The organism is Methanosarcina sp. DH2, assembly GCF_020804225.1.
Taxonomy (GTDB): domain Archaea; phylum Halobacteriota; class Methanosarcinia; order Methanosarcinales; family Methanosarcinaceae; genus Methanosarcina.
The window spans coordinates 1,631-42,488 of the sequence record NZ_WJBI01000011.1 but is presented as its reverse complement, the minus strand read 5'-3'; the positions used below and the strand labels follow the sequence as shown (position 1 = coordinate 42,488).

The window sequence follows — 40,858 nt, the reverse complement described above, 5'->3', positions numbered from 1 at the left end:
ACGTGAAAGAAACTGCCCAGGAGCAAACGCGATCAGGATYGCAGCCAGTACCCCTGTTTTATGCCCTCCGAGATATTTTCCGATATAGTAAACAGGAATGACAGTCAGGGCCCCAAGCACTGCAGGGAAATAGGCTCCTACAGTATTAATCAGATCCTGGCCAGGATTACCCAGTCCCAAAAATAGAGATGCTATGGCCATCATCTGATCATAAAGAGGACCGAAATGGATGTAGCTCCCGTTAGGATAGTTGGTCATAGGGTTGAAAAACATCCTGTTCGGGTAGTTTTCAAGAAGAACATTTAAGGTCCGCATATGGTACCAGGCGTCATTGCTCGTGAACTTTACAAACCCATTGGCTAAAAACACAGAATCATAAGGACGCATTCTGATCCATAGGGCTACAAAACCAATTATCGCAACTGCCAGAGTATAAGGCAAGCTGGATTTGATTTTAGACTGAAACGTTAATACAGGACGACCCTGAGAACTCATAGTAATCCCTTCGGGAAATACATACAACTAATCTAGAGCTACAGAAGAAGTTAAATGGATTGTATTAATTCGATGTAACGGTTTATAATTTTATCCCATTTTTGATCTGGAGCTTCGTAATATTTGCTCGTCCCAGGAAGGCTCAGTATAACTTTTCGGATAGATTCGATATCACCTGGAGGAACAAAAAAAGTACCTTCATATCCAGCCATCGATTCTTTTAAACCACCCACCGCGGAGACTACAACAGGTTTTCCAAAGGACATGGCAATATGGGCAATTCCACTCTGCGAAGCCCTCAGGTAGGGCAGAACCACCACATCTGCAGCGCTGAAATAAATATTTACCTTCTCGTCAGGAACGTACTCGTCTATAAGCGTAATTTTGTTATGTGCTGGAGAAGCCTTAATCTGGTCGAGCAGTTCCTTCCGGTCTTCCCAGATTTCTCCGACAATCAGCAATCTGCTTTTCTCAAGGATTTCTGAAGGGAACTGTTCAAAAGCCCTGATCAAATATGGAGTACCTTTGTACTTTCGGATTAAACCAAATGAAAGGATGACAAACTCATCATTTATCGAGAGGTTCTTTCTTGCCTCTTTTATGTCGAGCAGTTCCCCATACTGGTCATAAAGCCCATGTGGGATTACATGGATTTTTTCAGGAGCAATTGCATATCTTTCTGAAACAAGCTGTTTATCGGATTCAGAATGGGTAATATATGCATCAAGGTTTTTGCGAAGCAGTTTTCCCGTTATTTTTGAATATAAACGAATCGGAAGTATGGATTCCTCAAATGGATCCACAACTTCATGAAACTCTATTATGATTTTAGGTTTATTTAACAGACCCGCAAACATCTTTAGTAGGAGCTGCATGTGCGCAACCGAAGAAGTCCACCACTGCAAAACTATAACATCCGGTTTATGTAATTTAATAAAACTGTACGCCCTGACCCATGTCAGCGGGTTATTGTAATCCATTCCATCGAAAACCGGGATTCCGGATGAAAAGTTCAGGTTTGAAATGTCTTTTCCGACATGAGATTTTCCAGGGAAAAGGAAAGTGGGCAATAACTGCCTAAAGCAAATCACAGAAACATTTTTTTCTGCAGACATTGCATTTGCCAGACGGATGGTATAATAACTGATGCCACTTAAAAAACGCTTGGAAGGTCCGACTATGCAAATGCTTCTACTTGATGCCATCTACCTTAACTATCACATTATCTTTATATTAAGCTAATGCATTAGATTTTAAAGAGAGGTTTGTGAGTGAAGATCGCACAGATTTGCCCTAGATATTCCCCAGACATTGGAGGAGTTGAAACCGATGTCAAAGAAATCAGCGAAAGACTGGTTTCAGAAGGACATGATGTAGAAGTAATAACTACAGACCCTAGCGGTAAACTGAAAAAAGAGGACATAATAAATGGGGTGAGGGTTACAAGATTCAAATCGTTTGCCCCTGGAAGTGCGTATTACTTTGCTCCACAAATATACATCTATCTGAAGAATCATAACTATGATGTAATTCATGCGCATAGCTATCATGCGCTTCCGGCTCTTTTTGCAGCTCTAAGCGAACGCAAAAAAAAGTTTGTGTTCTCTCCGTATTACCATCGTGGGGGACATACTCCATTCAGAAATCTGCTCCATAAGCCCTATAAATTTTTTGGAAAAATGATATTTTCTCGTGCAGATACCGTTATATGTATATCCGAATACGAAAAAAGGCTGGTAGAGTCTGATTTTAATGTTGAGGAAAAAACTATAAAAATTCCGAATGGGCTTAATCTCTCAGAATTTAAAAATCTGAAACATCACAAAAATGAAAGCAAAGAAAAGATGCTTCTCTATGTAGGGCGTTTGGAAGAATATAAGGGAGTACAGTATATAATTCAGAGCTTACCCGGACTCCAAGATTTTAGATTAAAAATTGTAGGGAGAGGACCTTACGAAAAGGAACTTCACAATATAGCAGAAAAACTTGGAGTGAAGGAAAGAATAGAATGGCTAAAAAATCTTTCAAGAAAAGAGCTTCTTGAATGTTATGCAGATGCGGACATATTTTTGATGCTTTCGTCTCATGAATCATATGGGATTACGGTCGCAGAAGCACTGGCTTCCGGGACGCCATGCGTGGTAGTATTGGGCAGCGCGCTGGATGAATTTGTGGATGGAACTCGATGCTTCGGGGTAGATAAGCCGATCAGAAAAGAAAGGATAATTAAGTTAATAAATCAGCTAAAAGATGTAAAATCAAATAACGAATTTATTACAGAGAATCTTACAGTTTTCGATTGGAATTACGTAACAGAAGAAATAAAAAAGATATATAATGCATAAGTAAACCTGATTTACTTAATTGGGAGCTCGATTAAAAGCTTGGAATATATCAATAGTTGTGACAATTAACACAACCATATTCTATACTTATCGTAGAAATCGATTTTTAGGTTTGTACATTAACCCATCAATCATTGCAAACCAATACCCTTTAGCAGAGTCAAAATTCCCTTTTGCAATTGAGTCTATGATCCTAAAACAAATTCCAGAAAGGATAACAAATATAAGATATATATATTCAAAACCTTTAGTGTTTTTATTTACAATAAATAATTTATTTCGATATCCATAGTAGATTTGGAAGGATTTTTTAAAACTCTCGTTTGCTGTTTTAGAACCAATATGCCAGATTTCAGCATAAGGAGTATAAACCAGGTTCAACCCGGCTCTTCTGGCTCTTATACACCAATCAACGTCTTCATTATACATAAAAAAATCTTTGTCCAGAAGACCTATTTTTTCGAATGCCTTTTTATTAACCATTAGAGCGCAACCAGTTATCCACTCAACTTGTTTATAATCTTCGTTATCAACCGACTGATCGTCTACAAAGTTATAATATTTTGTGATTTTTCCACCATTATACCAAATTTTAGAAGGAGAGTCATAATAATAAATCTTCGGCCCTATTGCTGCAGCGTCAGGATTATCTATTGCAGCTTTAGCCATCTTTGAGATAAATTCTTCTTTAAACACAGTATCATTATTCAGTAATAATACCCATTCTCCCCGAGCTTCTCGGATTCCTACATTATTTCCCTCCGCGAACCCTAGGTTTTCCTTATTGTCTATAAAAAGGAGATTGTGTTTGCTTGAAATCTCTGCGAGTTTTACAACAGAGTTATCTTTGGAACCATTATCAATAACAATTATCTCAAAATCTTTGCAGTAATTTTTGTTTTTAAGGAGGTATTCTATGCAATCAATCGTCATATCCGGTTGATTATAATTTAAAAGGATAACGGATAACATAATTACCTACTACACTTCAGGCTTTTTTTCCACTTTTCATAAGTTTAATCTTCAAAAAGGATCTGGCTACAATAATAAGTTTTGCAGAACATACTACAGGGTGCCACAGCCATGCAAGATCTCTATCTTTTATGATACTGTAGAGAGCTAATACAGTCGGATATATAAGCATATTTGACATAAAAAACGGAATTGCACCACTACTCCCTCCACTATTGCAGCTATTTTCTCCACCACTATCTCTTTTCTCTTTGAGACCTGCTTTTATATCCCTCTCATATTTTTTCACAAAACCACGAAAAGTAGTTGCATGCAGATGATACACTTCACAGTTTTTAACATAAACAAATGTATATCCAGCTTTTGCAATCCTGCAGGTTAAGTCAACATCCTCTTTAGACTTAAAATCAGGAAAACCTCCAACCTCCAGTATCGCACTTCGTTTCAGAAGTGTATGTCCTGTGCCAATTTCAACGTAGTTATTAGCATCAACAAGTTCAGGAATTCCATTTCGGCGATAAGGATGCTGCAGTATTGAATAACGAGCTATACTTGGATATTCCTTCTTATAGGCACCAAGCGCCCATGTTCCACCCACTCTGGTAGATTTGAGGAAAGGTTCGACCATTTTTACAGTCCATGAACAGTCCGGAAGTTCACAATCGGAATCTACAAATGCACATATTTCCCCGGTCGAGATGTCGATCCCTATTTGTCTTGACTTTCCAATGCCACACCCTGCAAATTCATGTAGATGCACATTTAAATTTTTATACTCATTAACAATTTCTTGTGTTCCGTCATTTGACCCGCCATCAATAACAAGAACCTCAAAAGAAGAGTACTTTTGTGAAATAATTGATTCAATGCAACTCCGTATAGTTTTGTGATTATTTAAAGTTAAAACAATAAAAGAAACTTGGGGAAAATTGATCATCAGAATCCATCCATGGCTTTTTCTATAGTTTCCAGATATTCTTCGGACACTTTTGAGACATCATATTTTTTAATTATTTGATTTACCTTTATACTTATATTGTCAAGGACTGCCTGATCTTTTAAACTCCCCAATTTAGACAAGAAATCTTCCATGGATCCATCATAAATCAGCCCACCATCCGCAACTACCTCTGGCATTGAAGCCCTGTTAGGGACAACGGCTAGTTTACCACTCGCAAAAGACTCTATAATTGGTACACAAAAACCTTCGTGTAAACTTGCTGTAACAAATGCATTTGAAGAAGCGTAATATTTCGGCAAGTCATCATCTGAGACTCTTCCGGCAAAAATGACCCGATCCTTGACATTTAAAGAAACTGCTAGATTTTCCAAGTTTTCTTTTTCGATCCCGCTCCCCACAATAACTAATAAAAAATCTTCGCTAAGGTTGGGTATAGCTTTAATCAGGAAATCAACCTGTTTTGACGGCACCAGGCGGCCCACGTACAATAAAACAAAACGGCCGTACAGATTATGTTTTCTTCTAATTTCCTCAGCATCTATATAATTAAAACGATCAAGATGTATTCCCAATGGTGTTACCAATATCTTTCGGTTTTTCCTTGCGTTAACATATGGCTCGATTTCCTTTTTTACAGATTCACTTCGGACTAAAATCAGATTGCTTGATTTCATTGATCTGAGGCTTACAAAACGTCTTACAGAGGTCAACAACTTATCTTTAAAGTACATATAACGTATTGGAGTTATACCCTGAAAATCCCATATTAATTTCAAATTCGGATTAAAGGATTTAGCAAGATGAGCACTGAATAAAGCAGGTATGTCTGGACTATATAAAATTAATAAATTATATTTTTTCAATTTTTGAGCCAGTGGATATATTTTTGTCACAGCAAAAAGGACAGATTTAATGTTGTGGTCTTTTATGCTAGTATAATTGTATTGACTGACTTTAGCGGGTATTTCGGTCTGAGTTACAAAAGTATAAAGATCAACATGATGGCTATCTGAAAGCTTTTTTAGCATATCCACACTATAATTACTTATAGCGTCGTATTTTGTTAACCTGGTAGTAAGGAAAGCAATATTCATTATTCTGTCCCCGAATAACTGCAATAAAATTTAATGGGATATAAAAGTTAGTCTTAGAGATAGTTGCTAAAAACATATGTCTCAAAACCCTTCTATTTATTCCCTAAAATGTCGAATATACTCATCTTTTCATATTTGATCAACGACCTATTTTCAAGACCCAGTTTATTTAGAGCAATAAATAAAATGCATTTAGAACTACCTAATATTATTTAATAATCTAAATAATCTAAATTATTCAATTTATTATTTTTAGAGTCGAGGAATATATCTGGGTTAAAACCCATATGTCCTTAGCCTTTCATTTATATTTCAACACTTTATGTAGGTATGTAAGCGTTTTTGTCAAAAAGCTGCATTTTTGAAGAGTTACCGGATATAAAGTGTTCCACTCTCCACATGTAGTATAAATTATTTTATAAGTATCAGCGTGTTTTTTAATTACTTTCTCAAGGATCTCATAGTAATCATCTGGGAGCGGACCGTTTATTAGCTTAAACTTTTTTTTATTGACTGCTCCTTTGGATAAATGGTAAATCTCCATTGGAAGCACATAAACTCCAAATCCTCTTTCTTTAGCACTGAGACAATAGTCTACTGCATACAAGTGCCACCCATCACAGGTCTTTTCGTCAAATTGGAGAACATCAAAAGTAGATCTTGGTACTATTACCAGGCACTCGTCAAGTGTTTGTACAGGCTCTGGCTTTTGTATTCTGTTTCCCCATGACCATGCTTCTGGAGGTTCTCCGTGTTTTATAATATTTCGTCCTCGTTTCTGATTAGAACTCCCGATTTCACTCATGCCAACTATCCCGGCAATCCCAAAACTACCAGTGGAATCAAGAAATTTCTCTGTATCTTCAAGCCAGGAATTTGGAAGAAAACTCACATCTTGATGGGCAAACATTATGTATTTATTCCTGGCCTTATTTCCACCAAAGTTAAGAGCTGCAGCTGCGGATTTGAATTCATTTGAAGTATTATCGATCCCGATAAGCTCAAATTCTGCAGTTTGATTCTTCAGACTTTTGAGCAGAAAATCGTTAAATATTTTTTCATCGTTATAAACACAAACAACCGAGATCATTATTTCAACCACATTTTAAAATCTTCTTCTGAAATTGATCTTTTAGCTTGAATTTCTGCCCTTTTAGAGATTACGATAGGAAAATTTCTCAGAGCATCCAGATTCCCTTTAATCAGAGATTTAATTAAACTGAATTTTTTATTTCTGGTTAAACTTATTAATGAGAAAAAGGTGGAACGAACTTTTGAAATAAAAAATAGCATAATGGTCTTCATAGGTAAATTCTTAATAACATAATAGTAGGAGTTTCGTTCAAGAAGATACCTCTTAAAGGGAGAGTCATTTCCAAGGGTTGCGGAATGTATGTGATATATCACAGCTTGAGGGATACAGGCACTTTTCCATCCGAATAACCTTGCACGTATAGCAAGGTCAACATCTTCATAATAAGCAAAAAAATCTTCATCAAAGAGACCTATCTGACCTAGCATTTTTGCCCTATACAGAGCGGCACCTGCACACACCCCAAATACTTCTGTAATCTGATCATACTGACCGAGATCTTTTTCGTTATGACCTTCCTGTGCTGCTCCTCCGTACCTGTCAATAGAAATCCCGACTGCATCAATCATATCGGGATTGATTAACGACAATATCTTTGGCTGGCAAGAGCCTATTTTTTCATCGGACTCTAAAGCCTCTACGAGTTTTTCCAGCCAATCGGGTTTTACTATTGTATCGTTATTCAGCAAAGAAATGTACTTACTTTTCTCTTTTATTAAAACTTCTCTTATGGCTACATTATTTCCTTCAGCGAATCCTAAATTTGTCCTATTTTCAATAAGTTTGATCCCGGGATAATTATCTTTGAAATATTTTGTAGACCCATCTGTAGATCCATTGTCAACTACTATAGTTTCATAGTTAGAGTAAGTTGTTAGCTTAAGTGCTTCAAGGCAATTTATGGTATTTTCCTTGCCATTCCAGTTAAGGATGATAATGCTAACTCTAGGGTAGTTCATATTTACCTTCCCAATGCTTGATTAAATAAATTAATATCCTCTTTTTCAAAACCATTTATAATGTACAGGACAATGAAGTATAGAATTGCTGCAGACAAAATTAACAGTATAAATGAATAATCCCGGAAAAATAGTATAAATATGCCCATGAAAATCCCTGCAATTAACGACTTAAAAATAACATCCGAGAATAAAAAAGATAAATCCTGTACCCTGTGTATCCTGTTTATCATTAGTAATCCTACAACAAGCTCTGTGCAAACAGTCGCAATGGCAGCTCCATTATAGCTAAGCAATGGAATTAAAATAAAATTTAAAACAACATTCAAAATTGCTCCCATGAAGGTAAGAATCATAAGCATCCTTTGTTTGTTTGTGGAAGTTAAGTAGGTTGCAGGAGTATAATTAATAAAGCTCAATACACTCGCCCATATTAGAATCTGCAAAGCAATAACCGAAGGTGTATACTCTGAGCCATATATAGATAGAATAATATTTTCTGCCAGAAGAGTAGTTCCTATACCAATGGGAATCGCAAGTATCGTTAAAAATTTAAATGATTTTTTAAAAGCAAATTCAAGGGATTCTTTTGAGCTAATATGAAATTTAGAGAATACAGGATACATGGTACTCATAAGGACTGCAGGAATGAAGCCAAGAGCATCTATTAACCTGTAAGATGCTGCGTACCACCCAACTACAGTATCTCCGTCCATTGTCGAAAGCATTACCATATCTACTTTAAAATAAATTACAACAAAAACACTATTTAACCAGAAAGGTATTGATTCTAAGATTGTCTGCTTCCAGAAGATCCAATCAATCTTTAAACTTGGAATTGTAAATTTCCAGAGACAAAAAATGAAGCTGTATACAAGGATAATCACGTTTACAATAAGATAAATGAATGCAAAATAAATTAAATCAAAATTATGTTTTACTGCAAAAAAAATCCCTATCAACATTAGTGTACTATTTAGAATCATACCAATGGATTGGTACTCAAATCTTTCAAATGCTTGAAAAATAGAATTAAACGTTTGAGTGAAGCTTGTCGCAATATTAGATAGTGTAATTAAATAAATTACCTTTATTGTCTGTTCTGAATAACCAAGAATATTTGTTACAGTTGCAACAACTCCAAAAGTAACTATTGCTAATATGACTTTTATGAAAAAAATATTTCCAAGATACTTAGGAGCCAGGGACTGATTACGTGAGACTTCTCTTGCCATTAATGAACTTAATCCAATATCTCCTAAAAGCCCGATAATTATGCTCAGAGACAGCGCGAGACTTAATACTCCTAAATCTTCAGCCCCAAGATATCGGGCCATATAAACAAAATAAAAGAAGCCAAAAACTAGATTTACTATTTGACCGGAAAGTAAGAATAAACTGTTCCTGGCTATCTTTCTAACTGTAGTCAATGAGTTTTACTCCAGATTTTTGTTTTTATTATATTTCTGGATCAATACCCCTGCTCTTAACAGACTTTCAAAAGTTCCGGCATCACTCCAGAAGCCGTCCAGAATACGGTACTCCATAGTTCCATTGTTAACAAAATAATTATTCACATCAGTGATCTCAAGTTCTCCTCGTGCAGAAGGCTTTAAGGCTTTAACCACTTTGAACACATTATTGCTATAGATATAAAGGCCTGTAACTGCAAAACTGCTTTTAGGCTCCCGAGGTTTCTCCTGGATTCCTGCTACTTTATCGCCTTTCAGCTCCGCAACTCCAAACCTGTGGGCGTCCGGGACTTCCTTCAGGAAGATCTTGGCACCGCCTGTAAAGTTTGAGACATCAATTTTAATGTTATCCTGGAAAATATTATCTCCAAGAATTACAGCCACGTCCTCTTCATCGGCAAAACTCTCAGCAAGACCTAAAGCCTGTGCGATCCCTCCGGCTTCTTCCTGAATTTCATATGTGAACTTAACCCCAAGATCTGCTCCCGAACCCAGAAGCTCAAGAAAGTGCCCTGCATGGCCCCTACCAGATACGATCATTATCTCCTTGATCCCTGCGTTAATAAGGGTCTGGATGGGATAAAATATCATTGGCTTATCATAGACTGGCAAAAGATGTTTATTTGTAACCTTAGTAAGGGGATAGAGCCTGCTGCCCGTACCGCCTGCAAGTATCACGCCTTTCATGTATTTTTCTCCTTCATATAAGCTTTGAGTGCCGCTTTCCAGTGCCTCATGGGTTCGGTTTTAGTGTTTGTAAGAACAGAATACTTTGGACGTTTTGCTTTTCTTGGAAACTCTTCACTTGTGCACGGAACAACGTTATCTATAATTGCAGATGCAAACTCATACCAGGAACATACACCTTCGTTCGTTAAATGATATATCCCTGCTTCAAGTTCAAGAACATCCATGATTTTATTTGCAAGGTCTATTGTATAGGTGGGTTTTCCGAACTGGTCATTTACTACCTTAACTTTATCCATCTGAGGAGACAGTTTCAGCATCGTCTCTACGAAATTTTTTCCGTGAGTGCCAAAAAGCCAGGAAATCCTGATAATCCTGTAGTCACCTGTGTTTTCGGTAATTTCCTGTTCCCCAAGAAGTTTTGATTGACCATATACGTTGATGGGATTTGGAGTGTCAGATTCTATGTACTCATGTCTGGACCCGTCGAATACATAATCAGTACTGAAATGTACAAGTGTCGCCCCTATACTACTGCAAGCTTCGGCAATATGCCCGGGCCCATATCCGTTGACCTGAAACGCCAGTTCCTGATTATCCTCACAGCCGTCAACATCAGTATAAGCAGCAGCATTTATAACAAGGTCCGGTTTTATTCTTTGAATAGACTCTAAAACCTGTTCTTTGTTTGTTATATCAAGCTCCCTGTGAGTCAGTTTGACAGCATCAGGAAACACTTTGCAAAGATCGAAGCCGAGCATCCCGCTTGAGCCAATGATCAGTGTCTTAATGGCTCCCACCACCATCGATTTTCAACATACCATTGGACTGTTTGCCCAAGAGCAGTATCAAAGTCGTATTTCGGTTTCCAACCCATCTTCTCAAGTTTGCTGCCGTCAAGGGAATACCGGAAGTCGTGTCCTTTTCGATCCTCCACATATTCAATTGAAGATTCATCTTTGCCAAGCATTTTTAGAAGGCGATGAGTTATTTCGAGATTAGTTAGTTCGTTTCCGCCATCGATGTTATAGATTTCTCCATTACTTCCATTGTGCAGGACAAAATCTATTGCAGAACAGTGGTCTTCAACATATATCCAGTCCCGGATATTCAGACCTGTACCGTACACTGGAACTTTTTTCCCTTCCATTAATCGGCTGATGAAAAAAGGAATCAATTTTTCAGGATACTGATAAGGCCCGAAATTGTTTGTACATCTGGTAATGCATACTGGCAGCCCGTAAGTTGTGTAGTAGGACATTGCAAGAAGATCTGAGCCGGCTTTGCTTGAAGAATAAGGGCTTGAAGGGTTCAGGTTGTCTGTTTCGGTAAAAGAACCTTTTTTTATACTACCGTATACCTCATCAGTTGAAACATGGATAAATTTTCTGACGTCGTTTGCAAGTGCACTCTGGAGAAGAGTGTTTGTACCGAGCACATTTGTCCTGACGAAAACCGAGCCATCTTCAATTGAACGGTCAACGTGGCTTTCGGCTGCGAAATGAACTGCACGATCTACGTTTTTCATTACCTCATTCACAATTACAGAGTCGCAGATATCTCCTTTGACAAAAGAATAATTCGGATTATTCTCAATATCTTTAAGATTAGCTGGATTCCCGGCATATGTTAGTTTGTCAAGATTTATAATCCGATAATTAGGATACTTTTTCAGCATATAACGGATGAAATTGCTGCCTATAAATCCGCAGCCTCCTGTTACCAGCAGTTTCGTTCAGGTCACCTCTGCAAATCATACGTAACAATATTATACAAACTGTTTTAAAAGATAAAATTTGTGTATTAAAAATTCATCCTGGCTTTTTCAAATTTGGAAAGTAGTCCGTCTTTAGAAGAAACTTTTAGATCCTCATCCTTTACTTTCCAATTAATATTCAACGAAGAATCATTGAAAACGATTCCTGCCTCAGCTTCTGGATGGTAGTATTCATCACACTTGTATGCAAAGACTGCGGTTTCACTCAGTACGGAAAATCCATGGGCAAAACCCTTTGGAATAAGAAATTGCCTCTTGTTTTCATCTGAAAGTTCAACTCCAACCCAGTTCCCGAAGGAGGGAGAGCTTTTCCTTAGGTCTACGGCAACATCGTATACCTTCCCCTGCAAGACCCTTACGAGTTTCGCCTGACTGAAAGGCGCCAGTTGATAGTGCAGCCCGCGAATCACCCCATAAGAGGACTTTGACTCATTGTCCTGAACAAAGGTGTATACACTTCCAATAAGAGAATCAAGTTTCATTTTATTGTAACTCTCAAAAAAGTAGCCCCTATCATCCCCAAAAACTTCAGGTTCGAGTATGAAGAGGTCATTTATTTCAGTACTTATTATCTTCATACCTTTTCCTCAGCTTCTCCCATATACATCATCAAACCTGACAATATCTCCTTCATCCACAAGCTCTCCTAATTGCACCTCAATAATTTCAAGAGGGACTTTTCCGGGATTCGACAGCCTGTGCTTTTGTCCGGCTCTGATATATGTGCTTTCCCCGGGTCTCAGGAAAAATTGCTCCCCATCCACCTGTACGCATGCCATACCTTTTACGACCACCCAGTGTTCACTCCTGTGGTAGTGCAGTTGCAGGCTTAACTTGTGATCCGAGAGTACAGTTATATTCTTTATCTTATGACCGGGAGAGGCATCAAGTAGTGTATATGAGCCCCAGGGCCGATAGACTGTTTGCCCTACAAATGCCCTTTCATCTTTCCTGACCTTCAGCTCGGAGACTATTTCCTTTACTTTCTGGCTGCTGGACTTGGGACATATTAACAGGGCATCACTCGTATCAACAACAACCATATCTTTAACATCGATCAGGGAAACGATTTTACCGCATTTAGAATATACCAGATTTCCATCAGAGTTAAGAAGCACCGGGTCACATTCATGGATCACATTTCCTACTGAATCCTTTTCCAGCTCATCATAAATTGCCGCAAAGTTTCCAAGATCACTCCACTTCTGGTCCAGCTTTACAACAGCGACCCTATCGGACTTTTCCATTATGCCATAGTCAATGGAAACCTTATCAACACATGCATAAATCTCATTAATATTGTCCCCTTTCTCAAAACAGGCAAAAACCGTAGGCGCATGTTTTTTGACTTCTTCAAAGAAGAGCCGCGTCTCAAAGAGAAACATTCCGCTATTCCAGAGACAGCCCTCTTCAATGTATATTTGCGCGGTTTCAAAATCAGGTTTTTCTCTGAATTCCGAAACCCTGTAACCAGGCTCGCAGGACTCTGAGGATTTAATGTATCCGTATCCCGTATGAGGAAATGTGGGAACAACCCCGAAAGTCACCAGATAATCCGAAGCCAGTTTTTCAGCTGAAGAGATCGTTGCCATTGCAGTTCTGTCAAGCACATGGTCTGAGGAGAATACCCCTACAATTGAATCCCCGAATTTTTTTTCAATCTCTTTCATTCCAAAGAAAATTGCAGGAAGCGTGTTCTTGCCTTCAGGCTCGATCAGAACATTCTCAAGAGGAATTGGATATCCTATCTCTTTGATCTGCCCAATTACGAAAAATTTCTGAGCTTCATTCGTTACAACAAAAATCTCAGAAATATCTGAAACCTCAAGACATCGAAGCACAGTCTCTTGAAAAAGTGATGTGTCCCCGAATTTTAAAAATTGTTTGGGATACATTTCCCGGCTGAGAGGCCAGAGTCTCGTCCCTGAGCCACCTGCAAGAATTATCGACTTAATTCTGTCATCTCCTTTAGGTGTTTGATAAAATATATCTAATCTAGTATAACCCACTCTATATTAATACATAGATTGTTTTGAAGTAACGAAATTTTTGAAGTAATTTATTGAAACAAATATACTAACTAAATACACTTTAAACCAGATACACATATCTGAAAATATAATTTTTCAAGCAATATATAAAGAAGCCTTTAAATAAGCTTTTTCCGGGAAGTTTATTAAATAAAAAGTGAATTTAAAATTTTCCGGGTTTGCTAAGTATATTTGATGCCTGTTTAAAAGTGCCATATTTTGTTTGCTTTCAGTTTTTGATCGTCTAGGGTCAAGTAGTTGATATTTTGACACTATATTTTATCCTGTGCAGTTGAAGATTGATCCTTAATATGATCAAAGCCGATAGTCCATGCTGCGCACGACGTCTATAAAGAAAGGTTAAAAGATACCATTAAGGTTGCACTGTAGTAATATCAACCGACTAGCTATGGATCACCAAATTTAGTTTTACTTTGCTTTATTCGCTCCACTTTATTACTCTATATCTGTTTATTTTACTTTTCGTTTTTTCCATAATCATTTCCTCCCCAACCCATTACCCTCTTTACGATAAACGCTGTAAGGCCAAATACTAGTAAAGCAAACCCAAAAAGGGTAACCGTAATTGGACGCTCTCTATTCTGAAAAGCTTGAGGACGCCGGATAAGAGGCATGTAGTCAATATTACCCTCTCCCAGATCGTAGGACGAATCACAGAAACCATTATCGTCCAGGTCTTCGATAACACACAGGGCAGTACTTTCAGGGCCGGTCCAGTAATTTCCACCGAGATATGAGCCTCCTACAATATTGATTCCTCTCTTCATACTCATATTCCAGGCATTTTCCAGGTTGGTTCCTTTATAGCCAACATTTTCAGAGTTCTGAAAATAGTTATCGTAAATGAGGTTTTTACTGCTATTTGAGAGCATAAGGCCGTATTCTGTGTTGAAATGCAAAAGATTTCCTTTTAATTGATTTCCATCAGAAGCTTCAAGGAAAATTCCATTCAAACTGTTCATTTTTACTTTATTATTTATAATCCAGTTGTCCTCTGAGGTATTGAGGAAGATCCCCACCTCATTTTCGGAGACATCATTCAGATTCAACATATTAGTAGTAGAAGAGTCGAGATAAATTCCCAGGCGATTACTGGAAAGATTATTGTTGCTTACCATAATTCCCTGTGCATTCTCCAGATAAATGCCAGCTTTCTGAGCATCGTTAGCGCCATTTATGGAAAAGCCGCTTATAGTTACGTTATTTGCAGTTACATGAAATACATGATCACCGGGGTCTTTTGCCGTAACAATATTTTTTTCAGGTATTCCGGAGATAGAGCGAACTGAGATTTCTTTATCAAGATATATATTCTCCATGTAAAGCCCGTTATACACATAAACCGTATCTCCAGCCTTTGCTGCGTTCACAGCCTCCTGAATAGAAGAAAAATCCTTATTTTCATCACTCCCCACAGTAATCCTTCTGGCAGCTGCAGAGCCTGAGCTGAGCAACAGAAGTATAAAACCTATTGTAAAACAGATTTTTACGGCTCTTATAGTATTCAGCAGTATCACCTCAAAGAGACCGACTCCTGCTACCCTGTACCCCATCTTCAGGAGGGTCCCTGAATTCGGAAGATCAAACCCGAAATATTCAGACCATTAAAAATAATAATTGAATAGTAATATAAATAGATTGATGGATATAGTTATTGAAGCAGAGTTTCTGAGGAATCTTGCTGACAAAACTCTTTTCATCAAATCTGCTTTATTAAAAGAAATAAGTGACTGCAGTTTGAAAAGGAAGCAAGAAGTTGAAAAATCTCACTTTAACATCCTCTTCCTATACTTTCACTCATACTTTCTTCCTATACTTTCACTCATACTTTCTTCCTATACGTTCACTCATACCTTCTCCCCATATGTCATTCGTATCTTTTTTTTATACCCAGGCTTTTAATTTCAGGCTTTCGACTGGCAGACCTCCGTATTGCCTTTTACTTATATCCGCATCTTCAGCCAGGATTTCAACCGAAAACCCTGCCTTTTTTAAAAGCCTTAGATACTCCTCTTTTAACACAGCACCAGCGACACAGCCTGCAAGCAGACCAGTATCGTTTTTAAGGTCTTCGGGTAAATCAGCCAGAAGGACCATATCCGAAACATACATCCTGCCTTCGGGCTTCAGAACTCGAAATGCTTCCCTGAAAACTTTTTCTTTATCCGGCGCCAGGTTAATCACGCAGTTGCTAATAATAACATCCACAGAACTGTCATCAATAGGAAGATCTTCAATATCTCCATGGCGGAACTCAACATTAGAATAGCCATACTCTCGGGCGTTGGCCTGTGCTTTTTCAATCATTTCAGGAGTCATATCAACTCCGATGACTTTGCCTGAGATTCCGACCCTCTGTGCAGCAAGAAAACAATCAAATCCCGCACCTGAACCCAGATCCAGGACAATGTCTCCAGGTTTCAGTTCCGCAAAAGCAGTAGGGTTGCCACAGCCAAGGCCAAGGTTTGCATCCGGGACAGCCTGAACATCAGCTTCCGAATAGCCAAGAGACCTGGAAAGGTCTACTGGACCCGAATCACCGCAGCACCCGCCGCCAGAACAGCAGGAGCCCCCTAAAGTTGCAATTTCCTGATACTTCTTTTTGATAATTTCTTTTTTCTCAGTGTCATCCATTCTTTTATCCCATTCCTTATTGTTCGTATCTTCCTTTTTTACCTTAAATTTATTTTCTGTTATCCTTAGCTAGCTTTACCCTCAGCTGATCGTTAGTTCCTTCTTTAGGATGTTGTTAATTCAGATTTAGGTCTTATCTGTAGAACACACTCTGGAAAAATGTTGCTTATCACAACAGGGTTTTATATCCCGGATTCCAAGAGATAAAAGCAAGCAATTGGTCTCCTCGTTTTTGATGCTGTAGATGATGTTTCTTCCCTGTTTTTCGTACTTTAAAATTCCAGCTTCAACAAGAACCTTCAAGTGCTTTGAAACTGTAGTCTGGTCCTTTTTTGTAAGGGAAGAAAAGTCACAGGCGCAATAACTGTGTTCCAGCAGGTAAGAAAGGATAGTAAGCCGTGTCTCATCTCCGAGAGCTTTAAAGAACTTTACTTTACTATCAATCATAAGTATATGAATATATGCGCATATATCCATATATATTTAATGGAAAGCTGCCGGAAGGGATTTGGGCAGACATAAAAACATGCACTTAACGGGATTATCGGGATAAATCGATAAAGAAGGATATTTTAAATCAACCAGAAGTAAAGAGCTAAAAAATAGAATGAAATGAGATCATAGGTAAAATCAAAGGATAAAAGAGAAATTAAAGAATAAAGAATAAAGGATAAAAAATTAAAAAAATCAAATTACGTGCGGCCACCCCACCCTAAATGATGGAGCATGCTTCGGGCTGTGCTTCAGGCTGTGCTTCAGGCTGTGTTCGGGCTGCCAGCTCGGTTTCAAGGGAATAGTTAAGCATCCCTTAAACAAGGTTTCCTTAAAATAAATGATTGAAACTCTGCTTTCGGTTTCCTATCCGACTCCCTGTCATTTTGCAAAGAAAAGATGATTTAAATGTTTAAACCGAAACTAAAAAGAGGCGGGGTTCACTTCATCCCCGATATGAAAAACGAGGTATTCGTGACTCTCCACGCTCTCGTAGTAATAAGGTAAGAATAAAAGCCTGTTTACTTGCACGTGTCAAGAAGGCCTTTCTTTTTACCTCCTCTCTGTTCAGAGGGATGTATAGGCTCAACTTTAGCTTCTTCGTCATCTCCCCGTTCTTCCTTAAGAAGTGTTTTTCTCTCTTCTTCATCGTATTTTTCACAACTTACCAGAGGCTTTTTTTTGCCTCCGTGCTCTTTCTCCACCGGATTTACAGGCTCAACACCAATTTCCTCGGTCATAGAATAAACCCCTATATATTCTATTACTTATTTCAGCACAAAAAAATAGAAAGGAATTAAGTTATTTACAGGTGTCAAGAAGTGATCTTTTCTTGCCACCCCTTGCTTCGGACGGATGGATAGGGTCAACGTCTGCGACCTCTTCTCCTTCTTTCTTTTCCAGCTTTTCTCCCTGTTCCCCTTCTCTTCGTTCTTCCGGCATAATCCAACTCCTTTTATAGTTTGTATATTATGAACAGATTCGTTTCAGAAGTTTCATTTCGTAAATCCATATTGTCTTTGTATTTTGCCCTCAAAAAGGAAATTAACCTATTCTGCCAGTAAATCATCAGAATGAATTATTCCTTTCTTCAGGATTTTAAGACCTGTAGCTTCAGCTATAGCTATCGTTTGAAGTACCTTTGTTTCACCCCTCCTTTACACCAATCCAACCCACGGATCAGCCGAGTTTGGGAATTTACCCTTAAATTTATTACACCCTCTAGATTTATTAAATTTTTGTAGATAGGTTAAAAGGATCTGAAGAAGTTTCGTTCCTATTCGATAAATTTGTCAAAAAAACAGGCATTTATGATTAAACTAAAAAGGTAATGAAGACCAGGTAGAATAACTAAAATTATTTGGGAGAATATATATCCCATTAATCAGTATAAGGGGAACGTCCATGCGAAAACGCAGAAGGACAGGAACCCGCATAAAGCTAAGTTACATTTAAATTTACCCTATCATTTGTTCAGAAGATATGCTTTTACTCAGGAAAATGTGATCTCATGGCATATAGAATACTGGAAAAGGAAGAAATTGCTCCATCGGTACACAGAATGATAATAGATGCCCCTGATGTGGCAAAGGCTGCAAAAGCCGGACAGTTCATAATCCTCAGGATTGATGAAAGGGGGGAAAGAGTTCCTCTTACAATTGCGGATTTTGAGAGAGAGGCAGGCACGGTTACTGTAATTTATCAGGAAATGGGCAAGACCACAAAACAGCTTGCAAAGCTTTCTGCAGGCGATTCCCTTGAAGATTTTGTCGGACCCCTTGGTACTCCTGCTGATGTCAGAAAACTCGGTACTATAATTCTTGTAGGAGGAGGAGTAGGAGTTGCCCCTATCTACCCCCAGGCGAAGGCTTATGTGAATGCAGGCAACAAGGTAATTTCAATTATAGGAGCCCGAAATAAAGACCTCCTGATTCTTGAAAATGAAATGGAGAAAGCCAGTTCCGAACTGTACATAGCAACCGATGACGGGTCAAAAGGGCACCATGGGTTTGTAACCGATATCATGAAAAGGATTCTGGACAGCGGTGAAAAGGTTGCAAGAGTTGTAATTATCGGACCCCCAATCATGATGAAAGTAGGGGCAGGGGTTGCGTTCCCCTATGATGTTGAAATCCTGGTCAGCCTCAATTCCATAATGGTGGACGGAACAGGGATGTGCGGAGGCTGCAGAGTTACAGTCAATGGAAAAACAAAGTTCACATGCGTTGACGGGCCTGAGTTTGATGCCCGTGAGGTTGATTTTGTCCAGCTCATGAACAGGCTCGCAATGTACCGCGGCGAAGAAGGAAAAGCTGTGGAAAAGTATGAAGAGGAATGCAGGTGCGGACTGCACTGAGAAGGAGGGGATGAAAAAATGCAAGAACTACACGGAGAAAAAACAGGAAAAGTAAAGAAAGAAAGAACCCCGATGCCAGAGCAGCCTGCCGAAGAGCGCAGAAATAACTTTAATGAAGTAACTCTCGGATACACGAAAGAAGATGCCCTAGTAGAAGCTTCCAGATGCCTCGCCTGTAAAGACCCGAAGTGTGTTGAGGGCTGCCCCGTGAATGTGGATATTCCGGGCTTTATCCAGCTGGTCTGTGAGGAAAATTTTGAGGGGGCAATCGAGAGGATCAAAGCCACAAACGCCCTCCCTGCAATCTGCGGCCGCGTCTGCCCCCAGGAAGCCCAGTGCGAAGCCAGCTGCGTACTCGGGAAGAAAGGCCAGCCTGTTGCAATAGGAAGGCTTGAGCGTTTCTGCGCGGACTATGAGCGCGAAAAGGGTGTGAAGGCTCCTGAAGCTATGCCTCCTACCGGCAAAAAGGTAGCAGTAGTGGGCTCCGGTCCTGCGGGGCTTACTGCCGCAGCAGACCTTGCAAAGCTTGGTCACAAAGTAACGATCTTTGAGTCCCTGCACAAAGCCGGAGGAGTTCTGAGTTACGGCATCCCGGAGTTCAGGCTGCCAAAAGGGATTGTGCGGCAGGAAGTAGAGTACATTGAAAAGCTCGGTGTAGAGGTCAAGCCCAATTATATCATAGGCAGGATCAAAACCCTGGACGAACTCTGCGACGACTTCGATGCCGTTTTCCTGGGCACGGGCGCAGGGCTCCCGAACTTCATGGGAATAGAAGGCGAAAACTTAAATGGCGTCTATTCCGCAAACGAATTCCTGACCCGCGTAAACCTCATGAAAGCCTATGACCCCGAATATGACACCATGGTCAGGCGCGGCAAGCATGTTGTGGTTGTGGGAGGCGGAAATGTGGCAATGGACGCAGCCCGCTCCGCCCTCCGCCTGGGCGCAAAAGATGTAAGTATAGTCTACCGCCGCGGAGAAGACGAGATGCCTGCCCGCCGCGAAGAAATCGAGCATGCTAAAGAAGAAGGCATTACCTTCAGGCTCCTTACAAACCCTGTCCGCATCCTCGGAGACGAGAAATTCAATGTTACAGGCGTCGAATGCATAAAAATGGAGCTTGGCGAGCCCGATAAATCCGGCAGGAGAAGCCCTGTCCCTGTAGAAGGTTCGGAATTCCTTATACCTGCGGACGTTGTGGTTATTGCGATCGGGACTTCTCCGAACCCGATAATTTTCAAGGGCTCAGAAGGTCTTGAGCAGAACAAACGGGGCACTGTAGTTGCCGACGAAGAGACCGGGGCAACCTCCAAGTGCGGAGTTTTTGCTGGTGGAGATGTGGTAACAGGCGCAGCAACCGTAATCAGTGCAATGGGTGCAGGCAAAAAGGCGGCAAAGGCAATTGATGAGTATTTGAAAGAAAAGTGAAGAAAATAGTGGAAATAAATAGAGTATGGGGATAAAAGAAAAACTAAAAATTACTTTTATTTCGTTTCTTTTATCCCGACTTTTTGTGATGTTTTTTGCAACCTTTTCGTAATATTTTTATGAACAGCTTACTCAAAAGCCAGAAAGCTTATTAAATTCTTTTTGCGCCTGAGAATAGCGGCCTTTCTCCATATACCTGCAACCTGCTTCAAAATGCGGCAAGTCTTTTTGCATCTGCATCAGAAGCCCACACATTTCAATAGCTCCCACAGAAACCTCTGAATACTCCGAATCTTTCAATTTCTCCAAAACCTTTTGAGATTCAGAAAATTTATTGGAAGCTTTTTCAAATTCATCGGCGGCTTTATCCCATTTCTCAGCGTCACCATATTCTATTCCTTTTAAAAGACATTCGTACCCGTCCATATATGGATACATTCCACTAATCATCTTTTTGATTTCCACGTGCATAGTTTCGCTGGTTTCCATGTCGTCTCTTAACAGAATAATAGAGCTTTTCTGCTCTACAGGCACCGAATTGGGATCGATCGTAAAGACCTTTTCTTTTGCCGAACTTAATGAAACCGCAGAATCATTCAAAGCTTCATTCGTTTTGTCAAGTTCTTTTTTACTCAAGTTAAATTCTTCTGAATACATGTACGCAAAAGACTTATCAAAATGTTCCATTGCAATAAGCAGACTCTCCAGGGAGGAAACCCTGTCCAGACCACTTTCAGCTAAAGTTTTGTATCTCTCAATTTCCTGATTTTCCTCTTCGTAATCCGAAGAAGTATCGTTAAGGATCTTTAAAGCCTCTTCGAAGTCTATTTTTGAAGCTTTTAGACTCGTTTTTGCCGTAGTATAGGTACCAGACTCTATATCTTGCCTTATAGATACAATTCTGCTTTCAGCACTATTGATAAGTAAAAAAGAAGTATCAATTTCTTCCGCAGCAGAAAGCTTATTCTCTACCTCTGCAGCAGAAACTTCGTTCTCCACACATCCAGAAAAAAACATTACCAATACAAGCCCTAGAAGAACAAGACCACTCTTGCCCATGACTATTTTCTTCCTTATCCCCGTATTTCTCAACCCCCAACTAAAATACTAAAGAAAATTAAAGTTGTATATTCATGCTTTCTACAATAAGTGATTAATTCAAGTAAATTCAGAACCTTCCATTTGAAAAACCTATTTTTGCTAATAATAATTAATTCAGATTTAATGATGATAAAGTTTACTAAATATATGGTTTGTCGAACACATATAATCTAGTAAAATAATAAAAAGAAGAGTAGATAAAATAAATTAATAAATGAAATAAATTAAAAAGAGAGGACAAAGTCAAAGGTCAAAGACTATTCTCAAAATTACAATCAACACAATGATTAAAAAAAGAGTCCACACAAGAGGCAAAAGAATCCGAAGCAGAAAATATATTATTATTGCTATGAGAATTAACTGAACTAAGGAAATTTTTCTTCTCCCTGCACGTAGAAAGCGACGATTTAACCTATGAGCCATGCTGTAGACCTTCCAGACTTCTTTTATTAGATATATTTATCTCTTTTCTCTTTTTATATTTTTTGCCCGTCGAGGACAGCATTTTCAGAAAGATTTCATGAAATTAACCCGAAGCGGCTCTACAATATTAACAAAAGAAATCGAAATCATTAATAAGAATACAAAAAATGAAGCAGGAATTAAGCCCCTAAGTTTTTCAATAAATATCACATAAACTTGCAAAAGCTCAACAGAAAAATTAGCAACAGGTCTGCTGGGAATCGAACCCAGGTTCGAAGCTCCGGAGGCTCCAGTGATATCCGCTACACTACAGACCTTCATTTTGAAAAACTTATGATCGATTAACTGACTCATAAAGCTGTCATCAGTTAACTGGCTCTTTATAGAGCTAAATAGCTTATAAATTTAATCCTCAACGAAATTATAAATGTCCTCAAAGAAAACGATTCGAACAAACATTCGTCAGGCCAACTTATAAATTCCTAAGTTTTACGTTGAGTTCAGGATATTTCGTTCTGAAGTCAGGATATTTTTGTTTTGAATTCAGGATATTTTTCGCATCTAATTCATGCCCTCATTCTTCCCATTTCTGCCCGTACTCTTCTTCAAATGCCAGTTCCGAAAGGGCTTTACGTGTGGAAGTACGTTTTCCCGGAGCAGGTTCTCCAATGGCAATCACAGCCATGAGTTCGAGTTTAGATGGGCAATTAAGGATTGAATTAACCTTTTCATGCTGGTTTAAGATCTCTCCGAGCCAGACTGTGCCCAGGCCAAGCCCACAGCAGGCAAGGAGCATATTCTGGATAGAAGCCCCTATTGCCTGGACATCTTTTGTCCTGTTGTACGAGTGTTCCGTATCCAGGAAAGCTGCGATAAGCAGAGGGGCTCCTGAGACAATACTGGAATAATGCGTGCATTCAGAGAGCTCGTGGATAATTTTCGGGTCCCTGACAACTGCAAAGCGCCAGGGCTGGTTGTTCAACCCGGAGGGAGCCCAGCGGCCTGCATTAAGGATTATGTTGATTTCGTCCTTGCCGATGGGTCTGTCCGTAAACTCCCGGACACTTCGTCTGTTGAGGATTGTGTCAATGACTTTACTTTCTCCTGTTACTGGCATATTTTCTCTCCGGATTGGATTTTCAATTTCAGGTTTATGAACTTTCTGATAGAAGATTGAAATCAAGTTATTAAGTGTTACCGGCAAGCAGGAAGCAATTAAATCTGTGCAACCCCGAAAAAGACAGAAAAAACACTAATCTGAAAAGCAAGTATAGAAAAAAGCCTGGAGAAATCCAGAAATCCAGAAAAATTTCAGAAAAGGCCAAAAAATTAGAAGAAACCGAAAAAGACTAGAAGAGACCGAAAAAGACTAGAAGAAACTAGAAGAAACCAGAAAAAATAAGTCTCCAGGCCATCTGACCGGCCTGGCCTGAAACTGAAAAAAATAACTTAAGACTCAGTCGTCATCAATCTTCTTATTGAGCCAGGGGATATTTGCCCGGATTTCCTTGCCGACAATCTCAAGTGGGTGTTCCTTTTCCTGGCGCTCCATGGCTTTAAGTACAGGATGATTGACCATGCCTTCGAGGACGAACTCTTTTGCGAACTCGCCGTTCTGGATCCTTTCAAGGGCCACGTACATGGCTTCGCGGGATTCCTCATTGATGATTCTCGGGCCAACGGTCATGCCACCGTATTCGGCAGTGTTGGAGACAGAGTGCCACATCCTCTCAAGCCCGCCTTCGTAGATAAGGTCAACAATGAGTTTGACTTCATGACAGGTTTCGAAGTAAGCCATTTCAGGCTGGTACCCTGCTTCCACAAGCACCTCAAAAGCCGTCTTGATAAGCGCGGAAATCCCTCCGCAGAGGTCAACCTGTTCTCCGAAAAGGTCGGTTTCAGTTTCTTCACGGAAGGTGGTTTCGTAAACTCCTGCTCTGGTTGCGCCGATACCCTTGGCGTAAGAAAGAGCAAGGTCCCTTGCTTTTCCGGTTGCGTCCTGATAAACTGCAATCAGACCAGGCACTCCTATACCTTCTGTGTATGTTCTCCTGACAATGTGTCCGGGACCTTTGGGAGCAACCATGAAAACGTCCACATCTTTTGGGGGCACTATCTGGTTGTAGTGGATATTGAAGCCGTGAGCAAAAACAAGGGCGTTGCCGGCTTTCAAGTTGGGCTCGATCTGGGAATAGTAAACAGATGACTGTTTTTCGTCAGGCAGGAGGATCATGATAACGTCTGCAGCTTTTGCAGCTTCTTCGACAGTCATGACCTTCAGGCCATCAGATTCGGCTTTGGTCCAGCTGGAACTGCCTTTCCTGAGCCCAACAACGACATTAAGCCCGGATTCGTGAAGGTTTCTGGCATGTGCATGTCCCTGGCTTCCATATCCCATTATTGCAATGGTCTTATCCTTAAGTGCATTAAAAGTGGTTTCGTTGTCATAAATTATCGTTGCCATTATTTGATTCTCCTGATTGATTTTACTGATTGATTTTATTGATTGATTTTATTGATTGATTTTATTGATTGATTTTATTGATTGATTTTATTGATTGATTTTACTGACTAATTTTACAGATTGATTACCTGTAAATTCTTTAATTTTTTAATTAAAATTCCCTGTATTATTCGGGGGAGTATCCGGACTTACAAACACAGATACTTCCCGAGAATTAAATTGATTTTTGAAAAATTGCTGTCTCTGGATCCTGGCGAGCTTTTGAAGTGAAAGAGAGGCCGGAAACCCGGAGTGTTTTTAAGAAGACCTTTAGGATTTGAAAAGGCTTCCGGCTGCCCCAATCTGTGAAAAATAATTGCGCAGCTACCTCTCTTTACCTGCCCTTAATATTTAAACCTTCTTTGACCCGCGGACCATTGCAATTTTGCCTGTCCTGACAAGCTCCTTGATCCCGAACTGGCGGAGAAGTTTTTCGATTGCCTGGATCTTGCTCTCGTCACCTGTCACCTCAACGGTCATGGATTTTGAGGCAACATCCACTATTCTGGCCCTGAAGATATTTGCAATCTGGATAATCTCTCCCCTTGTGTTCGCATCAGCTGAGACCTTGATAAGGGCAAGTTCCCGCTCAACCGCTTCATCGCCTCCGATATCCGAGACCTTGATGACATCTATGAGCTTGTTGAGCTGCTTTGTTACCTGTTCGAGCACATGGTCGTCTCCATGAACCACAATGGTGATTCTCGAGATATCAGGATCTTCAGTAACTCCCACAGCCAGGCTGTCGATATTATATCCGCGCCTTGAGAAAAGCGAAGCCACCCTGGAGAGCACACCTGACTTATTTTCCACAAGAACTGCAAGTGTATGTTTCATCAGTGTTCCTCCAGGTCAATGATCTCATTAATTGCAGCTCCTGCCGGGACCATCGGATAAACATTGGCTTCACACTCGACAATCACTTCGACAACAGCCGGCCTTCCGGACCTGATAGCCTCTTCAATTGCAGGCCTGACTTCGGACGGCTTCTCTGCACGCAGCCCGAGAGCCCCGTAGGCTTCAGCAAGTTTTACGAAGTCAACACTGCCCTTGATAAAGGTGCAGGAATACCTGCGGTCGTAGAAGAGTTCCTGCCACTGCCTGACCATGCCCAGATAACCGTTATTCAGGATCACGGAAATAACAGGGATATCATTCTGAACCACAGTTGCGAGTTCCTGAGAGTTCATCTGGAAAGAGCCATCACCTGCGATATTTATAACGGTCTTATCCGGCCTGCCGACCTTGGCTCCTATGGCTGCTGGGAACCCATATCCCATTGTGCCAAGCCCACCTGAAGTCAGGAAGGTTCGAGGCGTACTGTATTTGAAGAACTGGGCAGCCCACATCTGGTGCTGTCCAACTTCTGTAACTATGATTGCATCTTTGCATGCTTCGGATATCTGCTCGACAACAAACTGGGGCATTACGACATCCTCGGACACCTGCCTGTAGCCAAGAGGATATTCCTTTTTCCACTGGTTTATCTTTTCAATCCATTCCGCGGAGTTGCAGCGCTGGATGTATTTAATCAGGGACTTGAGCACCTGCTTTGCGTCCCCGACAATCGGTACATGTACCTTTACATTCTTGGAGATCTCGGCAGGGTCAACATCAATATGGATAATCCTGGCGTTGGGGGCAAAAGATTCAAGTTTACCTGTTACGCGGTCATCAAACCTTGCTCCCACAGCAATGATAAGATCGGATTCCTGAATTGCATAGTTTGCATATTTGCACCCATGCATTCCCAGCATTCCGACGTAGAGAGGATGTTCAGTCGGGATAGAGCTTATGCCCATAAGAGTGGTGGTAACCGGAGCCAGGATAGTCTCAGCCAGCTCAACGAGTTCTGCACTCGCATTCGAACTTATCACTCCACCTCCTGCATAGATTATGGGCCTGCAGGAGTTTGCAATTTCTTCGGCGGCTCGTTTAATCTGCTGGGTATTACCTTTATAAGTTGGCTTATAGCCCCTAAGCTCCACCTTGTCAGGATAGTGTAAGTCGATCTCTATATTCTGTACATCCTTTGGAAGGTCAATTAATACCGGGCCAGGCCTTCCGGTGGATGCTATATGGAAGGCTTCTTTTACAATCCTCGGGATTTCTGCTGGATCCTGTACGAGATAGTTATGCTTGGTAATTGGCTGAGTAATGCCAGTAATATCTGCTTCCTGGAAAGCATCGTTTCCGATAAGGGATCTTGGTACCTGGCCGGTTAAGGCTACAATCGGCACTGAATCCATATATGCGGTAGCAATACCTGTTACCAGGTTGGTTGCTCCGGGACCTGAAGTAGAAACACAGACCCCGGTCTTTCCAGTAGCACGGGCGTACCCGTCCGCAGCATGAGCTGCTGCCTGTTCGTGGCGTACAAGTATGTGGCGCAGATCTGAATCATAGAGTTCGTTGTAGAAAGGAATGATCTGCCCTCCGGGGTATCCGAAGAGAGTGTCAACTCCTTCATTTTCAAGGCACTTTATTAGAGCCTTTGCACCGTTAACTTTTTCTGTTGACCCGGTTGTCATTATTTATCTCCTTATTTATCTCTTGAGATGTCTAACTGGATACTCACATTCCAGGTGAGTACTTTTCCAGTTAAAGGTGTGTTTAAGAAATACTTTTTTATCTCTCACACTCACATTTTTTTCTTCGCGAATTTCGCAAATACATCATAATCAATCATGTTATATATGGATGAGGGTTTCTCCGGGTTTTCAGAGTGCCAGAGATCCCCTATTTCAAAAATTTCTTCAAACCGAAAAAAAGAGAGGACAGATAGTCCTCCTGAGAAACTTTTGAATTCCGCATCCTTTGGGACTTATTCTACCCGGATAAGGCGGTTCATCCCGTTCATTACAGCTTCTACAGATGCCATTATAATGTCCGTTCTTGCTCCGCTTGCGGTAATTACCTTCCCGTTCTTGGAAAGTTTTACCCTTACTTCTACAAGCGCATCAGTTCCGCCGGTAATTGAGTCTACATGGTACTCTTCAAGGACGATATCTTCCGCACAGGAACTTACAGCTGTCCTGATGGCATTAATTACAGCATCAACAGGCCCGTTTCCGATCCCGGCCTGTACGATAGGTTTGTCTTTTACATTGAGCTTTATAGAAGCAGTTGGAGTCACACGGTTTCCGGATACTATGGTGAACTCTTCTAATTTTACCAGAGGCTCTTTGTATATATCAAGCACGGTTTCTGCAATGGTCTGCAGGTCAGCATCGGTAATATGTTTTCCCTGGTCGCCCATCTGCTTAACTCTGTTGAAAATGTCTTCCGTCTGAGCCTCATCAGCTTCAAGCCCCATTTCCTTTAAAGCAAGGGTAATAGAGCTCCTTCCTGCATGTTTTCCAAGTACGATCTGGCGCTGCCGTCCGATATATTCAGGGCTCATCGGCTCATAGGTTGCCTTGTCAGCCAGAAGCCCGTGCACATGAATCCCTGCTTCGTGAGTGAACGCATTTCCCCCTACAAGGGCTTTGTTTGGGGAAACAGGAATTCCGGTCAGCCGGCTTACAAGCCTCGAAATCCGGTATATATGCTCATGCTTGATGCCGGTGTCGTATTTATACAGCCATTCAAGGTTCATTACGACTTCTTCAAGAGAAGCATTTCCGGCTCTTTCCCCTAAACCATTAATTGTCACATGTGCCTGCTTTGCTCCTGCCGCAAGCGCAGCAACCGTATTTGCAGTTGCTAAACCAAAGTCATTATGGCAGTGAATGCTGATAGGGGCTTTCAGGGAGGAAGACAGGTCACGGAAAATCTCGGTGGTCTTTTCAGGCACCAGAAGCCCCACGGTATCGCAGAAGCATAACCTGTCAGCTCCAGCGTCTATCCCGTCAGCATAAATGGCTTTTAAAAATCCAAGGTCTGCCCGCGAGGCATCTTCTCCACTCAGCTCCACAATCAGGCCGTGGTCTTTAGCATACTCGATGACTTCGGCTGCGATCTGCCTTACTGCATCGCGATCTTTTTTGATTTTCGTCCGGATGTGCAGGTCCGAAACCGGAGCTACAAGGTGAATTGAATCTACGTCGCATTCAAGAGCATGATCAACGTCCATTTTTACAATTCTGCAGTAGCTGCAGATTTCGGCATTGAGCCCTGCGTTAGCTACAGCCTTGATGGATTCCCTTTCACCTTCGGAAGTAATTGCAGAGCCTGCCTCGATTACGGAGACTTTCATCTCATCAAGGGCCCGGGCAATTAAGAGTTTCTTCTCTCTGGTCAGGGCTACGCCAGGTGTTTGTTCACCGTCTCTCAAAGTAGTATCCAGGAAGCGGATATTTTCGAATAATACAATCCCTCAGTTTTGGTTTTATTTTAATAGATTGGTCCTGCAGAACAGGAGGATAATATTTGCAATATATTATATAATTATATCCTGTTTTACAAACCCATTTTTAATGTAATATATTAATCTCAAAAACCCCCGTTCTATTCGGGAACATTCCCTAATTTACTCCAGGGCTCTCTGAAACTTCTCTTCAATAGGTAGACCATACTATTTTTAGTTTCCAGTTAACAATATATCGTACTTCGTAAGAAAAATAAAGAATATAAGTTGATCGGAAACCTCACAGCCGACCAGAAAACATGCAGAATGAAAAAAGAAAAAAGGAAAATGAAAAAAAGGATTTAAGATGTTTCCCATAAACCTGCAAGAATAACCGATAATGGGAAGTTTAGAACAAATCACGTGCTTATAACCCTTAAAGAAACTTCCGTACAGGTTGCACTGCAGAAAAATGATCCTGCTATGCTCTTGCTAACCAGCCTTAAAAAGTTAAAATAAGGGTTTAGACTAAAAATTAAGGATTATAATTTAGAAATATTTTTTAACATTTTCTATTGCCTTTACAATGAGGGAAACGCAAGCTTCTATATCTGCCGTATCCAGTACCTCCACTGGAGAGTGGATATAGCGTGTGGCTATGCTGACCGTGCCTGTAGGGATACCTTCCTTTGTGAGGTGTATTGAGGTAGCATCGGTGGTGCCGCCGGAACCCACGCCCAGCTGATAGGGGATCTCGTTTTCATCAGCTGTTTCCCTCAGCCATTTGAGGATCTGTGGATGAGCTATAAGACCCCTTCCAGAAGCATCTGCCACAGTTATTACGGGCCCTTTTCCCAGCTCCATGGCTGAATCGGTCTTGCTGATGCCCGGATGGTCTCCAGGGATAGTGGTGTCAAGGGCAAGAGCAATATCCGGACAGAGCCCGAAAGCACACGTTCTTGCTCCTTTGAGCCCTACCTCTTCCTGAACCGTACCCACGGCATAGACATTGGCTTCAATTTTGCGTTCATGGAGCTGTTTCATGACCTCAAGAAGAATTACAATTCCTGCGCGGTCATCAAAAGCCTTGGAAGTAACCTTTCCGTTTGCCAGGGCAACAAATTCCTGATCAATTGAGGCTGTCGTGCCTATCTCGATTCCCAGATTTCCGGCATCCTCTCTGTCTTTTGCCCCTATATCGATAAACATATCCTCGAGTTTTACAGGTTTTTTCCTGTCCTCATCTTTCATTACGTGAGGAGGTTTTGAGCCTATAACTCCGGGAATGGTGCCCTTTTTACCGTGAACCATGACTCTCTGGTTCAGAAGAGTCTGATCAAACCATCCTCCGATCCCGACAAATCGCAGGAATCCATTTTCATCAATATACCTGACCATGAGCCCTATTTCATCCATATGGGCAGCCAGCATTACAAAAGGTCCTTTCCCTTCTTTAACAGCGATGAGGTTCCCCATGGTATCTGCCCGCAGACTGTCGACATAGGGTTCAAGTTCTTTTTCAAGCAGTTTCCGAACCTCATCTTCAAAGCCGGAAATTCCGTGAGCGTTTGTGAACTTTTCAAGAAGAGATGTTATTTCTTCAAGGTTTCCGCCTTTTTCCATAGTTTTTTCCATTAAGAAAATCTCCTGAATAGTGGTTTAATCTGGACTGTCAGTCTGAGTGTGCACAGGTTAATTCGGACTAATACCTGTTCAGTTTGGAGTGCACTCAGTTAATTTGCTAAATAATATGTTTAATATGACATATTATAAATGACCATTTATGATTATCTTTTGTTGAAAAACTTTCTGAGGCTTTTTAGTTCCTATGTATTTAATACATGTTTCCTGGCCGCAATCGTGTTCTACTCATAACTTTTGCCAGACCATCTTTTGCATATTAATTAAATTGTTAGAGTGTTTTTATATAAGTTGAACTTGTTGTTTAAGTTTTTGGCAGAGACTGTTAAGCTTCTTCCTGCTGGTAGAGGTTAGTGGTTGATGGTAAAGGTTATTTTCGGAAGCTGTAGAACAGAAACATTAAAATCCCTTCAGGTTTATTGAGGACTCAGGTGAAAATTACATGACTGCAGAATTACCTCCTCAAATCCAGAACCAGATAGCACAGCTTCAGCAAGTACAGCAGCAGGTTCAAGCTCTGACCATGCAAAAATCTCAAATTGAAGCTATGCAGAAGGAGTCCAAAATGGCTCTTGAAGAATTAGAAAGACTGGCTGACGATGCGGTTATTTACCGTAATGTCGGAGAACTGGTGATAAAAACAAGCAAAGAGGAGTCCGTTTCAAAACTTAAAGACAGGGAAGAAACTCTCTCACTCAGGCTTCAGTCTATTTCCAGGCAGGAAGAAAGGCTCACTACCCGCTTCAAACAGCTTCAGGAGCAGATCCAGCAGGCACTGGGACCCAGAGCACAATAACCTTTTATTTTTCTTTTATATAAGTAGAATACAGGACAGAAGTATAGCTGTAACGGAGATTGTGCCGAAATCCCGGAACTCCGGGAATTTCGATACCTATAAAAAACGGTATCCAGAGTGAACAATGCAAGTTGATGAAGCGGAGTTTTTTAACCGGCTCCTTGACTATCGAAACATTTTATATTTGTGTCACAGGAATGCAGATCCGGATGCTGTTAGCAGTGCTTTTGCTCTTTCCGAGGCGATAGGGGGGACAGTCGGACTCGTGGACGGCTGCAACCGGGTGGCGTCCGTCCTGATCGACAGGCTCGGAATTGAGGTAGTGGATAAGCCAGACCCTGCAAATTACGGTTTTGTTGTCGTAGTTGATACTTCGACAAAAGCGCAGTTAAACGATATTGAGTTGACCAGTTACTGTGTAATTGATCACCATACTACCACTGCCCTTACCGAGAACGCAGAATTTTACCTGCACAGGAACACGACTTCAACCGTAGAGATAGTCTATGATATTTTAAAAGTAATGGGGGCGCCGATTAACCGCAGGGTAGGAATCGGTATGCTCACAGGCATCGTAACAGATACCGGGCACTTCAAGCACGCATCTGTTGATACTTTCCGAACAGTGGCAAAAATTATTGAGGCTAGCGGAGTTGAGTACGGGGAAGTACTTGACCTGATGGCTGCCACCCCACAGGATATCTCGATGCGCATAGCTATCCTGAAAGCAGCAAGCAGGGTTGAACTCGAGAGGATAGGAGATATGCTTATAGCTTCTTCTCATGTGAGTTCTTTCGGAGGCTCTGCATCTTCCATGCTTATTAACATCGGAGCTGATGTGGCTTTTGTTGGCACTACCAAAGGAGAAAGCGTCAGGGTAAGTGCAAGGGCGAAGCGCGATGCTGTAAATGCCGGAGTTAACCTTGGCCAGCTGATGGAAGATATCAGTAACGAATATAACGGCACCGGAGGCGGGCATTCAGGAGCTGCAGGAATAGATATAATTGCCAATATGGAAGAAGTACTGCATAAATGCAGGGAAATGACAAAGAAAATCCTTGAAAATTCCCTTGGAGCGACCTCAAAAGAGATTTCCGAGGATGAAATTGAAATTAAAGAGGACGAATAAATAGTAAAAAGCGGTTAAAATACCTGTTTAATGGTTAGAATAACTATAATTTTTTTCCTTGACTGAAAGTAATCATTTTTTTCGAGATATCCTATCACTTTTCTCAATTTAATTGAGTTTCGATGTATTAATCTTATTATTTTTCTCAATTTATTTTTCTCAATTTATTTTTCTCAATTTATTTTTCTCAATTTAATCTAATTTCGATATATTCATACTATTACTTTTCTCAATTTAATTTGAAAAACATCTTTTTTACTCGATAACAACAAGTATTATTTATATGAGAATCCAACTTACCTTCACATTATCATATCTACCGGAAATTCATATCCGCCCGGGAGCACCTCAATTTTCAGAAACGAATAGACGGTAAATGAGAGCTGCCGTCGTTAAAGCATGACCTTAAAGGGACATGAGATGAAAGACATACATAAAAGAGGGTCGAAAGAGACGCGGCCTGAAACTAAAAGGTCTCAAAATAAAGAACACAGAGCGTGAAAAAAATGCCAGAATACTGGGATCCTGAAATAGAGACAATGCCTGTAGACGAATTGAGAAAGTTGCAGGAAGAAAAACTGAAAAACCTCGTACATTATGTGTATGAGAACTCTCCTTTTTACAGAAAAAGGTTTGACGAACATGGCGTTCGCCCGGAAGACATCCGGACACTTGAGGACGTTAGAAAATTACCTTTTACTTTTAAGCAGGATCTCAGAGATACATACCCTACCGGAATGTTTTGCGTCCCTAATTCAAAGCTCGCCCGCTTCCACGCTTCCTCGGGCACCACCGGCAAACCGACAGTAGTCGGGTACACCCACAAAGACATTGACGACTGGGCAGAGTCCCTGGCTCGGGCTTTCACATCCGTCGGGGTAGGAAAAGATGATATCCTCCAGGTAAGCTACGGGTACGGACTTTTTACAGGCGGACTCGGTGCCCATTATGGAAGTGAAAAAGTAGGAGCAACCGTACTCCCTACAAGTTCAGGGAACACCGAACGCCAGCTTGAACTCATGAAAGACCTTGGTACGACAGCTATAGCCTGCACACCCTCTTACTTTTTATACATGATTGAAATCGCAAGGAAAGAGGGCATCAATATCAGGGACGATACACAATTAAAGAGGGGATTTTTCGGGGCTGAACCCTGGTCTGAGGAACTCAAGAAACGGATAGAAAATGAGTCAGGGATTAAAGCCTATGACATCTACGGGACTTCGGAGCTTAGCGGTCCCCTCTTTACAGAATGTGAGGAACAGTGCGGCATCCATATCTGGGGAGACCTGTTCCTGGTAGAGATTCTTAATCCCGAAACAGGAGAACCTGTGCCCGATGGAGAGACAGGAGAACTCGTAATCACCACCCTGGCAAAAGAAGCAAACCCCCTCATCCGCTACAAGATCAAGGACCTTACCAGAAAACTTTCTGAACCCTGCAAATGCGGCAGGACTCACCCGAGGATCACACGCATCAGCGGGCGCTCGGACGATATGATTATAGTGCGCGGCATAAATGTCTTCCCTGGTCAGGTCGAATCAGTTTTGATGAATATTCCTGAAGTAGGGAATCACTTTATGATTATCGTGGACAGGATAGGCCCACTCGATTCAATGAAAGTCCAGATCGAAATGCACGAGTCTGCCTTCAGTGACAAGATGTCGGACATGATGGCACTCAAAAAGAAAATTGCAAGCGCTTTAAAAAGCGTGCTGAACCTTGCAGTTGAGGTAGAACTTGTGGAACATGGCTCTCTGCCGCGCTCGGAAGGAAAATCAAAGAAGGTTATAGACAAGCGGAAGGTCTGAAGATTTTGCAGCTTGAAATATGAAGTAAAAAGGCAAAAAGTTTCAACTTTAGAAAAAGAAAGGAATATCCGAAAAAAGAGGTGAAATATTACTTCTTTCAGGGCGTTCCTTTTTCCAGTTCCTTTTTAAGCTTTTCCTTTAAATCCAGAACGGTTCTTTGTATTAGTAAAACAACCCAAATGTAAACTTAAAAATAGACAAAAACTTATATTATATTCTGAGGAAAATATTGAGAAAAGAAGAGAAGTTAAAACAGGGAACTGAAAAAGTAGAAAAGAGAAAAAGTTGAAATATCTTGATTAATTTGATAGAAAAAAGAATAAAATCTAAAAAGGAATACGGGATAAAAGGACATGGGTGCTGGAATGGAAGACAAAGTGATAAAACAAATTTCCCTTTTTGCGGAAAACAAACCTGGCAGACTTGCAAGCGTGGCAAATAAATTGAAGAGTGCAGGCATAAACATAAGAGCATTTACCATTGCCGAGTCAGGAGATTTCGGGATCATTCGTATGGTTGTGGACAGGTCGGATTATGCTCACCGTGTGCTCCATGATGCCGGGTTCACGGTTTCAGAGACCAGCGTTCTTGGAATCGAAATGGAAGATGTCCCTGGCAGCATGTCCCGGATTGCGGAAGTTTTCGGAGAATCCAGTATCAACCTTGATTACGCCTATGCTTTTGTCACCCGGGAACAGAAAGCTCTTCTCATTGTTCGGGTAAATGAGATCGAGAAAGCGGTAAAAACACTGGAAGAGAACGGTATAAAGCTAATCGGCATGAAAGAACTTGAAAAGATCTGATTTTGATTGAGTACCGGATTTTACGGGAAAGCAGCTTTAAAGAAAAAACCAGAAAATATCCAGAGCCTGGCACATTTGTTTATCTGCCTGAGCATCTGGAGTACTCTTTTTACATAATCCTGGCTGAGTGGCAATTTTTTTATAAAAAGTTTCGCAGCCGGGAGATACCTGTAGCCGGAAATATTTATTAAGAAATTTACTTATCAGGGATTCTCTGAACCTTTACTGCGTAAATAGATATACATTATAAATATAAAAAGAACAAACAGAGAAAGACTTTTCTGAGAATAAGGAAAAGGCAGTCCATATAACATTAACAGAGATTGAGCCGACAAAAAGGTAAAATCAGCCGATTTGACTAAAATGACAGAGAATAAAGATAGCTTACAGGAAAACGCTCAAAACCTTTCAAAGAATAAACTTGGCGGAACTCATACCACGATTATTGGGGGAAGAGCTGGAAAAAAACTCGTAAAGCTTGTAAGCCAGCACCCAGAAATAAAAAAAGTAATTCCGTCCATAATTTCCGTAAAAGGTGTTGCAGGGGGAAAACTGGCTGGAAAAGTCCTGCGCGCTGACGCCAGAGGGAACCTCAGGCTATTGCTCTCTGAAGGTAGAAGTTTCCAGGAAGTCAGGCTGGTGACAACGGTTGGTACAGCTGATGAAGGGGACAGAATTATGAACGAATTGAATGAGATATTAAAAAATGCCCTCTGAGGCGTTGAAGGAGAGATTACTACTTGGCATTCATAGGGGTTGACCACGGAACAACAGCAATGCGCTTTGCACTTATTGAGGGTGAAAAAGTCCTGACATTTGAACTCGGAAGGGCTGAAGCGGCCGCAATGTCAGAAAAAGAAATCCTGATATCCATAGAAAAAAAGTTTGGAATTGAGACTGGAAACATCGACCTTATTGCTCTGACATACTCTATGGGAGACGGTTTTTCTGAAATCAAAGACTTAAAAAAACTTGAGGGAAGAGGGCTTCGGAGTACGGAAGGAGCAGGAAAAAAGACTGGAGGAGGCACACGGGTGTTTGATGCGGTAAGAAACTCCGGAATTCCGGCGATAGCACTTCCTGGTCTTCACACGGGAAGTAAAGTAGATCCGAGAATGAAGGTATTTTCCCATCTAACAAGCCCGGAAAAGCTGGGGATTGCATACCATATCCGGTGTCTGGGCTATGAAAACTTTGTAGTTTCCGATATCAGCTCCAACACTGTGACCCTCGCAATTGCTTCGGGAAAAGTAATCGGTGCAATTGACGCCTGCATTTTTGCTCCGGGAGTTCACCACGGACCTCTTGACCTGCAGGCAATAAGGAATGTTGATGATGGTCTCCAGACAGCGAATCAGGCTTTTATAGAAGCAGGTGCTTTGAAGATGACCCCTTATAAGGACAGGGAAGAACTTCTCAATGCAGCCGAAAAAGGCGAAAAAACTGCCCTGCTTGCCCTTGATACCATAGCTCTTTTTGCAGCTATGGAAATTGCTTCAATGCAGCTTCTCCTCAAAGACTATGAGGTTACCGGAGCGGTCTTTCTTGCAGGTTCGGTAGGGGAAGTAGAATACGTGCAGAAAAGGATCTGCAAACATCTTGGTCAGGACTGTAATAGCCTCGGGAAGTGGCACGCTGCAATTGGCTGTGCCGAGATAGCAAGGGACGTTTTTGCCGGAGAAAAACAGATCCTTGGGGTAGATGTCGATTATCCTTAAAGAGTGGGAAGAGGAGCCATCCTTAGAGAAGAATCAGGTCTTTTCCACAGGCTCTTCATACTCATCTTCCTGATAATCTTCGAGCTCCGAGGCGTCAAGTTTTCCTCCTTCGACTTCATCATCGTAACCGCTCATGCGGTTTTTGTCCATTAGAATGACATAATCCGCAGAATTCTTGAGCGCTGTGGAAAATCCGGGCTCAACCCCGAAGATAATTGTCTCTTTCCCGTGTTCATTTGCTTTGTTCAGGAGCGGTTTGAAATCCGCATCTCGGGTCACGATTGCAAGGGTATCTATATTAGGGTTGTAGACCAGTTCCATGCCCTCTACTGCGAGGCGCACATCCACATCACTGGAACAGATGATGGGCTCAAGTCCATGGTTTTCAATAGCCTCGACGAGCTTGTCAGAGGCGTACTGGTTCAGGAAAACGCGTCCGATCTTGATATTCCCGTAGTCCTTCAAAACGTCCCTTATTTCCTCAAGATTTACATCAAACTCTTTTCTGAGGATATTCGGCCCATCTACCAGAAGTCCTATTTTCCTCCTTCCAACTTCTTTCTTAGTACGGAGGTATCTAGAAATGGAATCAAGTCCGCTTTTTACAGGCTTCATTATCAATGTCCTCTGTGATCCTTACAGTTTTACTCAACCTGCTTTTTTTACTTTTATGCCCTCAAAGATTCAGGGAGAATTGGCCTGTGAGGGCAATATAGTTTCCAGCAGCTATCTCATGCCTGCCGATACAAGTTTTTGCTTTAACCTTCAAAAAGTCGCAGCTTTAGTTCCCATAACCATGAATCTACAACTGCGGTTTTTCAGGTTTAAAGCCCGATACCTGGCAGTCCGGGTAATAATCTGATTATATCTAAATATTTGCTTTTCTGTAGTAAAACATTTGCATACTTTGACAATTAAAGGTTTTAATTTTGCCCTATATGAGTGTTTGGACCGAAAAACCTCACCTTCCCGGAAGTCCTGAGTAATAATTAAACCCCTCAAAATTAAATATTTTTAACTATAGAACACGATATATATTTTATAGAATTATAATTTATCGGAGAAAGGGCCTTTTTTAACTTCCCGAATAATGTAAGGAGACTCACGAAGTTCAAAGATATTTTCAATTTTCCTTCCCTTCTTCTGCCTGCTGTACTGAATTTCCCCTAATTTATGTAGGAAAGCTTCGTAGACCTCCATAAACTGCTCGAACTCCGGACCCGTAAGCTGTATTAACCCTTCCTTGCCCGCGAACCAGTCATAGACCTGAAGGAGGACAACTTCTCTTACCCTTTTAAGACCTTCTTCCTCAGGATCCTCGGGGGCTTTTTCAAAATAAAGAGTACTTTTCAGCTTTGGGGACCAGGCTGCAAAGACCCGCCTGAAATTTAAGATTTGAATTGGAATTTTTTCCCCTGGACCGGGTCTCGGATAATAATACCTGTCCTGAGAAAAGACTTCCTCTTCCAGACTCACCACCTGCCGGCATACCTCGACTTCAGATATTTTTCATGGATTTTCTTCATACGAAAACCCATGTAGAGGCCTACAAAGAGTCCGCTCAGGTGAGCAGTATGGGCTATCATATCTGAAGAATTGACCATTAGAAAATCAAACATAGCAAAGAGCACTAAAGCATGCTTTAAACGCATCGGGATAAAATAAACATATACCCTGAGGTTCGGCTCAAGTACGGTAAGCGCTGCAAAGACTCCGTAGATAGCTCCGCTCGCACCAACCATAGGGCCGGGGTAAATATTGAAAATAGGCCGGCTTAAGAAAGTGTATCCTATTGCAGATAGAACTCCTGCAGTAAAGAAGATCCCAAGGAGCTGTTTATTCCCAACCCTTCGCTCAAGCGCAGTCCCGAAGAAGTACAGGACAAGCATATTAAAAAAAAGATGCCATAAGCCGGTGTGCAGAAAAATGTATGTGACAAGTGTCCAGGGCCTCGTCAGAAGAGAACCCGGGTCAAACTGAAAAGCGCTTACATAGAGAGACCCTATGCCCGGAACCATTTCCAGAAAGAAAGAAATTATGCATAGGAAGATGATTGCCATCGACGGGCTTGTGGAAACAGAGCTTTTGATTCTATCAGTTGTTCCACCTCGAGACTCATACGGTGTATCACGGTTAAACATGTTCTAATTACTCTCTATCTTAATCCGGTATAAAATTGTTGAATAAAAGCACCTGACTAATAAGGCGAATTATAAAAGGCAATTTGCGATGCCTCAAAATAAATCAGAGTATCATTCAAGCACAAGAATGGCGTCCAAACACAAGAATATTATCCAAACATAAGGTAAGGAACAAATACCAGTAAGTAAGCTGATCAATAGCAGGCTTCATAAACTGAAAAGGCCACCTTAAATAATTCCATACTCTGATCCAGTGTCAGAAACCCAGATTTATATCATTGAAGCCTTCAAGCCTGGAATCTTCACTCTAAATCCCATGTCTTGAAAAACCTGTAAACAAAAAGATTAACTGCAACCCTGAGTTAATCAAATTGATTGGTTTTAACCCCTAATTTTGGAAATAAGCAGTCTTGAATCTCTAACTCATTTAATGATATATAATTCCATGATATTAATAGTATCACGTATCCGGAAATAAGCCCAGCACTTCTTATATATTGGAGCAGATTTTATTTAAATCAAAGAATATATCATTTAATATTCAAATGTAATTATTATAAGTAGTCATTTCCAGAAAAAAATCATAAAAACGGTTTACAGCGTTTACTGTATAAAGTGATTTGGAGAACGTACCGATATAAATAAGTTTTGATATTTTTATAAGAACGAGAAGTATAATAAATTAAATAATTATTACGAATAATATATTAAAAGCTGATATGGAATAGTTTGAGTTTTATTTGTGCGAAGTTTGACACCCAGATAAGAAGAAGCTTTAAAATTATTTGTTATTAGTATGAAAAAAAGAAATAATTAATAACAAATATTAAAATCCGTAGAAAAAATAATTAAGGCTCAAGAATACTAAGTCAAAAAACCAGCATCTTCAGACGTTGAAGATTTTTCTTACATAGAAGATCTCTGAGATTTTTTTTATGAAGACTGAGTATCTACATTCCATTTTACCCATCGCGAAATAGGGTGTTACAAATTAGAAAATGTTATATAGATTTGGTACATTTAGACTTTTAATTAGTGTTTATTATCCATCGGTAGCGACCTCTGCTCAATATTAAGGTCTCAATCGTTGGCAAAAACGGTTTTTTTGAGACATAGGGCGTAAAAAGGGATTTGGAAGAGAACTCAGGCCCTAAAAACGACTTTTACAAGAAAATATTCCCTATAAAAACGTTTTTATTTGAAAAAACGTTGGTATAGCGTTTAATGTTCAAATAGAGAGCTAAGAACGTTTTACCATAAAGCGTCATTTAAACGGTTGTAACTTTAAATCAGACGGCAAGATATATAAAGTATAATCATTAAGAATATGCCGCTTATCAGAATTGCAATCGTCTTGGCGAAGTCGACTTTAAACAAATTTAGGAGGTAAAGCTCACATGAGCAAACTAACTACCGGGAGTTTTTCTATAGAAGATCTGGAATCCGTTCAGATCACTATTAACAACATTGTAGGGGCAGCAAAGGAGGCTGCTGAAGAAAAAGCAAAAGAGTTAGGTCCGATGGGCCCCACTGCTCTTGCAGGTCTGGCATCCTACAGAAGCTGGAACTTGCTTCTTCTTGACCGCTATGAGCCTGTTTTGACCCCTATGTGTGACCAGTGCTGCTACTGTACCTACGGACCATGTGACCTTTCCGGAAACAAGAGAGGTGCTTGCGGAATTGACATG

Annotated in this window: 38 protein-coding genes, 1 tRNA gene and 1 pseudogene; 11 read left to right on the top strand and 29 right to left on the bottom strand. The window is 40.7% G+C overall.

The genetic code is table 11. The features are described from left to right. Positions 1 to 495, bottom strand: a 495-nt coding sequence (locus FXV91_RS12850; protein ID WP_275948901.1) for an STT3 domain-containing protein, incomplete at its 3' end; no start/stop codon positions are given. 50 nt (positions 496 to 545) lie between these two features. After that, positions 546 to 1,700 carry a glycosyltransferase gene (locus FXV91_RS12845; protein WP_229390994.1) on the bottom strand — a complete coding sequence of 385 codons (1,155 nt, stop codon included), beginning with the start codon at positions 1,698 to 1,700 and terminating at the stop codon, positions 546 to 548. 66 nt (positions 1,701 to 1,766) lie between these two features. Here FXV91_RS12845 and FXV91_RS20255 point away from each other — a divergent pair, with 66 nt between their 5' ends. After that, a complete protein-coding gene (locus FXV91_RS20255; RefSeq protein ID WP_229390993.1) occupies positions 1,767 to 2,840 on the top strand; it encodes a glycosyltransferase family 4 protein in 1,074 nt (357 codons plus the stop codon). A gap of 87 nt (positions 2,841 to 2,927) precedes the next feature. Here the strand turns inward: FXV91_RS20255 and FXV91_RS12835 are convergent, their stop codons facing one another. The 16 genes from FXV91_RS12835 to FXV91_RS12760 form a co-directional block, all read right to left on the bottom strand. Further along, the gene (locus FXV91_RS12835; protein ID WP_229390992.1) at positions 2,928 to 3,812 is read right to left on the bottom strand and encodes a glycosyltransferase family 2 protein; all 885 of its coding nucleotides are present in this window, start codon (positions 3,810 to 3,812) and stop codon (positions 2,928 to 2,930) included. Between the two features lie 16 nt (positions 3,813 to 3,828). Next, entirely contained in the window at positions 3,829 to 4,749 is a 921-nt protein-coding gene (locus tag FXV91_RS12830; RefSeq protein ID WP_229390991.1) for a glycosyltransferase, read from the bottom strand. After that, the gene (locus FXV91_RS12825) at positions 4,749 to 5,867 is read right to left on the bottom strand and encodes a glycosyltransferase family 1 protein (protein WP_229390990.1); all 1,119 of its coding nucleotides are present in this window, start codon (positions 5,865 to 5,867) and stop codon (positions 4,749 to 4,751) included. Before FXV91_RS12825 ends, FXV91_RS12830 begins: the two co-directional genes overlap by 1 nt. Before the next feature lie 301 nt (positions 5,868 to 6,168). Next, a complete protein-coding gene (locus FXV91_RS12820; RefSeq protein ID WP_229390989.1) occupies positions 6,169 to 6,969 on the bottom strand; it encodes a glycosyltransferase in 801 nt (266 codons plus the stop codon). Beyond that, a complete protein-coding gene (locus FXV91_RS12815; protein ID WP_229390988.1) occupies positions 6,957 to 7,919 on the bottom strand; it encodes a glycosyltransferase family 2 protein in 963 nt (320 codons plus the stop codon). The genes FXV91_RS12820 and FXV91_RS12815 overlap by 13 nt, the downstream gene beginning before the upstream one ends. 2 nt (positions 7,920 to 7,921) lie before the next feature. Next, complete coding sequence (locus FXV91_RS12810) at positions 7,922 to 9,349, bottom strand: flippase (protein ID WP_229390987.1); 1,428 nt, start codon at positions 9,347 to 9,349, stop codon at positions 7,922 to 7,924. Positions 9,350 to 9,355: 6 nt separating this feature from the next. Further along, a complete protein-coding gene (locus FXV91_RS12805; RefSeq protein WP_229390986.1) occupies positions 9,356 to 10,078 on the bottom strand; it encodes a sugar phosphate nucleotidyltransferase in 723 nt (240 codons plus the stop codon). Next, entirely contained in the window at positions 10,075 to 10,884 is an 810-nt protein-coding gene (rfbD, locus tag FXV91_RS12800) for a dTDP-4-dehydrorhamnose reductase (RefSeq protein ID WP_229390985.1), read from the bottom strand. The genes FXV91_RS12805 and rfbD overlap by 4 nt, the downstream gene beginning before the upstream one ends. Beyond that, entirely contained in the window at positions 10,857 to 11,756 is a 900-nt protein-coding gene (gene rfbB / locus FXV91_RS12795; protein WP_229390984.1) for a dTDP-glucose 4,6-dehydratase, read from the bottom strand. The genes rfbD and rfbB overlap by 28 nt, the downstream gene beginning before the upstream one ends. Before the next feature lie 125 nt (positions 11,757 to 11,881). Next, on the bottom strand, positions 11,882 to 12,433 hold the full coding sequence (gene rfbC, locus FXV91_RS12790; protein ID WP_229390983.1) for a dTDP-4-dehydrorhamnose 3,5-epimerase: 552 nt from the start codon (positions 12,431 to 12,433) through the stop codon (positions 11,882 to 11,884). Positions 12,434 to 12,442: 9 nt separating this feature from the next. Then, complete coding sequence (locus FXV91_RS12785; protein ID WP_345945515.1) at positions 12,443 to 13,810, bottom strand: mannose-1-phosphate guanylyltransferase/mannose-6-phosphate isomerase; 1,368 nt, start codon at positions 13,808 to 13,810, stop codon at positions 12,443 to 12,445. Positions 13,811 to 14,361: 551 nt separating this feature from the next. Then, the gene (locus FXV91_RS12780; protein ID WP_229390982.1) at positions 14,362 to 15,459 is read right to left on the bottom strand and encodes a NosD domain-containing protein; all 1,098 of its coding nucleotides are present in this window, start codon (positions 15,457 to 15,459) and stop codon (positions 14,362 to 14,364) included. A gap of 331 nt (positions 15,460 to 15,790) precedes the next feature. Continuing rightward, on the bottom strand, positions 15,791 to 16,540 hold the full coding sequence (locus tag FXV91_RS12775; RefSeq protein WP_229390981.1) for an arsenite methyltransferase: 750 nt from the start codon (positions 16,538 to 16,540) through the stop codon (positions 15,791 to 15,793). Between the two features lie 126 nt (positions 16,541 to 16,666). Beyond that, the gene (locus FXV91_RS12770) at positions 16,667 to 16,987 is read right to left on the bottom strand and encodes a metalloregulator ArsR/SmtB family transcription factor (protein ID WP_229390980.1); all 321 of its coding nucleotides are present in this window, start codon (positions 16,985 to 16,987) and stop codon (positions 16,667 to 16,669) included. A 566-nt stretch (positions 16,988 to 17,553) separates the two neighbouring features. Next, positions 17,554 to 17,772 (bottom strand): hypothetical protein, encoded by a 219-nt coding sequence (locus tag FXV91_RS12765; RefSeq protein ID WP_229390979.1) that lies wholly within the window; start codon positions 17,770 to 17,772, stop codon positions 17,554 to 17,556. 61 nt (positions 17,773 to 17,833) lie between these two features. Beyond that, positions 17,834 to 17,974 carry a hypothetical protein gene (locus FXV91_RS12760; RefSeq protein WP_229390978.1) on the bottom strand — a complete coding sequence of 47 codons (141 nt, stop codon included), beginning with the start codon at positions 17,972 to 17,974 and terminating at the stop codon, positions 17,834 to 17,836. 568 nt (positions 17,975 to 18,542) lie between these two features. On the opposite strand from FXV91_RS12760, the gene FXV91_RS12755 reads away from it, so the two are divergent. Then, positions 18,543 to 19,388 carry a sulfide/dihydroorotate dehydrogenase-like FAD/NAD-binding protein gene (locus tag FXV91_RS12755; RefSeq protein ID WP_229390977.1) on the top strand — a complete coding sequence of 282 codons (846 nt, stop codon included), beginning with the start codon at positions 18,543 to 18,545 and terminating at the stop codon, positions 19,386 to 19,388. Positions 19,389 to 19,406: 18 nt separating this feature from the next. Then, complete coding sequence (gene gltA / locus FXV91_RS12750; RefSeq protein ID WP_229390976.1) at positions 19,407 to 20,816, top strand: NADPH-dependent glutamate synthase; 1,410 nt, start codon at positions 19,407 to 19,409, stop codon at positions 20,814 to 20,816. A gap of 132 nt (positions 20,817 to 20,948) precedes the next feature. Here the strand turns inward: gltA and FXV91_RS12745 are convergent, their stop codons facing one another. The 8 genes from FXV91_RS12745 to FXV91_RS12710 form a co-directional block, all read right to left on the bottom strand. Next, the gene (locus tag FXV91_RS12745) at positions 20,949 to 21,875 is read right to left on the bottom strand and encodes a hypothetical protein (RefSeq protein ID WP_229390975.1); all 927 of its coding nucleotides are present in this window, start codon (positions 21,873 to 21,875) and stop codon (positions 20,949 to 20,951) included. Positions 21,876 to 22,585: 710 nt separating this feature from the next. Continuing rightward, positions 22,586 to 22,657: transfer RNA gene (locus FXV91_RS12740), tRNA-Arg, on the bottom strand. Between the two features lie 257 nt (positions 22,658 to 22,914). Next, positions 22,915 to 23,457, bottom strand: a complete 543-nt coding sequence (locus FXV91_RS12735; RefSeq protein ID WP_229390974.1) for a nitroreductase — start codon at positions 23,455 to 23,457, stop codon at positions 22,915 to 22,917. A gap of 339 nt (positions 23,458 to 23,796) precedes the next feature. After that, on the bottom strand, positions 23,797 to 24,804 hold the full coding sequence (ilvC, locus tag FXV91_RS12730; protein ID WP_229390973.1) for a ketol-acid reductoisomerase: 1,008 nt from the start codon (positions 24,802 to 24,804) through the stop codon (positions 23,797 to 23,799). 390 nt (positions 24,805 to 25,194) lie between these two features. Then, on the bottom strand, positions 25,195 to 25,680 hold the full coding sequence (ilvN, locus tag FXV91_RS12725; RefSeq protein WP_229390972.1) for an acetolactate synthase small subunit: 486 nt from the start codon (positions 25,678 to 25,680) through the stop codon (positions 25,195 to 25,197). Continuing rightward, complete coding sequence (locus FXV91_RS12720; protein ID WP_229390971.1) at positions 25,680 to 27,374, bottom strand: acetolactate synthase large subunit; 1,695 nt, start codon at positions 27,372 to 27,374, stop codon at positions 25,680 to 25,682. The genes ilvN and FXV91_RS12720 overlap by 1 nt, the downstream gene beginning before the upstream one ends. A 293-nt stretch (positions 27,375 to 27,667) precedes the next feature. Beyond that, the gene (locus FXV91_RS12715; RefSeq protein WP_345945514.1) at positions 27,668 to 29,158 is read right to left on the bottom strand and encodes a (R)-citramalate synthase; all 1,491 of its coding nucleotides are present in this window, start codon (positions 29,156 to 29,158) and stop codon (positions 27,668 to 27,670) included. Positions 29,159 to 29,680: 522 nt separating this feature from the next. Beyond that, a complete protein-coding gene (locus FXV91_RS12710; RefSeq protein WP_229390969.1) occupies positions 29,681 to 30,766 on the bottom strand; it encodes a M42 family metallopeptidase in 1,086 nt (361 codons plus the stop codon). Between the two features lie 448 nt (positions 30,767 to 31,214). Here FXV91_RS12710 and FXV91_RS12705 point away from each other — a divergent pair, with 448 nt between their 5' ends. From FXV91_RS12705 to FXV91_RS12680, 6 genes are all read left to right on the top strand, one after another. After that, positions 31,215 to 31,568: a prefoldin subunit beta gene (locus FXV91_RS12705; protein ID WP_229390968.1), complete on the top strand. Its 354-nt coding sequence runs from the start codon at positions 31,215 to 31,217 to the stop codon at positions 31,566 to 31,568. Positions 31,569 to 31,692: 124 nt separating this feature from the next. Then, positions 31,693 to 32,697 (top strand): bifunctional oligoribonuclease/PAP phosphatase NrnA, encoded by a 1,005-nt coding sequence (locus FXV91_RS12700; protein ID WP_229390967.1) that lies wholly within the window; start codon positions 31,693 to 31,695, stop codon positions 32,695 to 32,697. A gap of 506 nt (positions 32,698 to 33,203) precedes the next feature. Continuing rightward, positions 33,204 to 34,508 carry a phenylacetate--CoA ligase family protein gene (locus FXV91_RS12695; protein ID WP_229390966.1) on the top strand — a complete coding sequence of 435 codons (1,305 nt, stop codon included), beginning with the start codon at positions 33,204 to 33,206 and terminating at the stop codon, positions 34,506 to 34,508. A gap of 365 nt (positions 34,509 to 34,873) precedes the next feature. Continuing rightward, complete coding sequence (locus FXV91_RS12690; protein ID WP_229390997.1) at positions 34,874 to 35,311, top strand: ACT domain-containing protein; 438 nt, start codon at positions 34,874 to 34,876, stop codon at positions 35,309 to 35,311. Positions 35,312 to 35,674: 363 nt separating this feature from the next. Next, entirely contained in the window at positions 35,675 to 36,028 is a 354-nt protein-coding gene (locus FXV91_RS12685; protein ID WP_229390965.1) for a DUF2103 domain-containing protein, read from the top strand. A 23-nt stretch (positions 36,029 to 36,051) separates the two neighbouring features. After that, positions 36,052 to 37,029, top strand: a complete 978-nt coding sequence (locus FXV91_RS12680) for a methanogenesis marker 12 protein (protein ID WP_229390964.1) — start codon at positions 36,052 to 36,054, stop codon at positions 37,027 to 37,029. Positions 37,030 to 37,062: 33 nt separating this feature from the next. Here FXV91_RS12680 and FXV91_RS12675 read toward each other — a convergent pair whose 3' ends face one another. Further along, positions 37,063 to 37,644: a TIGR00288 family NYN domain-containing protein gene (locus FXV91_RS12675; protein WP_229390963.1), complete on the bottom strand. Its 582-nt coding sequence runs from the start codon at positions 37,642 to 37,644 to the stop codon at positions 37,063 to 37,065. Here FXV91_RS12675 and FXV91_RS12670 point away from each other — a divergent pair. Next, positions 37,613 to 37,891, top strand: a complete 279-nt coding sequence (locus FXV91_RS12670; protein ID WP_229390962.1) for a hypothetical protein — start codon at positions 37,613 to 37,615, stop codon at positions 37,889 to 37,891. The genes FXV91_RS12675 and FXV91_RS12670 overlap by 32 nt on opposite strands. Before the next feature lie 185 nt (positions 37,892 to 38,076). Here the strand turns inward: FXV91_RS12670 and FXV91_RS12665 are convergent, their stop codons facing one another. Beyond that, positions 38,077 to 38,505, bottom strand: coding sequence for a hypothetical protein (locus FXV91_RS12665; RefSeq protein WP_229390961.1), 429 nt, complete (start codon positions 38,503 to 38,505; stop codon positions 38,077 to 38,079). Then, positions 38,502 to 39,170, bottom strand: a complete 669-nt coding sequence (locus FXV91_RS12660; protein WP_229390960.1) for a rhomboid family intramembrane serine protease — start codon at positions 39,168 to 39,170, stop codon at positions 38,502 to 38,504. The genes FXV91_RS12665 and FXV91_RS12660 overlap by 4 nt, the downstream gene beginning before the upstream one ends. A gap of 1,397 nt (positions 39,171 to 40,567) precedes the next feature. On the opposite strand from FXV91_RS12660, the pseudogene FXV91_RS12655 reads away from it, so the two are divergent. Continuing rightward, positions 40,568 to 40,858, top strand: a pseudogene (locus tag FXV91_RS12655) (acetyl-CoA decarbonylase/synthase complex subunit alpha); the annotation flags it as partial.

Coding starts and splice junctions, on each gene's coding strand:
- FXV91_RS12670 (WP_229390962.1), top strand. CDS start 37,613: ATGGAATCAAGTCCGCTTTTTACAGGCTTCATTATCAATGTCCTCTGT.
- FXV91_RS12675 (WP_229390963.1), bottom strand. CDS start 37,644: ATGAAGCCTGTAAAAAGCGGACTTGATTCCATTTCTAGATACCTCCGT.
- FXV91_RS12775 (WP_229390981.1), bottom strand. CDS start 16,540: ATGGATGACACTGAGAAAAAAGAAATTATCAAAAAGAAGTATCAGGAA.
- ilvC (WP_229390973.1), bottom strand. CDS start 24,804: ATGGCAACGATAATTTATGACAACGAAACCACTTTTAATGCACTTAAG.
- FXV91_RS12765 (WP_229390979.1), bottom strand. CDS start 17,772: ATGACCGAGGAAATTGGTGTTGAGCCTGTAAATCCGGTGGAGAAAGAG.
- FXV91_RS12780 (WP_229390982.1), bottom strand. CDS start 15,459: ATGGGGTACAGGGTAGCAGGAGTCGGTCTCTTTGAGGTGATACTGCTG.
- FXV91_RS12700 (WP_229390967.1), top strand. CDS start 31,693: ATGCAAGTTGATGAAGCGGAGTTTTTTAACCGGCTCCTTGACTATCGA.
- FXV91_RS12660 (WP_229390960.1), bottom strand. CDS start 39,170: ATGTTTAACCGTGATACACCGTATGAGTCTCGAGGTGGAACAACTGAT.
- FXV91_RS12825 (WP_229390990.1), bottom strand. CDS start 5,867: ATGAATATTGCTTTCCTTACTACCAGGTTAACAAAATACGACGCTATA.
- ilvN (WP_229390972.1), bottom strand. CDS start 25,680: ATGAAACATACACTTGCAGTTCTTGTGGAAAATAAGTCAGGTGTGCTC.
- FXV91_RS12805 (WP_229390986.1), bottom strand. CDS start 10,078: ATGAAAGGCGTGATACTTGCAGGCGGTACGGGCAGCAGGCTCTATCCC.
- FXV91_RS12845 (WP_229390994.1), bottom strand. CDS start 1,700: ATGGCATCAAGTAGAAGCATTTGCATAGTCGGACCTTCCAAGCGTTTT.
- rfbD (WP_229390985.1), bottom strand. CDS start 10,884: ATGGTGGTGGGAGCCATTAAGACACTGATCATTGGCTCAAGCGGGATG.
- FXV91_RS12835 (WP_229390992.1), bottom strand. CDS start 3,812: ATGTTATCCGTTATCCTTTTAAATTATAATCAACCGGATATGACGATT.
- FXV91_RS12720 (WP_229390971.1), bottom strand. CDS start 27,374: ATGACAACCGGGTCAACAGAAAAAGTTAACGGTGCAAAGGCTCTAATA.
- FXV91_RS12685 (WP_229390965.1), top strand. CDS start 35,675: ATGACAGAGAATAAAGATAGCTTACAGGAAAACGCTCAAAACCTTTCA.
- FXV91_RS12755 (WP_229390977.1), top strand. CDS start 18,543: ATGGCATATAGAATACTGGAAAAGGAAGAAATTGCTCCATCGGTACAC.
- FXV91_RS12710 (WP_229390969.1), bottom strand. CDS start 30,766: ATGGAAAAAACTATGGAAAAAGGCGGAAACCTTGAAGAAATAACATCT.
- FXV91_RS12770 (WP_229390980.1), bottom strand. CDS start 16,987: ATGATTGATAGTAAAGTAAAGTTCTTTAAAGCTCTCGGAGATGAGACA.
- FXV91_RS12705 (WP_229390968.1), top strand. CDS start 31,215: ATGACTGCAGAATTACCTCCTCAAATCCAGAACCAGATAGCACAGCTT.
- FXV91_RS12745 (WP_229390975.1), bottom strand. CDS start 21,875: ATGGGCAAGAGTGGTCTTGTTCTTCTAGGGCTTGTATTGGTAATGTTT.
- FXV91_RS12690 (WP_229390997.1), top strand. CDS start 34,874: ATGGAAGACAAAGTGATAAAACAAATTTCCCTTTTTGCGGAAAACAAA.
- rfbB (WP_229390984.1), bottom strand. CDS start 11,756: ATGCTGAAAAAGTATCCTAATTATCGGATTATAAATCTTGACAAACTA.
- FXV91_RS12830 (WP_229390991.1), bottom strand. CDS start 4,749: ATGATCAATTTTCCCCAAGTTTCTTTTATTGTTTTAACTTTAAATAAT.
- FXV91_RS12760 (WP_229390978.1), bottom strand. CDS start 17,974: ATGCCGGAAGAACGAAGAGAAGGGGAACAGGGAGAAAAGCTGGAAAAG.
- FXV91_RS12735 (WP_229390974.1), bottom strand. CDS start 23,457: ATGCCAGTAACAGGAGAAAGTAAAGTCATTGACACAATCCTCAACAGA.
- rfbC (WP_229390983.1), bottom strand. CDS start 12,433: ATGAAGATAATAAGTACTGAAATAAATGACCTCTTCATACTCGAACCT.
- FXV91_RS12695 (WP_229390966.1), top strand. CDS start 33,204: ATGCCAGAATACTGGGATCCTGAAATAGAGACAATGCCTGTAGACGAA.
- FXV91_RS12815 (WP_229390988.1), bottom strand. CDS start 7,919: ATGAACTACCCTAGAGTTAGCATTATCATCCTTAACTGGAATGGCAAG.
- gltA (WP_229390976.1), top strand. CDS start 19,407: ATGCAAGAACTACACGGAGAAAAAACAGGAAAAGTAAAGAAAGAAAGA.